54 protein-coding genes, 2 tRNA genes, 1 riboswitch and 1 other annotated feature (2 of these 58 running past the window's edge) are annotated in these 57,671 nt (G+C 44.4%); of the genes, 46 read left to right on the top strand and 10 right to left on the bottom strand.

Annotation, left to right across the window (positions count from 1 at the left end):
• The 3 genes in view from cstA to M0696_RS14375 are tightly spaced (each overlapping or abutting the next) and all read left to right on the top strand, a layout consistent with a single transcriptional unit that may run on beyond the window.
• Positions 1 to 1,112: the 3' portion of a carbon starvation protein CstA gene (gene cstA, locus M0696_RS14385; protein WP_248602087.1), read on the top strand. Its footprint begins 685 nt before the window's first position; 1,112 of the gene's 1,797 nt are visible here — the last part of the coding sequence; its start codon lies beyond the left edge, outside the window; it ends in the stop codon at positions 1,110 to 1,112.
• Positions 1,055 to 1,243 carry a hypothetical protein gene (locus M0696_RS14380; RefSeq protein WP_246303169.1) on the top strand — a complete coding sequence of 63 codons (189 nt, stop codon included), beginning with the start codon at positions 1,055 to 1,057 and terminating at the stop codon, positions 1,241 to 1,243. Before cstA ends, M0696_RS14380 begins: the two co-directional genes overlap by 58 nt.
• A complete protein-coding gene (locus M0696_RS14375; protein ID WP_246303177.1) occupies positions 1,158 to 1,526 on the top strand; it encodes a VOC family protein in 369 nt (122 codons plus the stop codon). The genes M0696_RS14380 and M0696_RS14375 overlap by 86 nt, the downstream gene beginning before the upstream one ends.
• A gap of 36 nt (positions 1,527 to 1,562) precedes the next feature.
• Here the strand turns inward: M0696_RS14375 and M0696_RS14370 are convergent, their stop codons facing one another.
• The 4 genes from M0696_RS14370 to sspI all read right to left on the bottom strand — a co-directional run bounded on the left by M0696_RS14370 (position 1,563) and on the right by sspI (position 5,798).
• Entirely contained in the window at positions 1,563 to 2,897 is a 1,335-nt protein-coding gene (locus M0696_RS14370) for a (Fe-S)-binding protein (protein ID WP_248602086.1), read from the bottom strand.
• Complete coding sequence (glcD, locus tag M0696_RS14365) at positions 2,894 to 4,306, bottom strand: glycolate oxidase subunit GlcD (protein ID WP_248602085.1); 1,413 nt, start codon at positions 4,304 to 4,306, stop codon at positions 2,894 to 2,896. Before glcD ends, M0696_RS14370 begins: the two co-directional genes overlap by 4 nt.
• Before the next feature lie 89 nt (positions 4,307 to 4,395).
• Positions 4,396 to 5,514, bottom strand: a complete 1,119-nt coding sequence (locus tag M0696_RS14360; protein WP_222143307.1) for a CdaR family transcriptional regulator — start codon at positions 5,512 to 5,514, stop codon at positions 4,396 to 4,398.
• Positions 5,515 to 5,582: 68 nt separating this feature from the next.
• The gene (sspI, locus tag M0696_RS14355; protein WP_166849881.1) at positions 5,583 to 5,798 is read right to left on the bottom strand and encodes a small acid-soluble spore protein SspI; all 216 of its coding nucleotides are present in this window, start codon (positions 5,796 to 5,798) and stop codon (positions 5,583 to 5,585) included.
• Positions 5,799 to 5,916: 118 nt separating this feature from the next.
• On the opposite strand from sspI, the gene M0696_RS14350 reads away from it, so the two are divergent.
• Positions 5,917 to 6,663 (top strand): TrmH family RNA methyltransferase, encoded by a 747-nt coding sequence (locus M0696_RS14350; RefSeq protein WP_166849883.1) that lies wholly within the window; start codon positions 5,917 to 5,919, stop codon positions 6,661 to 6,663.
• Positions 6,664 to 6,729: 66 nt separating this feature from the next.
• On the opposite strand, the gene M0696_RS14345 is transcribed toward M0696_RS14350, so the two are convergent.
• Positions 6,730 to 6,936, bottom strand: a complete 207-nt coding sequence (locus M0696_RS14345) for a hypothetical protein (protein ID WP_129507979.1) — start codon at positions 6,934 to 6,936, stop codon at positions 6,730 to 6,732.
• An 81-nt stretch (positions 6,937 to 7,017) separates the two neighbouring features.
• Here M0696_RS14345 and pheS point away from each other — a divergent pair, with 81 nt between their 5' ends.
• Both pheS and pheT read left to right on the top strand, forming a co-directional pair.
• Positions 7,018 to 8,052: a phenylalanine--tRNA ligase subunit alpha gene (gene pheS / locus M0696_RS14340; protein WP_041905775.1), complete on the top strand. Its 1,035-nt coding sequence runs from the start codon at positions 7,018 to 7,020 to the stop codon at positions 8,050 to 8,052.
• Positions 8,053 to 8,067: 15 nt separating this feature from the next.
• Complete coding sequence (gene pheT, locus M0696_RS14335) at positions 8,068 to 10,482, top strand: phenylalanine--tRNA ligase subunit beta (protein WP_248602084.1); 2,415 nt, start codon at positions 8,068 to 8,070, stop codon at positions 10,480 to 10,482.
• A gap of 35 nt (positions 10,483 to 10,517) precedes the next feature.
• On the opposite strand, the gene rnhC is transcribed toward pheT, so the two are convergent.
• Complete coding sequence (rnhC, locus tag M0696_RS14330) at positions 10,518 to 11,459, bottom strand: ribonuclease HIII (protein ID WP_222143305.1); 942 nt, start codon at positions 11,457 to 11,459, stop codon at positions 10,518 to 10,520.
• A 133-nt stretch (positions 11,460 to 11,592) separates the two neighbouring features.
• On the opposite strand from rnhC, the gene zapA reads away from it, so the two are divergent.
• The 14 genes from zapA to M0696_RS14260 all read left to right on the top strand — a co-directional run bounded on the left by zapA (position 11,593) and on the right by M0696_RS14260 (position 27,988).
• Positions 11,593 to 11,850, top strand: coding sequence for a cell division protein ZapA (zapA, locus tag M0696_RS14325; protein ID WP_166849891.1), 258 nt, complete (start codon positions 11,593 to 11,595; stop codon positions 11,848 to 11,850).
• Positions 11,851 to 11,856: 6 nt separating this feature from the next.
• Positions 11,857 to 12,390 carry a CvpA family protein gene (locus M0696_RS14320; RefSeq protein ID WP_003222477.1) on the top strand — a complete coding sequence of 178 codons (534 nt, stop codon included), beginning with the start codon at positions 11,857 to 11,859 and terminating at the stop codon, positions 12,388 to 12,390.
• 72 nt (positions 12,391 to 12,462) lie between these two features.
• Positions 12,463 to 14,175: a DNA polymerase/3'-5' exonuclease PolX gene (gene polX, locus M0696_RS14315; RefSeq protein ID WP_222143304.1), complete on the top strand. Its 1,713-nt coding sequence runs from the start codon at positions 12,463 to 12,465 to the stop codon at positions 14,173 to 14,175.
• Positions 14,176 to 14,195: 20 nt separating this feature from the next.
• Positions 14,196 to 16,553 carry an endonuclease MutS2 gene (locus tag M0696_RS14310; RefSeq protein WP_222143303.1) on the top strand — a complete coding sequence of 786 codons (2,358 nt, stop codon included), beginning with the start codon at positions 14,196 to 14,198 and terminating at the stop codon, positions 16,551 to 16,553.
• Between the two features lie 14 nt (positions 16,554 to 16,567).
• On the top strand, positions 16,568 to 16,972 hold the full coding sequence (locus M0696_RS14305) for a DUF350 domain-containing protein (protein WP_003222485.1): 405 nt from the start codon (positions 16,568 to 16,570) through the stop codon (positions 16,970 to 16,972).
• 188 nt (positions 16,973 to 17,160) lie between these two features.
• Entirely contained in the window at positions 17,161 to 18,840 is a 1,680-nt protein-coding gene (gene lcfA / locus M0696_RS14300) for a long-chain-fatty-acid--CoA ligase LcfA (protein WP_222143302.1), read from the top strand.
• Positions 18,841 to 18,958: 118 nt separating this feature from the next.
• Positions 18,959 to 19,543 (top strand): fatty acid metabolism transcriptional regulator FadR, encoded by a 585-nt coding sequence (fadR, locus tag M0696_RS14295; protein ID WP_003222489.1) that lies wholly within the window; start codon positions 18,959 to 18,961, stop codon positions 19,541 to 19,543.
• A gap of 14 nt (positions 19,544 to 19,557) precedes the next feature.
• Positions 19,558 to 20,334 carry an enoyl-CoA hydratase gene (locus M0696_RS14290; protein ID WP_222143301.1) on the top strand — a complete coding sequence of 259 codons (777 nt, stop codon included), beginning with the start codon at positions 19,558 to 19,560 and terminating at the stop codon, positions 20,332 to 20,334.
• Positions 20,335 to 20,348: 14 nt separating this feature from the next.
• Positions 20,349 to 21,122 (top strand): electron transfer flavoprotein subunit beta, encoded by a 774-nt coding sequence (gene etfB, locus M0696_RS14285; protein ID WP_166849902.1) that lies wholly within the window; start codon positions 20,349 to 20,351, stop codon positions 21,120 to 21,122.
• Positions 21,123 to 21,157: 35 nt separating this feature from the next.
• Positions 21,158 to 22,135 carry an electron transfer flavoprotein subunit alpha gene (etfA, locus tag M0696_RS14280; RefSeq protein ID WP_166849905.1) on the top strand — a complete coding sequence of 326 codons (978 nt, stop codon included), beginning with the start codon at positions 21,158 to 21,160 and terminating at the stop codon, positions 22,133 to 22,135.
• Positions 22,136 to 22,348: 213 nt separating this feature from the next.
• Complete coding sequence (gene abfB, locus M0696_RS14275; RefSeq protein ID WP_248602083.1) at positions 22,349 to 23,836, top strand: alpha-L-arabinofuranosidase AbfB; 1,488 nt, start codon at positions 22,349 to 22,351, stop codon at positions 23,834 to 23,836.
• A gap of 327 nt (positions 23,837 to 24,163) precedes the next feature.
• Entirely contained in the window at positions 24,164 to 24,478 is a 315-nt protein-coding gene (gene trxA / locus M0696_RS14270; protein WP_003222500.1) for a thioredoxin, read from the top strand.
• Between the two features lie 135 nt (positions 24,479 to 24,613).
• Positions 24,614 to 26,386: an excinuclease ABC subunit UvrC gene (gene uvrC / locus M0696_RS14265; protein WP_222143298.1), complete on the top strand. Its 1,773-nt coding sequence runs from the start codon at positions 24,614 to 24,616 to the stop codon at positions 26,384 to 26,386.
• 64 nt (positions 26,387 to 26,450) lie between these two features.
• Positions 26,451 to 26,630: riboswitch (Lysine riboswitch) on the top strand.
• A gap of 125 nt (positions 26,631 to 26,755) precedes the next feature.
• Positions 26,756 to 27,988: an aspartate kinase gene (locus M0696_RS14260; RefSeq protein ID WP_166849913.1), complete on the top strand. Its 1,233-nt coding sequence runs from the start codon at positions 26,756 to 26,758 to the stop codon at positions 27,986 to 27,988.
• Between the two features lie 40 nt (positions 27,989 to 28,028).
• Here M0696_RS14260 and M0696_RS14255 read toward each other — a convergent pair whose 3' ends face one another.
• Entirely contained in the window at positions 28,029 to 28,475 is a 447-nt protein-coding gene (locus M0696_RS14255) for a YslB family protein (protein ID WP_048654943.1), read from the bottom strand.
• Between the two features lie 290 nt (positions 28,476 to 28,765).
• On the opposite strand from M0696_RS14255, the gene sdhC reads away from it, so the two are divergent.
• The 18 genes from sdhC (at position 28,766) to M0696_RS14165 (ending at position 45,761) form a co-directional block, all read left to right on the top strand.
• Positions 28,766 to 29,374 (top strand): succinate dehydrogenase cytochrome B558, encoded by a 609-nt coding sequence (sdhC, locus tag M0696_RS14250; protein ID WP_003222512.1) that lies wholly within the window; start codon positions 28,766 to 28,768, stop codon positions 29,372 to 29,374.
• A gap of 33 nt (positions 29,375 to 29,407) precedes the next feature.
• Positions 29,408 to 31,168, top strand: coding sequence for a succinate dehydrogenase flavoprotein subunit (gene sdhA, locus M0696_RS14245; protein WP_166849915.1), 1,761 nt, complete (start codon positions 29,408 to 29,410; stop codon positions 31,166 to 31,168).
• A gap of 2 nt (positions 31,169 to 31,170) precedes the next feature.
• The gene (gene sdhB, locus M0696_RS14240; RefSeq protein WP_003222517.1) at positions 31,171 to 31,932 is read left to right on the top strand and encodes a succinate dehydrogenase iron-sulfur subunit; all 762 of its coding nucleotides are present in this window, start codon (positions 31,171 to 31,173) and stop codon (positions 31,930 to 31,932) included.
• Positions 31,933 to 31,992: 60 nt separating this feature from the next.
• Positions 31,993 to 32,436 (top strand): acyl-CoA thioesterase, encoded by a 444-nt coding sequence (locus M0696_RS14235; protein ID WP_222143297.1) that lies wholly within the window; start codon positions 31,993 to 31,995, stop codon positions 32,434 to 32,436.
• 115 nt (positions 32,437 to 32,551) lie between these two features.
• Positions 32,552 to 32,776: a spore germination transcription factor GerE gene (gene gerE, locus M0696_RS14230; protein ID WP_003184172.1), complete on the top strand. Its 225-nt coding sequence runs from the start codon at positions 32,552 to 32,554 to the stop codon at positions 32,774 to 32,776.
• 247 nt (positions 32,777 to 33,023) lie between these two features.
• Positions 33,024 to 33,464 (top strand): MarR family winged helix-turn-helix transcriptional regulator, encoded by a 441-nt coding sequence (locus M0696_RS14225; protein ID WP_166849920.1) that lies wholly within the window; start codon positions 33,024 to 33,026, stop codon positions 33,462 to 33,464.
• Positions 33,465 to 33,471: 7 nt separating this feature from the next.
• Positions 33,472 to 34,290, top strand: coding sequence for a glutamate racemase (gene racE, locus M0696_RS14220; protein WP_222143296.1), 819 nt, complete (start codon positions 33,472 to 33,474; stop codon positions 34,288 to 34,290).
• A 113-nt stretch (positions 34,291 to 34,403) separates the two neighbouring features.
• A complete protein-coding gene (gene gerM, locus M0696_RS14215; RefSeq protein ID WP_222143295.1) occupies positions 34,404 to 35,504 on the top strand; it encodes a spore germination protein GerM in 1,101 nt (366 codons plus the stop codon).
• A 110-nt stretch (positions 35,505 to 35,614) separates the two neighbouring features.
• A complete protein-coding gene (gene rph / locus M0696_RS14210; RefSeq protein WP_222143294.1) occupies positions 35,615 to 36,352 on the top strand; it encodes a ribonuclease PH in 738 nt (245 codons plus the stop codon).
• Positions 36,353 to 36,364: 12 nt separating this feature from the next.
• Positions 36,365 to 36,961 (top strand): XTP/dITP diphosphatase, encoded by a 597-nt coding sequence (locus M0696_RS14205; RefSeq protein ID WP_248602082.1) that lies wholly within the window; start codon positions 36,365 to 36,367, stop codon positions 36,959 to 36,961.
• Between the two features lie 15 nt (positions 36,962 to 36,976).
• Complete coding sequence (locus M0696_RS14200; protein WP_166849930.1) at positions 36,977 to 37,486, top strand: metallophosphoesterase; 510 nt, start codon at positions 36,977 to 36,979, stop codon at positions 37,484 to 37,486.
• A 129-nt stretch (positions 37,487 to 37,615) separates the two neighbouring features.
• Positions 37,616 to 37,689 (top strand) — tRNA-Arg (locus tag M0696_RS14195).
• A 133-nt stretch (positions 37,690 to 37,822) separates the two neighbouring features.
• Positions 37,823 to 38,095: a hypothetical protein gene (locus M0696_RS14190; protein ID WP_222143293.1), complete on the top strand. Its 273-nt coding sequence runs from the start codon at positions 37,823 to 37,825 to the stop codon at positions 38,093 to 38,095.
• 178 nt (positions 38,096 to 38,273) lie between these two features.
• Entirely contained in the window at positions 38,274 to 41,480 is a 3,207-nt protein-coding gene (gene hsdR, locus M0696_RS14185; protein WP_222143292.1) for a type I restriction-modification system endonuclease, read from the top strand.
• Positions 41,481 to 41,612: 132 nt separating this feature from the next.
• A complete protein-coding gene (locus M0696_RS14180) occupies positions 41,613 to 43,043 on the top strand; it encodes a class I SAM-dependent DNA methyltransferase (protein ID WP_222143291.1) in 1,431 nt (476 codons plus the stop codon).
• Positions 43,040 to 44,338: a restriction endonuclease subunit S gene (locus M0696_RS14175; protein WP_222143290.1), complete on the top strand. Its 1,299-nt coding sequence runs from the start codon at positions 43,040 to 43,042 to the stop codon at positions 44,336 to 44,338. The genes M0696_RS14180 and M0696_RS14175 overlap by 4 nt, the downstream gene beginning before the upstream one ends.
• 521 nt (positions 44,339 to 44,859) lie before the next feature.
• Positions 44,860 to 45,237, top strand: coding sequence for a recombinase family protein (locus M0696_RS14170; protein ID WP_248602081.1), 378 nt, complete (start codon positions 44,860 to 44,862; stop codon positions 45,235 to 45,237).
• A gap of 432 nt (positions 45,238 to 45,669) precedes the next feature.
• A tRNA-Arg gene (locus M0696_RS14165) sits at positions 45,670 to 45,761 on the top strand.
• A gap of 58 nt (positions 45,762 to 45,819) precedes the next feature.
• Here M0696_RS14165 and M0696_RS14160 read toward each other — a convergent pair.
• The 3 genes from M0696_RS14160 to M0696_RS14150 form a co-directional block, all read right to left on the bottom strand.
• Positions 45,820 to 46,644, bottom strand: coding sequence for a YsnF/AvaK domain-containing protein (locus M0696_RS14160; RefSeq protein WP_222143289.1), 825 nt, complete (start codon positions 46,642 to 46,644; stop codon positions 45,820 to 45,822).
• A 182-nt stretch (positions 46,645 to 46,826) separates the two neighbouring features.
• A complete protein-coding gene (locus tag M0696_RS14155) occupies positions 46,827 to 47,282 on the bottom strand; it encodes a GNAT family N-acetyltransferase (RefSeq protein ID WP_222143288.1) in 456 nt (151 codons plus the stop codon).
• Between the two features lie 197 nt (positions 47,283 to 47,479).
• Entirely contained in the window at positions 47,480 to 47,803 is a 324-nt protein-coding gene (locus tag M0696_RS14150; protein WP_166849941.1) for a hypothetical protein, read from the bottom strand.
• A gap of 446 nt (positions 47,804 to 48,249) precedes the next feature.
• Positions 48,250 to 48,497, top strand: a binding site (T-box leader).
• Between the two features lie 122 nt (positions 48,498 to 48,619).
• On the opposite strand from M0696_RS14150, the gene ilvB reads away from it, so the two are divergent.
• The 8 genes from ilvB to ddcA all read left to right on the top strand — a co-directional run.
• Positions 48,620 to 50,344 (top strand): acetolactate synthase large subunit, encoded by a 1,725-nt coding sequence (ilvB, locus tag M0696_RS14145; protein ID WP_222143287.1) that lies wholly within the window; start codon positions 48,620 to 48,622, stop codon positions 50,342 to 50,344.
• On the top strand, positions 50,341 to 50,859 hold the full coding sequence (ilvN, locus tag M0696_RS14140) for an acetolactate synthase small subunit (RefSeq protein WP_166849947.1): 519 nt from the start codon (positions 50,341 to 50,343) through the stop codon (positions 50,857 to 50,859). The genes ilvB and ilvN overlap by 4 nt, the downstream gene beginning before the upstream one ends.
• A 23-nt stretch (positions 50,860 to 50,882) precedes the next feature.
• Entirely contained in the window at positions 50,883 to 51,911 is a 1,029-nt protein-coding gene (gene ilvC, locus M0696_RS14135) for a ketol-acid reductoisomerase (protein WP_003222549.1), read from the top strand.
• Positions 51,898 to 53,454: a 2-isopropylmalate synthase gene (locus M0696_RS14130; protein WP_222143286.1), complete on the top strand. Its 1,557-nt coding sequence runs from the start codon at positions 51,898 to 51,900 to the stop codon at positions 53,452 to 53,454. The genes ilvC and M0696_RS14130 overlap by 14 nt, the downstream gene beginning before the upstream one ends.
• Before the next feature lie 20 nt (positions 53,455 to 53,474).
• Positions 53,475 to 54,572 carry a 3-isopropylmalate dehydrogenase gene (gene leuB, locus M0696_RS14125; RefSeq protein WP_222143285.1) on the top strand — a complete coding sequence of 366 codons (1,098 nt, stop codon included), beginning with the start codon at positions 53,475 to 53,477 and terminating at the stop codon, positions 54,570 to 54,572.
• A gap of 51 nt (positions 54,573 to 54,623) precedes the next feature.
• Entirely contained in the window at positions 54,624 to 56,042 is a 1,419-nt protein-coding gene (leuC, locus tag M0696_RS14120) for a 3-isopropylmalate dehydratase large subunit (protein WP_222143284.1), read from the top strand.
• A gap of 12 nt (positions 56,043 to 56,054) precedes the next feature.
• Positions 56,055 to 56,654, top strand: coding sequence for a 3-isopropylmalate dehydratase small subunit (gene leuD / locus M0696_RS14115; RefSeq protein ID WP_166849959.1), 600 nt, complete (start codon positions 56,055 to 56,057; stop codon positions 56,652 to 56,654).
• 116 nt (positions 56,655 to 56,770) lie between these two features.
• On the top strand, positions 56,771 to 57,671 hold the 5' portion of the coding sequence (gene ddcA, locus M0696_RS14110) for a DNA damage checkpoint antagonist DdcA (RefSeq protein ID WP_222143283.1). 104 nt of this gene lie beyond the right edge of the window; 901 of the gene's 1,005 nt are visible here — the first part of the coding sequence; its start codon is at positions 56,771 to 56,773; the stop codon falls past the right edge of the window.

Here is a 57,671-nt window from a genome sequence, read left to right as displayed (position 1 = left end):
ATGCGTTCTTTGCAGCGGCGCTTCCTGTTTGGCTGCTTCTCGCACCGCGTGACTATTTAAGCAGCTTTATGAAAATCGGTGTTTTTATCGCTTTGATTGCAGGTGTGTTTGTCGTCAATCCGTCCATCCCATTTCCTGCGTTTACAGAATTTGTAAAAGGTGGCGGACCAGTGCTGGCAGGACCTGTCTGGCCATTCATTTCAATAACCATTGCCTGCGGTGCGATCTCGGGATTCCATGCCTTTGTCGGTTCAGGCACGACGCCGAAGATGCTGAATAAATGGAGTGATATGAAGCCGGTTGCGTTTGGTGCAATGCTTGTCGAGTGCCTTGTCGGTATCATGGCGCTGATTGCAGCGACAGCCTTGCAGCCTGCTGATTACTTTGCGATTAACAGCACACCTGAGGTTTTCCGTACGCTCGGCATGGATGTCGTCCATTTGCCTGAATTGAGCAGAGAAATCGGTTTGGACTTAGAAGGAAGAACAGGGGGAGCCGTCACGCTTGCGGTGGGAATGACTTATATTTTTACGGGAATGCCGTTTTTCAGCCATTTGGCCTCATACTTTTTCCAATTTGTCATAATGTTTGAAGCCGTATTTATTTTAACAGCGATTGATGCGGGGACACGCGTTGCCCGTTATTTGATTCAGGATTTCTTCGGAGAGGTGTATAAGCCGCTGAAGAAAACAGACTGGATTCCGGGATCTGTATTTGCCAGCGCACTTGCCTGCTTGATGTGGGGCTATTTGCTGTATTCAGGGGATATCGGTTCCATTTGGGCGCTGTTCGGCGTGTCCAATCAGCTGATGGCTTCAGTGGGGCTGATTATCGGAGCGACCATAGTACTGAAAATCGCCGATAAACGCCGTTACATTCTGACCTGCCTTATCCCGCTTGCCTATTTATATGTCACTGTCAATTATGCGGGCTATTGGATGGTGCGAAATGTGTATCTCAATCCTGAAGCAGCGGGCTATAGTGTATTGAATGGCGTATTATCGATCATTATGCTGCTGTTAGGTTTCATCATTATCGTGGCGGCAGTGAAAAAATGGGCACAGATGTGGAGAGATCCGAGCTTAAGGATGGAAGCTTCTATCCCGGGATAGAAAGACTCATGAAAATTTTGAGGAGGAATGGCAATGAATCTATCAATGAAATATCTTATTCTATACGTATCGGACAGCAAGCGGGCTATTCATTTTTATCGGGATATTTTAGGACTGCCGATTCGTGCTGAACACGGCACGTATGTCGAATTTGAAACAGGCTCTACGATATTGGCGCTTAATACGCGAGAAAGCGCCAGAGAAATCACGCCGCTAAGCATTCCGGATACATCTTCTTCCCACACATTTGAAATCGGATTTGTGACTGAAAACGTTGAAGAGGTGATTAAAAGGGTAAGAGAACTAGGTGTCACGATTATTGGGGAGCCGAAAGTGAAGCCATGGGGGCAGACGGTCGCCTATATCGCTGACCCGGATGGACATTATATTGAAATTTGCAGTCCGATGGAATAACGAACATGCCCAAAACAATTTCTGTTTTGGGCTTTCTTATGATGTTTGGCACCCTGCTGCTTCCAGGAGCAAATCAGCCAGGTGAACGGCTTTGACTTTACCGCTTAGTCCTTCGCGTTCAATGCCGAGCTTCATCTGCAGCAAACAGCCTGGATTTGCTGTCACAATGACGATCGCTTCGGTTGCTTTGACGGCAGCCATTTTACTGTCCAGTATTTTCATAGACATCTCAGCTTCCACAATGTTATAAATGCCCGCTGATCCGCAGCAACTGTCCGCTTTATCCATCTCTCTGAATTCGGCCCCCTTAATGCTTTGAAGAAGCTGGCGGGGCTCAAGCGACGTATGCATCACATTTCTTAGGTGGCATGAATCTTGATAGGTAATGACCTGCGGCGTCTCGAGTGCTAGGTCCATTTGATGGAGATCGAGTTCAACCAATACGGATGAAAAATCTTTCAGCTTCTGAGCAAATGCTGCAGCCCGCTCCGACCACTCAGGGTCATCCTTCAGCAAATGATCATATTCAGTGAGAAAGGCACCGCATCCTCCTGCGTTTGTAATGACAGCATCTACGTCTAACGCTTCGAAAGCAGCAATATTTTGTTTCGCGAGCTCTTTGCCCGCGTTTTTTTCACCGCTGTGCCCATGCAGTGCCCCGCAGCAAGCCTGTTCAGGCGGAATGACAATGTCGCAGCCTGCCAGCTGCAGCAGCTTCAATGTGGCATTGTTGGTCGGCAAAAACATGGTATCCATTAAGCAGCCCGAAAAAAAGGCGACTCGTTTTTTCATGGGGCCAATTGACGGCAGCAAACGCGGACGATGCTTCATGTCTTTGCTTTTAGGAACATCAGGAAGAACAGCTTCCATCGTCCGCAAATGCTCAGGAAGGACGCGAAGCACACCAGTTTTATGCACAGCGGTTTGCAGTCCTGACCGCTGATACAAACCGATAAGGCTTACTGCTGAGCGCATGCGGTTTTGATGCGGAAACAGCCCATGAAAAGCCGTCTTTCGGATGACACGTGCGCCAAGCGAGTGTTTTTTATTTTGGTGGATAATATCTCTCGCTTCCTCAAGCAGCTGTCCGTATTTCACGCCTGACGGGCATACAGGTTCACAGGCGCGGCAGCCGAGGCAAAGTGACAGCGAACGTTCGACATCTTCATCCGGTTCAATCATACCGTCAGCTACGGCTTTCATTAAGGCGATGCGCCCGCGCGGAGAGTGAGTTTCCTGAAACCCTGACTCGATATAGGTTGGGCAGGAAGGAAGGCAGAAGCCGCAGCGCATACAATTCAAAAGCTCGCCTTCATCCATGCGCTCTTTGAACTCATTTTGGATCTGTTTCATTTCTTTATTTGTTGTCATCTTTCTGTCACCACACGTTTTCTGGCGTCTTTCGCAAACACTTTGCCCGGATTTAATATGTTCCGGGGATCAAATGCCGCTTTCATCGCTTTCATCGCAGCAATGCCTTCTTTTTTCAGCTTCATCTCCAAGTAGGGCGCTTTCATGGCCCCGACACCGTGCTCCCCGGTTATCGTGCCGCCAAGTTCAATCGCCTTCTCGAAAATCTCGGCAAAAGCCTGTTCGACACGCCCCATTTCATCCGCATTTCTTATGTCTGTCGTGCATGTCGGGTGAAGGTTTCCATCTCCCGCGTGGCCGAAGGTGCAAATGGAAATATCGTACTTAGCAGCAATGTCATTAATCGCTTTAACCATATTGGCGATTTCTGAGCGAGGAACGGTCGCGTCCTCTAAAATGGTTGTCGGCTTGAGGCGGGCAAGGGCAGAAAGTGCAGAACGCCGGGCTTCAGTCAGGGCAAATGCCTCCTCTTCGGTTTGAGCGGTCTGAACGGAAACAGCGTCGCCTTTTTTGCAGATCGCCTCAATCTTTTCCATATCCCGTGCAACGGTTTCAAGCGGTCCGTCTTGCTCGATTAACAGAACCGCCTTTGCATTTGTCGGAAGTCCGATTTTGGCATAATCCTCAATCACCAAAAGTGTAGGCTGGTCGAGAAACTCAAGCGTGGCGGGTATGATTTTTGCGGCAATAATGTCTGATACCGTTTGAGCAGCGGTGTCGATATTTTCATATAGAGCAAGCAGTGTCTTCTTTGTTTCCGGCTTTGGAACGAGTTTGACGATGGCTTCTGTCACGACGCCGAGTGTTCCTTCTGAGCCGACAAAAAGGCGTGTGAGATCGTATCCGGCCACATCCTTTGCGAGTTTTCCACCGGTGCGGATGATATCACCATTTGCGAGCACAACCTCCAGTCCAATGACATAGTCGCGGGTGACGCCGTATTTTAATCCGCGGAGCCCGCCGGAATTTTCATTGATGTTTCCGCCCATGGTTGATATTTTCATAGAACTCGGATCAGGCGGATAAAACAAACCCTTGCTTTCAACAGCGCGGATCATATCCAGCGTAATGACGCCCGGTTGGACTGTGGCGGTCAAGTTTTCTTCATCAATCTCAAGAATCCGGTTCATATGCTTAAAGAGAAGAACAAGTCCACCTTCAGTCGGGCATGTGCCGCCGCACAGGTTTGTCCCTGATCCTCTCGGAACGATCGGCACGCGATGTTCGCTGCAAATCGTTAAAATTCGTGATACTTCATTTGTAGTCCTCGGTGCAATCACGGCATCAGGCATTGACTGAAACTGCGGCGTCGCATCATATGAATAGACGAGACGGCCGGCATTGGAGTCATCAAAGTTTTCCGGTCCGACGATTTGGATCAGTTGTTCTTTTACATCTTTGGTGATCATTTCACCATCCCCCTGTCAAAAAACGCTTCTAATCTATTGTAAAAGAAGAAAAGCAAATCATTCCATGGAGAAACATATAAAAAATGAAACTAAAACTCTCTCTGTTTTGTATCTTGATCTAAAAAAAAGAGTGCAACATACATTGTGACGATATCCTCTGTACAGCCAAAACGAAGACCCGTCAGCTGTTCAGCCTTAGACAGGCGATAACGCAATGTATTGATGTGAATATGCATGTCTTCAGCGGTTTGTTTCAAAGACAAATCGTGATAAAAGAAAGTCCGTATCGTATTCATAAGCTCATGATGCTGAAGCGCCTCCCGGAATACTCTTTGCGGAAATTCATTTCGGGTATCCGGGCTGATCTCAGTCAGGCACATATCAAGCTTCAGATCCTCTTCGAATACGGGCATTTTTCGCTTAAGGCTGACAGCCAGCGCTTTTTCCGCTTGCTCGTAGGAGTCTGTCAGGCTGGAGCTAGCCACAGGCCTTCCGGCTCCAGCTGCTGCAAATCGGCTGTTCGCGGTCTGAGCAAACGAACAAATATGAAGAAGCTCCTGCAATAACCGGTCCCTTTGTTCATGCTTTGGCACTTCGTGATTGATCAGAATCCGTTCATTTCCCCACCTGACGAACATATCCGTAGGGTACGCAGATTTCCAGATATGTGTCATTTGCTTAATATCATGAGGTGACCACTCATACCCTTGAATGAGAATCATTTGGCGCCGGGAGGAAAGGTCAACTCCAAGAAGCTGGGCTTTCTCAAGAAAACCGGGAGACCACTCTTTTAATTGCAGCCAATCGATCATAAAGGACTCCAGCATTCTCTCACGCCATTGCGACTGCTCTAAATGCCACGATTCTTTAATGAACAGCTCTGTCATTTTCCTAAGCAGCTCCCCATAAGGCTGAATCTCAGCAGGCTCACCTGTCAGCCCGAAGACGGCGATCACATCCCGGTCAGAAAATACAGGGAGATTCAGGCCTGCCTTCACTCCTTTTAATCTCTTTTCATCTTCTTTTGTAATAATGACGTTGTGTTTCTCTTTTGCGCAGATGAGCGCTCCTTCATGAAATTGTCCGACCCGTTCATCATTTGTGCTTGCCATAATAAGACCATCTGTGTTCACAATAATGACTTCGCGTTGGTACATTTTTTTGACTTCAGCAATGATTTTTTTCGCTAATAACGGCTGTAAAAACATGGCGATCCCCCTCATCATGTTTTTATTATATAAGAAAAAAACCGGGCGCTGTCACCCGGTTTCATGTCTTATTGGGCGGGTTTTAATCCGCTTTCAAGCGTTTTTAGCATTTCGTTTTTCTCATCTTCGGATGCGTGCTGCCAAAGGACTTCGAATAAAACGCCGAGCCCCGGAAGCATTTTTTCTTCACCGCTTTGAATCGCATCCACAATTGTATGCTCAATCTGCTCCTGATTATTGCCGGTTACATTGGCAATGACGGCATGACGTAAATTAAGATCCATGTAAAACGCTCCTTTTTCTAAAATGTAATACGCATATTCTAACCCTGCTCCTGGTTTATTATGTGCTGTTCTTGCGATATAATAACATCATGTTAAAAAAAGGAGAGCCACACTGACAGTGAAACAAATAGAATCGGCAAAAAACCAAAAAGTGAAGGATTGGAAAAAGCTTCACACGAAAAAAGAAAGAACAAAAACGAATACATTTCTGATAGAGGGAGAACATCTTGTTGAAGAGGCGTTGAAGAGCCCGGGCATGGTGAAAGAAATCCTTGTAAAGGATGAGACGAAAATTCCGTCTGATCTAGATGTGAGCATCCAGTGCTACGTACTGAGTGAAGATGCGTTTTCAGCTGTTACTGAAACCGAAACGCCTCAGCAGATCGCCGCTGTGTGCCATATGCCTGAAGAAAAACTGGCATTGCCTCAGCGGGTGCTGCTGATTGACGCTGTTCAAGATCCGGGAAACCTTGGCACGATGATTCGGACGGCTGATGCGGCTGGTTTAGATGCGGTTGTGCTCGGTGACGGCACGGCGGATGCTTATAACGGAAAAACACTGCGATCTGCGCAAGGATCTCACTTTCATATCCCTGTATTGAGAAGAAACCTGCATACATATGTGGATGAATTGAAGGCAGAGGGCGTAAAAGTGTACGGCACGGCGCTGCAAAACGGAGTGCCTTACCGGGATATGTCTCAGGCTGAATCCTTTGCCCTCATTGTAGGAAATGAAGGCGCAGGGGTGGATGCTGCCTTGCTGGAGAAAACGGATTTGAACCTGTACGTGCCGCTTTACGGACAGGCTGAATCACTGAACGTTGCGATTGCAGCTGCCATCCTCATGTACCACTTGCGAGGATAGTGTTGCGCGAAGCGTTGGATTTCTCTATAATAGAACATAATATTTGAAAAACCGTGACAGAGGATCTCAATTTCTGATCAACTGCTTTCCAGGGAGAAAATGCCGCTGACTGAGAGCATTTTTAACGCAGCCGGAAATTGGCTTCACCTCTTGAGTTGTCACCGGGACCGCGCACACTGCGCGTAAAGGTGAACCGGAATCTGATTCCGTTATGTCAATGAAGCTGACGACAGCATCAGTCTGTCTGAAATAAGGGTGGTACCGCGGCCACAACTCGTCCCTTGTACAAGGGACGGGTTTTTTTTGTTTTCCAAAGACATATAACGGTTTGTTTACATAAAAGGAGGATGCAAAATGGAAGAAAAGCTAAAACAGCTGGAACAAGAAGCTTTAGAACAAGTAGAAGCGGCAAGCTCATTAAAGGTTGTCAATGATATTCGGGTGCAATATCTCGGAAAAAAAGGGCCGATTACAGAAGTGCTGCGCGGAATGGGCAAACTTTCTGCTGAGGAACGTCCGAAAATGGGCGCGCTCGCGAACGAAGTAAGAGAGCGTATCGCCAATGCAATTGCTGTCAAAAACGAGAAGCTTGAAGAAGAGGAAATGAAGCAGAAGCTTGCAGGACAGACAATCGATGTCACGCTGCCTGGGAACCCTGTCGCAGTCGGAGGCCGCCATCCGCTCACTGTTGTCATTGAAGAAATAGAAGATTTATTTATCGGCATGGGCTACACAGTCGAAGAAGGACCTGAGGTTGAAACGGATTACTACAACTTTGAATCGCTCAACCTTCCGAAAGAACACCCTGCGCGCGATATGCAGGACAGCTTTTACATCACAGAGGAAACTTTGATGAGAACGCAAACTTCTCCTGTGCAAACACGGACGATGGAAAAGCATGGAGGCAAAGGGCCGGTTAAAATCATTTGTCCGGGTAAAGTATACCGCCGCGATAACGATGATGCGACGCACTCTCACCAATTTATGCAAATTGAAGGGCTTGTCGTTGACAAAAACATCAGCATGAGTGATTTAAAAGGAACGCTTGAACTCGTTGCGAAAAAAATGTTCGGGCAAGACCGTGAAATCAGACTCCGCCCAAGCTTCTTCCCGTTTACTGAGCCTTCAGTAGAAGTAGACGTGACATGCTTTAAGTGCGGTGGAAACGGCTGCTCAGTATGTAAAGGAACTGGCTGGATCGAAATCCTCGGCGCTGGCATGGTTCACCCGAACGTGCTTAGAATGGCTGGCTTTGATCCGAAGGAATACCAGGGCTTCGCATTCGGAATGGGCGTTGAGCGCATCGCCATGCTGAAATACGGCATTGATGATATCCGCCACTTCTATACAAACGATGTCAGATTTATTTCGCAGTTTAAACAGGCGTAAGAGGAGGATGCTAGGATGTTTGTTTCTTATAAATGGTTAGAGGATTATGTTGATATAAAAGGCATGGACCCGGCTGTTCTTGCTGAAAAGATTACAAGAGCCGGCATTGAGGTTGAAGGAATTGAATACAAAGGAGAAGGCATCAAAGGCGTTGTCATCGGCCATGTGCTGGAGCGCGAGCAGCATCCGAATGCTGATAAGCTGAATAAGTGCCTTGTGGATATCGGAGCGGAAGCACCTGTACAAATCATTTGCGGCGCGCCGAATGTGGATAAAGGACAAAAAGTCGCAGTTGCAAGAGTCGGAGCGGTGCTGCCGGGCAATTTCAAAATCAAAAAAGCAAAGCTTCGCGGTGAAGAATCTAACGGCATGATCTGTTCTTTACAGGAGCTTGGCATTGAAAGCAAGCTTGTGGCAAAAGAGTATGCAGAAGGCATTTTCGTATTCCCGAATGACGCTGAAACAGGAAGCGATGCCTTAGCAGCTTTACAGCTTGACGATGCGATTCTTGAGCTCGGTTTAACGCCAAACCGTGTGGATGCTATGAACATGCTTGGTGTTGCTTACGAGGTTGCAGCGATTTTAGACACAGATGTGAAACTGCCGCAAACGGATTATCAGGCTGCATCAGAACAAGCGTCTGATTACATCGCTGTCAAAGTCGAAGACCAAGAAGCGAACCCGCTATACACTGCAAAAATCATTAAAAACGTCACGATTGCTCCATCACCGCTTTGGATGCAGACGAAGCTGATGAATGCAGGCATTCGCCCGCACAACAACGTTGTCGACATCACAAACTTTGTCCTTTTGGAATACGGACAGCCGCTTCACGCGTTTGATTATGACAGATTCGGCTCCAAGGAAATCGTAGTAAGAAAAGCAGCTGAAAATGAAATGATCGTAACCCTTGATGAGCAAGAACGAAAGCTATCTGCTGATCACCTTGTCATTACGAACGGAACGAAAGCGCAAGCCGTTGCCGGTGTCATGGGCGGAGCAGAGTCAGAAGTTCAGGAAGATACGAAAACGATTTTGCTTGAGGCTGCGTTCTTCAATGGGCAGACGGTTCGCAAGGCTTCCAAAGACCTTGGTTTGAGAAGTGAATCAAGCGTAAGATTTGAAAAGGGCATTGATCCTGCGCGTGTACGTCTTGCAGCAGAACGGGCTGCACAGCTGATCCATCTGTATGCCGGCGGTGAAGTACTTAGTGGAACGGTTGAGGAAGACAACCTGACAATCGAAGCGAATAACATTCATGTATCTGCTGACAAAGTGAGCAACGTTCTCGGCATGACAATCAGCAAAGAAGAACTCATCAGCATTTACAAGCGTCTTGGTTTTACTGTCGGTGAAGCGAATGAACTTCTCGTTGTGACAGTGCCATCACGCCGCGGTGATATTACAATCGAAGAGGATTTAATTGAAGAGGCGGCAAGACTGTACGGCTACGATAACATTCCGTCTACGCTTCCTGAGACAGCAGGAACAACAGGCGGATTAACGCCGTATCAGGCAAAACGCCGTAAAGTCAGACGTTTTCTTGAAGGCGCAGGCTTATCACAAGCCATCACTTACTCACTGACAAACGAGAAGAAAGCGGCAGCGTTTGCGATTGAAAAATCATTGAACACTGTGCTCGCGCTACCGATGAGTGAAGAAAGAAGCATTCTCAGACACAGTCTTGTTCCGAATCTGCTTGACTCCGTTTCTTACAACCTGGCGAGACAGACGGACTCAGTGGCATTGTACGAAGTCGGCTCCGTTTTCCTGACGAAGGAAGAGGACACAAAACCTGTTGAAACAGAACGCGTGGCAGGAGCTGTTACGGGATTATGGCGCAAGCAGCTGTGGCAGGGCGAGAAAAAACCGGTTGATTTCTTTGTCGCCAAAGGAATCGTAGAAGGACTGTTAGATAAACTGAACGTCCTTGACAGCATTGAATTTGTTCAATCTGAACGCAAACAGCTGCACCCAGGCAGAACAGCGAACATTCTATTGAATGGTTCTCTAATAGGCTTCATCGGCCAAGTCCACCCTTCATTGGAAAAAGAACTGGATATAAAAGAGACATACGTGTTTGAGCTTGATCTTCATGCGCTGCTCGCAGCGGATACAGCGCCGCTTGTTTATACGGCGATTCCAAAATATCCGTCTGTGACACGTGATATCGCGCTTGTAACAGATAAATCCGTCACAAGCGGCCAGCTCGAGAGCGTCATTAAAGAGGCTGGAGGCAAGCTTCTGAAAGAAGTATCTGTCTTTGACGTATACGAAGGCGAGCATATGGAGGAAGGCAAAAAGTCAGTTGCTTTCTCACTTCAATATGTCAATCCTGAACAAACACTGACTGAAGAAGAAGTGACAAAGGCGCACAGCAAAGTGCTGAAAGCGTTAGAAGACACATACCAGGCTGTTTTGAGAGGCTAATAAAAAAGCTTGCAGATTTCTCTGCAAGCTTTTTTCTATGAACGTTTTTTATCGGCAAGGCGCTGCGCTTTCTGCGTATTGGCAAAATGGAGTTTTGTAAAGGTTCTGAGAGCGGATGCCCCTTTTTTGAGAATCAGCTTCGCAGCCGCTTCATCCACGTGCGGGCCGGCCCCTTTCGGAAGTATCATTCCTGCCTCACGCGACAGTTTATCCATTTCCATTAAAAACGAATATCTTGCAATGATTGAAGCGGCGGCGACTGACAAGTGAATGCCTTCAGCCTTTGTGCTGAAATAGGTCCGCTCCTTCACAATGTCTCTGCCCTTCAAATGATTGAAGTAGACGCCTGGCTCAGCGAATTGGTCAATCAAAATGGCCTCAGGCTTTACCCCATCCATTTTTCTTAACAAATGGGTGATGGCTTGATTGTGCAGCAAAGCCTTCATTTTCCCTTGACTCATGCCTTTTTCCTGCATGCTGTTGTACTTTTCGTTCTTTAACACCAGCAGGCTGTACGGAATGGTTTTGATGAGGTTTCGGGCAATCTCAATGATTTGCGGATCCTTTAAGTCTTTAGAGTCCTTAACACCGAGTTCCTTCATTAAAGGAAGCATGGTTTTGTCGACGTACGCGCATACAACCGTCATCGGGCCAAAGTAATCTCCGGTTCCGACCTCATCAGAGCCGATAACAGACATGCCGGCGATATCTGCCGGAGGGGCATAACGGGGATCGGCCGGCTTTTTGGCCGTTTTTTTCTTTTCCTGCGGCTCGGCTGTTCCCCAGCGTGCGGATTCTACAGCTGCGTTTTTGCCTTGAAACAAGACTTTGCCGGATTTATATGCTGTAATGGTACAGCCTGGCGGTTTCGCCTGAAAAACGGCTCCCTGCGGAACAGAGGCAGTAAGCGAACCGCTGTACGTCGTTTTCATTTGGTCAATAGCAGACAACGATACTTTTATCACAGAATGGGACACGTAATAATCTCCTTTTTTTACACTTTTCGCTGTATATACCAGTGTATCATAACAGCGGGAGGCTCGTCTTTCCATTCATTTAATAAACGTGTTATGATAAGAACTAGGATTCTCACGGAATGGAGGAGAAACGTTGTCTGACGGCAAAAAAACAAAAACAACCGTTGACATTTACGGCCAGCACTTCACGATTATCGGTGAAGAAAGCAGAGCCCATATGAGGTATGTCGCCGGAATTGTTGATGATAAAATGAGAGAAATCAATGAAAAAAATCCATACCTTGATATAAATAAACTTGCAGTGCTGACAGCGGTAAATGTGGTGCACGATTATGTCAAATTACAAGAGAAATATGAGAAACTGGAGCGTCAGCTTAAAGAAAAGGATTGAACAACTATGCTAGATATCATCATCTTAATCTTGCTCCTGATGGGGACTTTACTGGGGTTAAAACGCGGTTTTATCCTGCAGTTTATCCGCTTGACGAGCTTTATTCTATCGATCGCCTTTGCGGCTTTATTCTATAAAAATGTGGCGCCGCATTTAAAGTGGATTCCCGCACCCGACTTTTCAGCGGGACAGCCGGCTCTTTCTTTTTTTACGGGAAATTTGGAAGCGGCCTACTATAATGCGATTGCGTTTATCGTTTTATTTATCATCGCTAAAATCTTACTGAGAATCATCGGCTCATTCCTGAGTATTGTAGCCGGCATTCCGGTGATCAAACAAATCAACCAGGTGCTGGGCGCCGTTCTCGGTTTTCTAGAAGTCTATTTATTTACATTTGTGCTGCTGTATGTCGCATCCGTGCTTCCGGTAGATGCTCTGCAGCAAATGATGGGGCAATCGTCTCTCGCAAATGTGATCATTAACCATACACCGTATTTGTCAGGGCTTTTAGAAGAGCTGTGGACACAGTACGGGGCATAAAAAACTTCTCTTGTCCGGAGAAGTTTTTTTCGAGTATGATGGAAACATATGTGAACGTCTGGGGGTTATTGTATGCATAAAAAAGATATTATCCGGCTGCTTGAAACCATTGCAGTCTACATGGAGCTCAAAGGGGACAACCCGTTTAAAGTATCAGCCTTCCGAAAAGCAGCGGCAGCCCTGGAACAGGACGACCGCAGCTTATCAGAAATGGACGATATGATGTCGCTGTCCGGCATTGGAAAAGGAACGTACAGCGTCATTAAAGAGTATATAGATGAAGGAAAGTCAAGCACGCTCGAATCGCTGCAGAAAGAAGTGCCGGAAGGGCTCGTGCCTTTATTGAAGCTGCCGGGGCTCGGCGGCAAAAAAATCGCAAAGCTGTATAAAGAGCTCGGCGTACATGATGCAGAATCTCTAAAGGAAGCCTGTGAACAGCAAAAGGTACAAGGCCTTGCGGGCTTCGGCAAAAAATCAGAAGAAAAAATATTACAAGCGCTCGGAGAAGCTGGAAAACAGCCTGAGCGGTTCCCGATCGGCTACGCCCTCCGGATCGCCCGGGACATTGAAGAGCATCTTTCTCAATTTACGGATATCATTAAATTTTCTCGTGCCGGAAGTCTACGCAGAGCGCGGGAAACGGTGAAGGATCTGGATTATATCATTGCCACAGATCATCCGGCTGAAGTAAGAGAGCAGCTTCTTGCATTGCCAAACATCAAAAGCGTGATCGCGAGCGGAGATACGAAGGTGTCTGTCATCCTTTCCTTTGAATATGAAACAAGCGTCGATTTTCGTCTTGTGACGGAAGAGCAGTTTCCGACAACACTTCATCATTTTACAGGATCAAAGGATCACAACATTAAGATGCGCCAAATCGCGAAAGAACGCGGGGAGCGGATCAGTGAATACGGCGTCGAGACAGTTGAAACAGGAGACATCAAAACATTCCCGAGTGAACGTGAATTTTATGCGCACTTCGGATTGCCGCTGATTCCGCCGGAGCTCCGTGAAAGCGGGCAAGAAGTGGAAACTTACAGCGACAGTATTGAACTGATACAGTCCGGGCAAATCAAAGGAGATCTCCACATGCACTCAACGTGGAGCGATGGCGCGTTTTCGATCAGAGAGATGGCCGAAGCATGCATGAATAAAGGCTATCAATATATGGCGATCACCGATCACTCGCAATATTTAAAGGTCGCCAACGGGCTGACTGCAGAAAGACTCAAGCAGCAGGCAAAAGAGATTGACGCACTTAATGCGGAATTTGAGAATTTCCGTATCTTAAAAGGTGTCGAGATGGATATCCTGCCTGATGGCACGCTTGATTATGATGACGACGTGCTGGCAGACATGGATATCGTCATTGCATCGATTCATTCCAGCTTTAATCAGCCGGAACACGTCATTATGAAACGGCTTGAGACGGCACTGACCAACAAGCATGTTGACATTATCGCACATCCGACCGGACGCCTTATCGGCAGACGGGCCGGTTACGAAATTGATATTGATAAGCTGATTGAGCTTGCGAAGAAAACAAATACGGCGCTTGAACTCAACGCCAACCCTGCGCGTCTCGATCTGCGCACAGAACATTTAATCAAAGCAAACGAACAAGGGGTTACATTGGTAATTAATACCGACGCCCATAATATTGAGATGTTAGACGATATGAAAACTGGCGTTACTGCCGCGCGCAAAGGATGGACGGAAACGAAAAACGTTTTGAATGCCCGATCGCTTGAAGACGTAGAGGCATTCCTGAAGCGCAACGATTAAGTAAGGAGGCTCACACAATCGTGCAGCAAAAAGTATTATCAGCTCTTGAATTTCAAAAAGTGAAAGAACAGGTTATTGAGCATGCCGCTTCATCGCTCGGAAAAGAAATGCTTCTCGAGCTTAAGCCTTCTGCTTCTATAGATGAAATCAAAAAACAGCTGGATGAAGTAGACGAAGCTTCTGCCATTATCCGGCTGAGAGGCCAGGCACCATTTGGCGGCCTTACTGATATCAGAGGAGCGTTAAGACGGGCCGAAATCGGCAGCGTTCTCAGCCCCTCAGAATTCACTGAAATCTCAGGCCTGCTTTATGCAGTTAAACAAATGAAACATTTTATCAGCCAAATGGCTGAAGACGGCGTCGATATACCGCTGATCTATCAGCATGCGGAACAGCTTATCACGCTGTCCGATTTAGAGAGGGACATTAATTCCTGCATCGATGATCACGGAGAAGTGCTTGATCACGCGTCGGAAACATTAAGAGGAATCCGCACACAGCTCAGAACACTTGAATCGAGAATCAGAGAACGGTTAGAGTCAATGCTGCGCTCTTCTTCCGCTTCAAAAATGCTGTCTGATACGATCGTCACGATTCGGAATGACCGCTTTGTGATTCCGGTCAAACAAGAGTACAGGTCAAGCTATGGAGGAATTGTGCACGATACTTCTTCCTCAGGCGCGACACTATTCATTGAACCACAGGCGATTGTCGATATGAACAACTCGCTTCAGCAGGCGAAAGTGAAAGAAAAACAAGAAATTGAACGAATTTTGCGCGTGCTGACAGAGCAAACGGCTGAACACACAGAAGAGCTCTTTCTAGATTTGCGCATACTGCAGACGCTGGACTTTATTTTTGCAAAAGCAAGATACGCAAAAGCGGTCAAAGCGACAAAACCGATTATGAACGACAACGGCTTTGTCCGTTTAAAAAAAGCCCGCCATCCATTGCTTCCGCCTGATCAGGTGGTTGCCAATGACATCGAGCTTGGCGGCGATTTTTCAACCATTGTCATTACAGGGCCAAACACCGGGGGGAAAACAGTCACCCTTAAAACGTTAGGCCTGTTAACTTTGATGGCGCAATCCGGTCTTCATATTCCGGCAAATGAAGGGTCAGAAGCCGCGGTATTTGAGCATGTATTCGCTGATATCGGCGATGAACAGTCGATTGAGCAAAGCTTAAGTACGTTCTCATCCCATATGGTGAACATTGTCGGCATTTTAGAACATGTCAATGAGAACAGCCTAGTGCTCTTCGATGAACTGGGCGCAGGGACAGACCCGCAGGAAGGGGCGGCCCTCGCTATGAGCATCTTGGATGACGTGCATCGCACCAATGCAAGAGTATTAGCTACGACGCATTATCCTGAATTGAAGGCGTACGGTTATAACAGAGAAGGCGTCATGAATGCAAGCGTCGAATTTGACATCGAAACGCTGTCGCCAACCTATAAACTTTTAATTGGTGTGCCGGGACGAAGCAACGCCTTCGAAATTTCAAAACGCCTTGGACTCCCGGACCATATCATCGGGCAGGCGAAGTCAGAAATGACGGCCGAGCATAACGAAGTCGATACGATGATTGCGTCGCTGGAACAAAGCAAAAAACGTGCGGAAGAAGAGCTTTCTGAGACAGAATCAATCAGAAAAGAAGCCGAAAAGCTGCATAAAGAGCTGCAACAGCAAATCATCGAGCTCAACAGCAAAAAAGACAAAATGCTCGAGGAGGCTGAACAGCAAGCGGCTGAAAAAGTAAAAGCGGCAACAAAAGAAGCCGAAGACATTATTCATGAATTGCGCTCAATAAAGGAAGAACACAAATCCTTTAAGGATCACGAGCTGATCAACGCGAAGAAACGGTTAGAAGGCGCAGTTCCTACCTTTGAAAAGTCCAAAAAACCAGAAAAACCGAAAACGCAAAAACGCGACTTCAAACCAGGTGATGAGGTGAAAGTCCTCACCTTTGGGCAAAAAGGAACACTGCTCGAAAAAACCGGCGGCAATGAATGGAATGTTCAAATCGGCATTTTAAAAATGAAAGTAAAAGAAAAAGATTTGGAGTTTATCAAATCAGCCCCGGAACCGAAAAAAGAAAAAATCATTACAGCGGTTAAGGGAAAGGATTATCACGTATCGCTTGAACTTGATCTTCGCGGCGAACGCTATGAAAATGCCCTCAGCCGTGTAGAAAAATACTTGGATGATGCAGTGTTAGCGGGATATCCAAGAGTGTCAATTATCCATGGAAAAGGAACCGGCGCTTTAAGAAAAGGCGTGCAGGATCTTCTGAAAAACCACCGCAGCGTCAAAAGCGCCCGTTTTGGTGAAGCAGGTGAGGGAGGATCTGGCGTAACGGTTGTTGAACTAAAATAAAAGGGAGTATGGCCATGAGTGATTTTTGGGAAAACGAGCTTGTGGAAATCGCGGCGTATTACAGTGTCGCGGTTCTCTGCCTCGTCCTCTTTTTGACTGTGTTTGAGCTGGTGACGGCTTATAAAAACTGGGAAGAGATTCAAAAAGGAAATCTTGCGGTGGCAATGGCGACCGGCGGAAAAATTTTAGGAATCGCAAACGTATTTCAGCACTCCATCTCCCAGCACAATTCTCTGCTGCAAATGATCGGCTGGGGCGTTTACGGGTTTGTTATGCTTCTGCTCAGCTACTTTATTTTTGAATTTTTGACTCCTCGGTTTAAAATTGATAAGGAAATTGAGAATGATAACCGGGCTGTCGGCTTTATTTCATTTGTCATTTCTGTCGGGCTTTCATTTGTGGTGGCAGCCGGAATATAAGGGGACGGAGAATAGATGGAAAAGCTTGCAAAAGTACTGCTCGCCGCGGCGGGAATCTTTTTGTTAATTGGTCTTATATATCTGTTCGTATTATGAGAAAAAGAAAGATTTACCTTTCTTTTTCTTTTTTTTGCTGTCCATCTGCTATAATGATAGGGTGGAACTCAAAAACCGAAAGGGGAGGTTTTATGCAGTCTCAAAAGCCGTGGCTTGCCGAGTATCCCGACAATATCCCGCATGAGCTTCCGTTGCCGAACAAAACCCTGCAATCCATCCTGACAGACTCCGCCGCACAATTCCCTGACAAAACTGCAATATCTTTTTATGGAAAAAAACTCACCTTTCATGACATTCTGACGGATGCTCTTAAACTCGCAGCTTTTTTGCAGGGCAATGGCCTGCAAAAAGGAGACAGAGTGGCTGTCATGCTGCCCAATTGCCCGCAAGCAGTGATTTCTTATTATGGCGTCTTGTTTGCCGGCGGCATCGTGGTGCAGACGAATCCGCTCTATACCGAGCATGAGCTTGAATACCAGCTTAGAGATGCTGAGGCAAGCGTAATCATCACCTTAGATTTGCTTTTCCCGAAGGCGATAAAAATGAAAACGTTATCAATTGTTGATCAGATTTTGATAACCAGCGTAAAAGACTATTTGCCTTTTCCGAAGAATATTCTTTACCCGCTGACACAAAAACAAAAAGTGCATATTGACTTTGACAAAAAAGATCACATTCACATGTTCTCTTCCAGTATGAGGGAGGAAAAAACTGAGCTCCTGACAATCCCGAAGATCGATCCTGAGCATGATATTGCTGTCCTCCAGTATACCGGAGGAACAACGGGGGCTCCAAAAGGAGTCATGCTCACGCACCAAAATATTTTAGCCAACACTGAAATGTGCTCCGCTTGGATGTACGATGTGAAGAGAGGGGCTGAAAAAGTGCTTGGCATCGTCCCATTTTTTCACGTCTACGGACTGACGGCAGTGATGAATTATTCGATTAAACTAGGCTTCGAAATGATTCTTCTTCCTAAGTTTGATCCGCTCGAAACGCTCAAAATCATCGAAAAACAAAAACCGACGCTCTTTCCGGGCGCACCGACAATTTATATTGGCCTTTTGCATCACCCCGAATTGCAGCATTATGATCTGTCATCCATTAAAAGCTGTCTTAGCGGATCAGCCGCGCTTCCTGTGGAGGTAAAGCAGAAATTTGAAAAGGTGACTGGCGGAAAGCTTGTGGAAGGCTACGGCTTGTCTGAGGCATCTCCAGTGACACATGCTAATTTTATCTGGGGGAAAAACAAGCCAGGCAGTATTGGCTGTCCTTGGCCGAGTACTGATGCAGCGATCTATTCGGAAGAGACGGGTGAGCTTGCCGCGCCGTATGAACATGGTGAAATCATTGTAAAAGGTCCGCAAGTCATGAAAGGATATTGGAACAAACCGGAGGAAACCGCCGCTGTACTGAGAGACGGCTGGCTGTTCACCGGAGACATGGGCTATATGGATGAAGAGGGCTTTTTCTATATTGCCGACAGGAAGAAGGACATCATCATCGCCGGCGGCTATAATATTTACCCGCGTGAAGTAGAAGAAGCGCTTTATGAACATGAAGCCATCCAAGAAATTGTCGTTGCCGGTGTACCCGATTCCTACAGGGGAGAAACAGTAAAAGCATTTGTCGTGTTAAAGAAAGGCGCAAAAGCCGATGCAGAAGAATTGGACAGTTTTGCGCGATCCCGCCTCGCTCCTTACAAGGTGCCGAAAGCCTATGAGTTCAGAAAAGAGCTGCCGAAAACAGCAGTCGGAAAAATTTTGAGAAGACGTTTACTTGAAGAAGCAGAAAATCATCATGTCAAATAACATATGACATAAGAAAATAGAGAACACCTGCGAATAAACTTGACAAAGCCGAAAATCCTTTTTATCATGAAATTATGAATGAATAGTCATTCATTTCTATAGGAAGGAACGATGAACATTGAAGCAAAAACGGCCAAAGTATATGCAGATTATTGATGCAGCAGTAGAAGTCATTGCGGAAAACGGCTACCACCAGTCACAGGTATCCAAAATTGCCAAACAAGCCGGAGTGGCGGACGGCACCATCTATCTCTATTTCAAAAACAAAGAAGACATTTTAATTTCTCTTTTCAAAGAAAAAATGGGCCAATTTATTGAGCGAATGGAAGAGGACATAAAAGAAAAGACGACAGCGAAAGAGAAACTGGCGCTTGTGATTTCAAAGCATTTTTCCCTTTTAGCGGATGACCATAATCTCGCGATTGTCACTCAGCTTGAGCTCCGCCAGTCAAACTTGGAGCTGCGCCAGAAAATCAATGAAATATTAAAAGGCTACTTAAATATCTTGGATAGTATTTTGATGGAAGGCATACAATCAGGCGAATTAAAAGAAGGCCTCGATGTCCGCCTCGCCCGGCAGATGATTTTTGGAACGATTGACGAAACCGTGACAACATGGGTTATGAATGACCAAAAGTACGATCTCGCTGCCTTGTCAGACAGCGTTTTAGAATTGTTGGTGTCCGGAATTCACAATAAGTAAAGGGGTTCTGTCCTATGAATGCAATATCACTTGCAGTTGATCAATTTGTGGCAGTTTTGACGATTCACCATCCGCCGGCAAATGCGCTATCCAGCCAGATATTAGAGGAGCTGTCCTCCTGTCTTGATCAATGTGAGACAGATGCAGGCGTACGAAGCATCATCATTCACGGTGAGGGAAGGTTTTTCTCAGCCGGCGCTGATATTAAAGAATTCACATCATTTAAAGGCAACGAGGATTCCTCACTGCTGGCTGAGCGCGGCCAGCAGCTGATGGAAAGAATTGAAGGCTTCCCAAAACCGATTATCGCGGCGATTCACGGTGCTGCTCTTGGAGGCGGGCTGGAGCTTGCGATGGCTTGTCATATCAGAATTGCGGCAGAAGACGCCAAGCTGGGGCTCCCGGAACTTAACCTCGGTATTATACCGGGTTTTGCGGGTACACAGCGTCTTCCGAGATATGTCGGTACAGCCAAAGCACTAGAGCTCATCGGATCAGGAGAACCGATATCCGGAAAAGAAGCGCTTGATCTCGGGCTTGTGTCAATTGGAGCAAAAGATGAAGCAGAAGTGCTTGAAAAAGCAAAAGCACTTGCCGCTAAGTTTGCAGAAAAAAGCCCGCAAACGCTGGCATCTCTGCTTGAGCTTCTTTATTCCAACAAGGTGTATTCGTATGAAGGCAGCTTAAAGCTTGAAGCAAAACGATTTGGAGAAACATTTGAGTCAGAGGACGCCAAAGAAGGCATCCAGGCATTTCTCGAAAAAAGAAAGCCTCAGTTCAAAGGCGAATAAAAGGGGATATGATCATGAATCTATTTGTACTGATGAAACGGACGTTTGACACAGAAGAAAAAATCGTCATTGAAGCAGGAAAGATTCAGGATGACGGAGCGGAATGGATCATTAATCCATACGACGAGTACGCGATAGAAGAAGCCATCCAGCTGAAGGAAAAGCACGGCGGCACGATCACCGCTGTCACTGTCGGCGGCGAAGAAGCGGAGAAGGAATTGCGCACTGCGCTTGCCATGGGATGTGACCAAGCCGTTTTAATCAACATAGAAGATGATCTCGAAGAACCCGACCAATATTCCATTTCTCAAGTTTTATACCACTATATGAAGGATCAGGAGTTTGATTTGATTCTCGGCGGAAATGTTGCCATTGATGGAGGATCAGGACAAGTGGCGCCTCGGCTTGCCGAGCTACTGGACATTCCGTGCATCACAACGATCACCAAACTCGAAATCAACGGCACTGATGCAGAAGCAGAAAGAGACGTCGAAGGAGATGTTGAAAAAATCAAAACGACACTCCCATTGCTTGTCACAGCTCAGCAGGGCTTAAACGAACCGCGTTATCCATCGCTTCCGGGTATTATGAAGGCCAAGAAAAAACCACTTGAAGAGCTAGAACTTGATGATCTTGATATTGACGAAGAGGATGCCGAACCAAAGATGAAAACCATTGAACGTTTTCTGCCGCCGAAAAAAGAGGCCGGGAAGCTTCTCCAAGGTGAGCCTGCCGAACAGGCAAAAGAGCTTGTCTCATTGCTCCGCAGCGAAGCTAAAGTCATTTAAAGCTTGGACATTCAAAGAAACAGGGGGATGTTAGAATGGGAAAAAAAGTGATTGTACTCGGAGAAATCCGCGATGGAGAATTGCGGAATGTCACCTTTGAAGCATTAGCTGCAGGAAGAACCATTTCAGGCGATGGAGAAGTCATCGGTGTTCTCATCGGAGAAAATGTACAAAGCCTTGCACAGGGGCTTATCCATTACGGAGCAGATAAAGTTTTGACAGCCGAGGATCCGAAGTTGAAAGCTTACACGGCAGACGGATACAGCCAGGTCATGAGGGCCATTATTGACCAAGAAAAACCAGATTCGGTCATATGCGGGCACACGGCAATGGGCAAAGACCTTTCACCGAAGCTCGCGGCCCGGCTGCAAACAGGTTTAATTTCTGATGCTACAGATGTAAGCGTTACCGGAGAGAATGTCGTGTTTACGCGGCCGATTTACTCGGGGAAAGCATTTGAACGCGTCATTTCAACCGATCCGATGATTTTTGCAACGATTCGCCCCAATAATATTCAAGCTTCAGAAAAAGACGCCAGCAGGTCGGGAAGTATCGAAAGCGTTGATGTTTCTCTTACTGACCTCCGTACGGTTATCCAAGAAGTCGTGAAAAAAACAGCGGACGGCGTTGATCTCTCTGAAGCAAAAATTATCGTTGCGGGCGGCCGCGGAGTCAAAAGCAAGGAAGGATTTCAGCCGCTGCAGGAGCTTGCCGAAGTGCTGGGAGCCGCAGTGGGGGCTTCTCGCGGGGCGTGTGACGCTGATTATTGCGATTATGCTCTTCAAATCGGGCAGACCGGGAAAGTCGTTACCCCTGATTTATATATTGCCTGCGGCATTTCGGGCGCCATCCAGCATTTGGCCGGCATGTCCAACAGTAAGGTGATAGTTGCCATCAATAAAGACCCCGAAGCGGATATCTTTAAAATAGCGGATTACGGCATCGTAGGCGATTTATTTGAAGTCGTCCCGTTACTAACTGAGGAATTCAAACAATTAAATATACACGCGTAAAGGAAACCCCGGACTGCTGAAGTTCGGGGTTTTTATATCTTTAAATACATACGTACAAATATAAAATTTAGAAAAAATGTCATTGACATGTACGAACATATATAATATGGTTACTTTAAAAGCGCTTACATTCATGCTGACTCCTCAGGCAAAAGACAGATCACATATTTGACTGTGGTGCTTTTCATATTCGTATGAAAGGAATGATCAGGCATGTCTGAACATCAAGCAGTGATCCAAACAGATATCGTAAAAGGAACCATTAACAAAAATATATACGGTCATTTTGCGGAGCATTTAGGAAGAGGGATTTATGAGGGGATTTGGGTCGGAACGGATTCGAACATTCCCAATATAAACGGAATACGAAAGGATGTCCTAGAGGCGCTCAAGCAGCTGCATATTCCTGTCCTCAGGTGGCCGGGCGGGTGTTTTGCGGACGAATACCATTGGGCAAACGGTGTTGGTGACCGTAAGACGATGCTCAACACGCACTGGGGCGGTACAATTGAATCAAATGAATTTGGAACGCATGAATTTATGATGCTTTGCGAGCTGCTTGAATGCGAGCCTTATATTTGCGGCAATGTCGGAAGCGGAACGGTTCAGGAAATGGCAGAATGGATCGAGTATATGACGTTTGAAGAAGGCACGCCGATGTCAGACTGGAGAAAACAAAATGGAAGAGAGGAGCCTTGGAAGCTGAAATATTTCGGCGTGGGCAATGAAAACTGGGGCTGCGGCGGCAATATGCATCCTGAATACTACGCTGATCTGTACCGGCGTTTTCAAACCTATGTCCGCAATTACAGCGGGAATGAAATATATAAAATTGCAGGCGGCGCAAATGTGGATGATTTTAATTGGACGGACGTGCTCATGAAAAAAGCCGCCGGCCTGATGGACGGATTGAGTCTTCACTATTACACGATTCCGGGTGATTTCTGGAAAGGCAAAGGATCAGCCACAGAATTCACGGAGGATGAATGGTTCATTACGATGAAAAAAGCCAAATACATCGATGAATTGATTCAAAAACACGGCACGATTATGGATCGATACGATCCGGAGCAGCGGGTCGGGCTGATTATTGATGAATGGGGCACGTGGTTTGATCCTGAGCCAGGCACGAACCCTGGTTTCTTATATCAGCAAAACACCATTCGTGATGCGCTGGTGGCAGCTTCTCATTTCCACATTTTCCATCAGCATTGCCGCCGGGTGCAAATGACCAACATCGCCCAAACAGTAAACGTTCTTCAAGCGATGATTTTGACTGAGGGAGACCGGATGCTTTTGACACCGACGTACCATGTATTTGATATGTTTAAGGTACACCAGGACGCTTCTCTTCTAGACACTGAAACAACGTCTGCTGATTATGAATGGAAGGGTGAAACGCTGCCGCAAATCAGTATTTCGGCCTCGAAACATGCAGAAGGCGATATCAATATCACGATCTGCAACATCGATCACCAAAACAAAGCGGAGGCTGAGATCGAGCTGAGAGGCCTTCACAAGACAGCGGACCATTCTGGAGTCATTCTCGCGGCAGAAAAAATGAATGCGCATAACACGTTTGACGATCCTCATCACGTCAAACCGGAATCTTTCAGCCAATACAAGCTCAACAAAAACAAACTGAAAGTAAAACTTCCGCCAATGTCAGTCGTCTTACTCACCCTGCGTGCTGATTCTTGATCGAGCGAGAGCGCCGGAGCTTCATGCAGGCGCTCTTTTTCATGTTTTAAAACAGCTCAGGCAGGGCATGGTAAAGGTACATGACAGTGAAGAGGAGATGTTATTCTATGCTTCGTACCATTCTAATGATCATCGGGGCGATTGTAGTCATTGGGGCGATTATCAGATTTGTGTTTTAATGCAAAGTGACATAACCCATTCAACCCAGATAAACATGAGTAAACCGATTGTGATCAGGAAAAAATAATTTATAAGCATTAAAATAGCGTGAACGAATGGGAGATGCTATACTAAAAATCATCATTTCACAATTGGAGGAATTCAATAATGGCTATCGTAAAAGCAACTGACCAATCTTTCTCAGCTGAAACAAGCGAAGGCGTCGTACTGGCTGACTTCTGGGCTCCTTGGTGCGGACCTTGTAAAATGATTGCACCTGTTCTTGAAGAACTAGATCAAGAAATGGGAGACAAACTGAAAATCGTAAAAATCGACGTAGACGAAAATCAAGAAACAGCCGGAAAATACGGCGTTATGAGCATCCCGACACTTCTTGTGTTAAAAGACGGAGAAGTGGTTGAAACTTCTGTCGGCTTCAAACCGAAAGAAGCGCTTCAAGAGCTTGTAAACAAACATCTTTAATTTTCGGCTGCTTTCATGCCAGAGCGATTCCGATTGAGGGATCGCTTTTTTTATTCGCTAATCGTGAAGCATAGAGAAAAACAAACGTTCGTGATAAACTGGAAACAAAGGATTAAACATAAGGAAGGGTAACATATGAACAAACAACTGAAAGAAAAACTCGCCCTCCTTCCCGATCAGCCCGGGTGTTATCTCATGAAGGACCGGCAGCAGACTGTGATCTACGTAGGAAAAGCAAAAGTGCTGAAAAACAGAGTGCGCTCCTACTTCACCGGTTCTCACGATGCGAAAACACAAAGGCTTGTGACGGAAATCGAGGATTTTGAATATATCGTGACGTCCTCCAACCTTGAAGCGCTTATTTTAGAAATGAACCTGATCAAAAAGCATGATCCGAAATACAACGTCATGCTTAAAGACGACAAAACCTATCCTTTCATAAAACTCACCCATGAACGCCACCCAAGGCTGATTGTCACCCGGAATGTCAAAAAAGACAAAGGGCGTTATTTCGGGCCGTACCCGAATGTACAGGCTGCAAGGGAAACAAAAAAACTGCTCGACCGCCTGTATCCTCTAAGAAAATGCTCCAAGCTGCCGGACCGAGTGTGCCTTTACTATCATCTGGGCCAATGTCTCGCTCCGTGCGTAAAGGACATTTCCGAAGAGACGAACAGAGAACTGGTTGAGAGCATTACCCGTTTCTTAAAGGGCGGCTATAATGATGTAAAAAAAGAGCTTGAAGAGAAAATGCATGAAGCTGCTGAGAATCTTGAGTTTGAACGGGCAAAAGAGCTTCGTGACCAAATCGCCCATATTGAATCGACGATGGAAAAACAAAAAATGACGATGAACGATCTAGTCGACCGTGACGTATTCGCGTACGCATATGATAAGGGCTGGATGTGCGTACAGGTCTTTTTCATTCGCCAAGGAAAGCTCATTGAACGCGATGTCAGCATGTTCCCGCTTTATCAGGAAGCAGATGAAGAGTTTCTCACGTTCATCGGGCAGTTCTATTCAAAAAATAACCACTTCCTCCCAAGGGAAATTTTAGTTCCGGACAGCGTAGATCAATCCATGATCGAGCAGCTGCTGGAAACAAACGTCCACCAGCCAAAAAAAGGCCCGAAAAAAGAACTGCTCATGCTGGCCCATAAAAATGCGAAAATCGCGCTGAAAGAAAAATTCTCCTTAATCGAACGGGACGAGGAGCGCTCAATCAGGGCTGTGCAAAAACTCGGTGAAGCATTAAATATTTATACCCCGCACAGAATTGAAGCGTTTGATAACTCTAACATACAGGGGACAAACCCGGTTTCCGCGATGATCGTGTTTATCGACGGCAAACCGAACAAAAAGGAGTACCGCAAATATAAAATCAAAACCGTTACAGGGCCGGATGATTACGGTTCTATGAGAGAGGTTGTCAGAAGGCGCTATACGAGAGTGCTTCGCGAAAACCTGCCGCTGCCTGATCTGATCATCATTGACGGAGGAAAAGGGCAGATCAACGCTGCAAGGGATGTCATTGAAAATGAACTCAGCTTGGATATCCCGATCGCAGGTTTAGCGAAAGACGAAAAACACAGAACTTCAAATTTACTAATCGGGGATCCGTTGGAGGCGGTGTACCTGGAACGGAACAGCCAGGAATTTTACCTCCTGCAGCGTATTCAGGACGAGGTGCACCGTTTTGCGATCAGTTTTCACAGGCAAATCCGCGGAAAAAGCGCGTTTCAATCCGTATTGGACGATATCCCGGGTATCGGAGAGAAAAGAAAGAAAATGCTGTTAAAGCATTTCGGTTCCGTAAAAAAAATGAAGGAAGCAAGCCTTGAGGACATCAAAAAAGCGGGTGTTCCCGCAGCGGCGGCTCAGCTGCTTTACGATAAATTACAAAAATAATGTTGTCCTTTTAAAAAAGATCTGATAAAATGTGAACTAATTTCATAGTTAGATCGTGTTATATGGTGAAGATAGAGGTGCGAACTTCAAGAGTAAGCCTTTGGAGAATGATGGATTCTGTGAAAAAGGCTGAAAGGGGAGCGTCGCCGAAGCAAATAAAACCCCATCGGTATTATTTGCTGGCCGTGCATTGAATAAATGTAAGGCTGTCAAGAAATCATTTTCTTGGAGGGCTATCTCGTTGTTCATAATCATTCATGATGATTAATTGATAAGCAATGAGAGCATTCCTCTCATTGCTTTTTTTATTGTGGACAAAGCGCTCTTCCTCCTCACCCGCACGAACCAAAATGTAAAGGGTGGTAATACATGGGTCTTATCGTACAAAAATTCGGAGGTACTTCCGTCGGCTCAGTCGAAAAAATTCAAAATGCGGCAAACCGCGCGATTGCAGAAAAACAGAAGGGCCATCAAGTCGTTGTTGTCGTTTCAGCTATGGGAAAATCCACTGACGAATTGGTCGGCCTTGCAAAAGCAATTTCTGACCAGCCGAGCAAACGCGAAATGGATATGCTGCTGGCGACGGGCGAGCAGGTCACCATTTCCCTGCTTTCAATGGCGCTTCAGGAAAAAGGTTATGACGCAGTGTCCTATACTGGCTGGCAGGCGGGAATCCGCACGGAAGCCGTTCACGGAAACGCAAGAATTACAGATATCGACACTTCGGTTTTGGCAGATCAGCTTGAGCAAGGAAAGATTGTCATTGTCGCAGGATTCCAAGGCATGACAGAGGATTGCGAAATCACGACATTGGGCCGGGGCGGTTCAGATACAACAGCAGTTGCTTTGGCTGCCGCATTAAAAGCGGATAAATGTGACATATACACGGACGTGCCTGGAGTGTTTACAACCGATCCGCGCTATGTGAAATCAGCGAGAAAACTTGCCGGCATCTCATACGATGAAATGCTTGAGCTTGCCAATTTAGGCGCCGGCGTTCTTCATCCGAGAGCCGTTGAATTCGCGAAAAATTACCAAGTGCCGTTAGAAGTGCGTTCAAGTACAGAAACAGAAGCGGGAACATTAATTGAGGAGGAATCATCCATGGAGCAAAATTTAATTGTCAGAGGCATTGCGTTTGAAGATCAAATCACAAGGGTAACCATTTACGGGCTGACTGGCGGCTTGACAACCTTGTCTACGATTTTTACAACACTTGCCAAAAGAAACATTAACGTCGATATCATTATCCAAACGCAGGCCGGAGACAATCAGACCGGAATTTCCTTCTCAGTTAAAACAGAAGACGCAGACCAAACCGTTGCGGTGCTTGAAGAGTATAAAGATGCGCTTGAATTCGAGAAAATCGAGACAGAAAGCAAATTGGCTAAAGTATCCATTGTTGGGTCAGGCATGGTGTCAAACCCTGGTGTAGCGGCTGAAATGTTTGCTGTACTGGCGGAAAAAAACATTTTAATCAAAATGGTCAGCACATCTGAAATCAAAGTGTCAACAGTCGTAAGCGAAAATGACATGGTGAAAGCAGTCGAGGCACTGCACGATGCATTTGAGCTTTCAAAACACCCTTCAGCTGTGTCATGACGATCAAAAAGGCGGGACTATGCAGTCACCGCCTTTTTGATTACACTGGGTCTTTCATATCCCATTTCACAGTCAGAACCACTTTATTGGCTCTCTTTTTCACTTGTTCATATGATTCAGCAATCTGGTCATTCATTAATTGAATTTGTTCAGCAATAAAACCAGCTTCAAGCTGAAAGCATGGTTCTTTCTGATGTTTAAGCCGGTTGGAAATAATCGGCCCTTCAAGTTCAAATTCAAGCTCCTGTTTTTTAGCGCTAACGTTGGTAAGGGTTCCCCAGCCTGCTTCTTCAAAGAAGGCCGGAAATTCCTCCCATGATTCAAGAGGAAACTTACGGGCGAGATGTTTCCCTGCCCAATACATCATGGAAGAGTAATCTTGGCCAAGCATATCTGGGAGAACGATCTCTCGTATTAGTTCGTAGGCATAGGCATTCATTTCAATTTCTTTTAGGTTGTCAATAGATGCTTCAAATTTAGACTTCATATCTGTCTCCCCTCTCTCCACGTATATTATAGCCCAAACAGGGGGGAGGATTACAGAATGATCCTGTAATTCTTATGAAAAATTAAACAGAAACATATATTGATAAAATAAAATTTTTGAATCAACTATTCTATTCGGAAAATTATAATTTATGTACGCGTTTTCTTGACGCCCTTTTGAGGGAGGAGTAAAATGAAATTGTCAATAAATCTTAATAAAGTGCTTACAATTGAAAGAAGTGGGGGAAGAGATTTAGCACATTTCGCACTTATCAAACAGGGGGTAAAGTAATGTCTGGGAACAGAGAGTTTTATTTTCGAAGATTGCATTCCTTGCTTGGCGTCATACCGGTCGGCATCTTTCTCATTCAGCATTTAGTCGTCAACCAGTTTGCCGCAAGGGGCGCTGAAGCATTCAATAGTGCTGCTCATTTTATGGATAGTCTGCCTTTCAGGTATGCCTTGGAAATTTTTATTATCTTCTTACCATTAATTTATCATGCAGTTTATGGTGTGTACATAGCGTTTACTGCAAAAAATAACGCAGGCCAATACAGCTATATGAGAAACTGGCTCTTCGTCCTGCAGCGTGTAACCGGTATCATCACCCTCATTTTCGTGAGCTGGCACGTGTGGGAAACCCGTATTGCCGCACAAATGGGCGCTGAGGTCAATTTCGACATGATGGCAAATATTTTAAGCTCTCCGGCTATGCTTGGCTTTTACATTGTCGGTGTTTTATCAACAATTTTCCACTTCTCGAACGGTTTATGGTCTTTCGCTGTTACATGGGGCATCACGGTAACGCCTCGTTCTCAAAGAATTTCGACATACGTTACGCTGATTATTTTTGTTGCACTGTCTTACGTAGGCTTAAAAGCGATTTTTGCATTTGTATAAGAGTACTAGATTACTAGAGGGAGAGGGGCTATCATGAGTCAATCAAGCATTATCGTAGTCGGCGGGGGTCTTGCCGGCCTCATGGCGACAATTAAAGCAGCGGAATCAGGAATGGCGGTTAAGCTGTTTTCCATCGTTCCTGTCAAACGTTCTCATTCGGTTTGTGCACAAGGCGGCATAAACGGAGCGGTCAATACAAAAGGGGAAGGTGACTCTCCGTGGGAACATTTTGATGACACTGTATACGGAGGGGACTTTCTTGCCAACCAACCGCCGGTTAAAGCGATGTGTGAAGCGGCGCCTTCTATCATCCACTTATTAGACCGGATGGGCGTCATGTTTAACCGGACGCCTGAAGGACTGCTTGATTTCCGCCGATTTGGGGGTACACAGCATCACAGAACAGCTTATGCGGGTGCGACGACGGGACAGCAGCTGCTTTACGCACTGGACGAGCAAGTGCGCAGATACGAAGTTGCCGGTCTGGTCACAAAATACGAAGGCTGGGAATTCCTTGGCGCTGTATTAGATGATGACAGAACCTGCCGCGGAATTGTAGCGCAAAACCTGACAAACATGCAAATTGAATCTTTCCGTTCAGACGCTGTCATCATGGCGACGGGCGGACCGGGAATCATTTTTGGAAAATCGACTAACTCCATGATTAATACAGGGTCTGCTGCGTCGATCGTTTATCAGCAGGGAGCGTATTATGCAAACGGAGAATTCATTCAAATCCACCCGACAGCCATACCGGGCGATGACAAACTAAGACTGATGAGTGAATCAGCGCGCGGTGAAGGCGGACGCGTGTGGACATATAAGGACGGTAAACCGTGGTATTTCCTAGAGGAAAAATATCCGGCTTATGGAAACCTGGTGCCGCGTGATATTGCGACACGCGAAATATTTGATGTGTGTGTCAACCAGAAGCTCGGCATTAACGGCGAAAACATGGTGTATCTCGATCTGTCTCATAAAGATCCGAAAGAGCTTGATATCAAACTTGGCGGCATCATTGAGATTTATGAGAAATTCATGGGAGACGACCCGCGGAAGCTTCCGATGAAAATCTTCCCAGCGGTCCATTATTCAATGGGCGGTTTATGGGTGGATTATGATCAAATGACAAACATCCCGGGACTGTTTGCAGCTGGGGAATGTGATTACTCTATGCACGGCGGCAACCGCTTGGGAGCAAACTCCCTGCTCTCCGCGATTTATGGAGGAATGGTGGCCGGACCGAATGCGGTGAAATATGTAAACGGCTTGGAAGCTTCAGCAGAAGACATGTCTTCATCTTTATTCGACGCTCACGTTAAAAAAGAAGAAGAAAAATGGGCTGAGATTATGAGCATGGACGGAACCGAAAATGCCTATGTTCTGCACAAAGAGCTCGGTGAGTGGATGACGGCGAACGTCACAGTTGTCCGCCATAACGACAAGCTATTGAAAACGGATGATAAAATTCAGGAATTGATGGAGCGGTTTAAAAAGATTAACATCAATGACACGACAAAATGGAGCAACCAGGGGGCCATGTTCACACGCCAGTTCTCGAACATGCTTCAGCTTGCAAGGGTGGTTACCCTTGGCGCATACAACCGCAATGAAAGCCGTGGCGCCCATTATAAACCGGATTATCCTGAACGTAATGATGATGAATGGCTCAAAACAACAATGGCTAAACATGTAAGCCCGTATGAAGCGCCGGAATTTGAGTATCAGGATGTCGATGTATCACTGATAACGCCTCGGAAACGGGATTACTCGAAGAAGAAGGTGGCGAAATAATCATGAGTGAACAAAAAACCATACGATTTATTATCACGCGTCAAGATACAGCTGACAGCACGCCTTACGATGAAGAATTTGAAGTTCCATACCGCCCGAACCTGAACGTCATTTCCGCTCTGATGGAAATTCGCCGGAATCCGGTTAACGTTAAAGGTGAAAAGACAACCCCTGTCACGTGGGATATGAACTGTCTTGAAGAAGTATGCGGCGCATGTTCAATGGTTATAAACGGTAAGCCCCGCCAGTCTTGTACGGCACTTATCGACCAGCTTGAACAGCCGATCCGCTTAAAACCAATGAAAACATTTCCGGTCGTGCGTGATTTGCAGGTTGACCGGAGCAGAATGTTTGATTCATTGAAAAAGGTAAAAGCGTGGATACCGATTGACGGTACGTATGATTTAGGACCAGGACCGAGAATGCCGGAAAAACGCCGTCAATGGGCATATGAATTATCAAAATGCATGACGTGCGGCGTCTGCCTCGAAGCCTGCCCGAATGTGAACAGCAAATCGAAGTTCATGGGGCCGGCACCGATGTCTCAGGTCCGCCTGTTTAACGCACATCCGACAGGCGCCATGAATAAATCTGACCGATTAGAAGCACTGATGGATGAAGGCGGCCTTGCAGATTGCGGCAATTCGCAAAACTGCGTTCAATCTTGTCCGAAAGGCATTCCGCTCACTACTTCCATTGCAGCATTGAACAGAGACACAAACTTACAAGCGTTCCGCAATTTCTTCGGAAGCGACAGAGTATAAGAAGAAAAAAACCTCTTCCGCATGGGAGAGGTTTTTTTAACAAAAAGGAGATGAATAAAGATGAAGCTTCCCGCTTATATTGATATGCCGTTCCAAGAATGGAGAACATCCTTTTCTTTTTTTAATGAAGTATACGTGCGATTTTCCGAGACGGACATGTTTGGCCATATGAATAATGTAATCCCTTTCATTTACTTTGAGGAGGCGCGGATTTCTTATTTTAAAAAGCTGAATATGATGAATGAAAACAAACAGACCATGACGGTCGTGGCAAGCCAGCAATGCGATTATTTGCGGCAAGTCATGCCTTATGAAGAGTTGCGCATCTATGTGAAAACAAGCGCCGTCGGCAGCTCATCCCTTACCTTGCACTATCTTGGAGAGAACCGCAAAGGCGAGCCCTGCTTCACTGGGGCAGTTGTGATGGTACAAGTCTCAAAGGAAAGCGGCAGGGCTGTCAGCTGGACGAATGAGGAGAAAAAAACGCTTCTTCATACACCATAAACTAATTCTCTTGTATACGTCACCTCCTGTGCCCTTCTTACATATGATATCTCGACTATATCAAAACCCATTCGTTTCTGATTCGCTCTCACCTTAGCAAGGAGGGTTACAATACTTGAAGGAGAAAGAATTTCAATCGAAGCCGCTGCTAACGAAAAGAGAAAGAGAAGTGTTCGAATTGCTCGTTCAAGATAAGACAACAAAGGAGATTGCAAGCGAGCTATTTATCAGTGAGAAAACCGTTCGAAACCATATTTCAAATGCCATGCAGAAATTGGGTGTGAAAGGGCGTTCGCAAGCCGTTGTTGAGCTTCTTAGAATGGGTGAGCTAGAGCTTTAATCCTTGCCGGTATTCCTTCTCTTCAGGAAGGAGCCGGTTATTGCTGTTTGTTTGGGGCTTTGAAATCGTATTTGGAATGCTAGGCTAAACTTGGATGGCAAGGCATAAAACAAATTTTTCTATTTGATGTTATTTGCCTAAAGCCCTCTATTTCTCTCCAGCGAGTCTTGCATTTTCTTCAAAAAAGAAGGAAAATAGACACGGAACGCTTTTGTGCGTAAGAGATCCTTGAGTGAGGGATGGACAAATGACATCAAAACCTTTGGAGCATGTTGCGGATATTGAAAAGTCACTCCGCCACATTGCTGCGATCATTAAGCAAAAAGGACGAGAAATCCTTAACCAATATGCGATTACGCCGCCGCAATTTGTCGGCCTGCAATGGCTTTATGAATTAGGGGATATGACAATCGGCGAACTATCGGGCAAAATGTATCTGGCATGCAGCACGACAACGGACTTAATCGACCGCATGCAAAAAAATGAGCTTGTCGAGCGGGTCAAGGACCCGGCGGACAGACGTGTTGTCCGGATACATCTGCTGCCTGAAGGAGAACGGATTATCCAAGAGGTCATCGCAAAAAGGCAGGAATATCTGCGTGATATGTTCGAAACGTTTACAGATGAAGAAATAGCCATCTTCGAAAAATCATTGATGAAACTGCAGCATGAAATGAAGAGAAAATGAGGCGATTTTGTTGGAACAACCAATAGGAGTCATTGATTCCGGGGTTGGCGGTTTAACCGTTGCAAAGGAAATCATGAGACAGCTACCAAAAGAAAATATTATCTACGTCGGGGATACGAAACGGTGTCCTTACGGGCCGCGCCCTGAGGAAGAAGTTCTTCAATATACGTGGGAGCTGACGAATTATTTACTCGAAAACCACCACATCAAAATGCTCGTGATCGCCTGCAACACAGCAACAGCGATCGCATTGGAAGACATCCAGCGCAGTGTCGGTATACCTGTGGTCGGAGTGATACAGCCGGGTGCGAGAGCAGCGATAAAAGTGACGGAAAATCAGCATATCGGAGTCATCGGTACAGAGAATACGATTAAGAGCAATGCGTACGAAGAGGCGCTATTGGCATTAAATCCTGATCTGAAGGTTGAGAATCTTGCCTGCCCGCTGCTTGTGCCTTTTGTGGAAAGCGGGAAGTTTCTTGATAAAACAGCAGACGAGATTGTCAAAACATCTCTGTATCCGTTAAAAGACACGGCGATTGATTCGCTGATTTTAGGCTGCACCCACTATCCTATTTTAAAAGAATCCATTCAGAGATATATGGGAGAGCACGTAAACATTATTTCGTCCGGCGATGAAACAGCCCGGGAAGTCAGCACGATTCTCTCCTATAAAGGGCTGCTGAACCAGTCTCCGATTGCCCCGGATCATCAGTTCCTGACAACAGGAGCACGTGACCAGTTTGCAAAAATTGCAGATGACTGGTTTGGCCATGGAGTGGGCCATGTTGAATGCATCTCACTCCAAGAACCAATTAGAAGATAGTTTTGCCCGCAACGGCATGTTGCGGGTTTTTTCTGTTTTGCCGGAATTCTTCGGTCTATTTCCTAATAAGGCTCGTATACATAATAGTACAAACAGCCTTAGGAGGGAAAAGTATGCTGAAAAAAGGACCTGCAGTCATTGGTGCCACTTGTCTCACCTCTGCCTTGCTTTTATCCGGATGCGGTTTGTTTCAATCTGATAAAGCAGCCGAGGAAATTGATCCGCCTCAAGACGTTACATATGTGAACGATGAAGCGGGGACCGATTCAAATACAACAGCAACCGAAAAAACAGAAAGTGAAAAAAACGATACCGCCAAAGCGGATCAAGCCTCATCTACTGTCATGAGGGAGCTTTATCTCATTGATAAAAACGGGTATGTCGTTGCGCAAACACTGCCCCTTCCGAAAAGTGAAGGCACGGCTAAACAGGCGCTTGAATACCTCGTTCAGGGCGGACCTGTGTCAGAAATTCTTCCGAATGGCTTCAGAGCCGTACTGCCGGCTGATACAACTGTTAACGTTGACATCAAAAAAGATGGGACAGCAATAGCTGATTTCTCTAATGAATTTAAAAATTATAAGAAGGAAGACGAACAGAAAATTGTTCAATCTGTGACATGGACGCTTACGCAATTCAGTTCGATAGATAAAGTGAAGCTGAGAATAAACGGCCATGAACTGAAGGAGATGCCTGTAGGCGGCACGCCGATCTCAGATGATTTAAGCCGAAAAGACGGAATTAACATGGAAACATCTGGCGTGAATGATCTCACTGCAACACATCCGCTCACAGTTTATTATTTGGCGGAAAACGAAGACAGTGAGTACTACGTGCCGGTGACGAAACGGATCGACAATTCGGAAAAAGACAACATCACAGCAGCGATCAATGAATTGGCTAAAGGCCCAAGCAAGGTGAGCGGGCTGTTAACGGATTTCAGTGAAGACGTGAAGCTTGTCAGCAAACCGAAAATCAAAGATGGACGTGTGACGTTAGATTTCAATCAATCTATATTCGGCAGCGCCGATGAAAAGACGAAAATGATTTCTTCAGAAGTGCTGAACAGCATTGTACTGACATTAACGGAGCAGCCGGATGTAAAAAGTGTCTCAGTTAAAGTAAACGGGAAATCAGAGCTTGTAAATGAAAAAGGCGAAAAGCTCACAGAACCGGTCTCCAGACCTTCTCAAGTGAATACGGGTAGTTTTTAAATTGGGATTTTTGATATACTAGTAAGAAAGAGGTTAGCGTTCCGGCTGCCTCTTTCTTTATTCAATTCCGGGACAAAAATGGTTTATGTACATACAATCGGAGGTAAAACATGAGACATGACGGAAGACAACATGATGAGCTGCGTCCAATCACATTCGATTTGGATTTTATCAGCCATCCGGAAGGTTCTGTTCTAATAACAGCGGGAAATACAAAAGTAATCTGCAACGCGTCTGTTGAGGACCGCGTGCCGCCGTTTTTGCGAGGCGGAGGAAAAGGCTGGATTACAGCTGAATACAGCATGCTGCCGCGGGCAACAAACCAAAGAACAATCAGAGAATCTTCTAAAGGGAAAATTTCCGGCAGAACAATGGAGATTCAACGCTTGATCGGCCGCGCGCTTCGGGCAGTTGTAGATTTAGAAAAGCTCGGTGAACGTACCATTTGGATTGACTGTGATGTCATTCAGGCCGATGGCGGGACAAGAACCGCTTCCATTACAGGTGCATTTCTTGCTATGGCGATTGCGATTGGCAAGCTGATCAAAGCGGGAACGATCAAGACAAATCCGATCACTGATTTTCTTGCTGCGATCTCTGTCGGAATTGATAAGGAGCAGGGAATTTTGTTAGATTTAAATTATGAAGAAGATTCCTCTGCTGAGGTTGACATGAATGTCATTATGACTGGCAACGGCCGTTTTGTAGAGCTGCAGGGAACCGGGGAAGAGGCGACTTTTTCAAGGGAGGATCTGAACGGTCTTCTTGGTCTTGCTGAAAAAGGCATTCAGGAACTGATTGACAAGCAAAAAGAAGTGCTGGGTGATTCTCTGCCAGAACTGAAATAAAGACAGAAAGGCTTGATCATCATGAAAGAAGCAATTATTGCGACACATAATCCGGGAAAAGTGAAGGAATTTAAAGAAATCCTTGAGCCAAAAGGCTATGATGTCAAATCTTTAGCTGAAATTGGATTCACAGAAGAAATTGAGGAAACAGGCCATACGTTTGAAGAAAATGCCATTCTGAAAGCAGAAGTTGTTGCCAAAGCAGTGAACAAAATGGTGATTGCAGACGACTCCGGCCTGTCCATCGATAATCTCGGGGGCAGACCCGGCGTTTATTCCGCCCGCTATGCAGGGGAACAGAAAGATGACCAGGCAAATATCGATAAAGTGCTTAGCGAGCTGAAAGGAATTGAAAAAGAACAGCGCACGGCCCGTTTCCGCTGCGCACTGGCTGTGAGTATCCCCGGTGAGGAAACAAAAACAGTCGAAGGCCATGTTGAAGGGTATATTGCTGAAGAGCCGAGAGGAGAATACGGCTTTGGCTATGACCCCATCTTTATCGTGAAGGATAAAGATAAGACAATGGCCGAACTGACAAGTGATGAAAAAAATAAAATCAGCCATAGGGCTGACGCGCTTAAAAAGCTGTCTAAGCTTTTGGAGGCATAAGGAGGAAGCTTGTACATGAACGTGCTGATTATCAGTGACAGCCATGGGCTTGAAGAAGAACTCCAAACCATCGCGAAACGACATGAAGCAGAAGTTGATCTCATGATTCATTGCGGAGACTCTGAGCTTGAAACCGGGCATCCGGCATTGGATCCTTATGCGGTTGTAAAAGGCAATTGCGATTTTACCGGCGACTTTAAGGACGAGCTTATTCTGACTGCCGGTTCAAAAAAAATACTGGTCACGCACGGCCACCTTCACGGTATAAAACAGACCTTGTTAAACGTATACTATCGTGCAGAGGAGCTCGGAGCGGATATCATCTGTTTCGGGCATTCGCACATCGCAGGAAGCGAAGTGTTGCGTGGGAAACTGATGATTAATCCAGGCAGCATCCGGCTTCCGAGGGTGCGCAGGACAGAAAGCTATGCTATACTAACATTAGAAAATGATGCCGCGACAGTACGTTTTTACGACCAAACAGGCCATGAAATTAAGGATCTGCAAAACCAGGTCACACTATAAAAAAGTCATGAGGAAGAAATTTTTCTTCCTCATGAAAAAAATTCTAAAAAACCGTTGACTTATTGTTGCATCCCATATATAATAAATCTTGTCGCTGATAGTTAAAGTGAAAAACAAAAAACGAAACATGTCCCAGTAGCTCAGCTGGATAGAGCAACGGCCTTCTAAGCCGTCGGTCGGGAGTTCGAATCTCTCCTGGGACGTATTTAAATCGGGTGCTAAAACCCGTCAAATCAACCTTCTATATCGTATAGTGAAACGGTCAGTATAACGGTCACGTAAGAAATTACACCTGTTATTGGCTTATATCACTTTCGATATAGGAGGTTTTTTGTTGTGACAAAAAGAAAAGGATTATTAGATGTTGATTCGGATGTAAAGGGATTATTAAATGGATTGACCATAACTAGTTCCACAGCTTCAAAAGAAAAAATAAAACAGTTTGAGGTCTTGGATGACTCAATGTTGATTTCTGATGCTCTCGAAACCAACACTAGGCAAATGAAGGTGAGTGGGAATAGAAGCCGTACAACAAGCGATTATGTCCTCCATGTAGAGCATTTTCAGAGTATAACAATTGAGGCTCTTCTTTTTATCGATCAAATCTGATGTCGTAGCCTCGATATTTAAACAATAACTAATAAAACTCGTCTTTTATTCACTTGGTTAAAGAATGAACCTAAACTAAGGAGCAGATAGAAAAAAGAGCGATACATCTTCTTTCCTAATTTTTGCATGATTATAGTATAATGGACACAAACAACCTTTTAGGAAAACGGTGATAACAATGAGTGGCAACTTTTCATTTTTTCAAGGGAAATGGGATGTACTTGCTAACTTGGGAGAGACAGCTGAGAGAAATGTATATCATGACCCCCATACAACAGTAATGAAACTGCGATTGTTCGCTGAAACACTAACTAAATTTATTCTTGCCGCTGAAAATATTAAAGAGGCATATGGTACAACGCAAGTGGATCGCATTAACACTTTGCGTCGGGAAAGGTTACTTGAGCCTGAATTAATTGATATATTAGAGGCTCTTCGTCGCAAAGGGAATGTAGCGATGCATGAAGCGGATTATGGAAAAGTAGAAGAAGCAAAGGCTTTGTTGCAATTAACGTTCCGCTTGTCCATTTGGTTCATGGAGGTATATGGTGATTGGGATTTTCAAGCACCAGAGTATACAGAACTTCAAGAACAAGTAGAACAGAGTACAGAAACACTTCAGCGAGAATATGAGGAGAAAGTCAAAAAGCTTGAAGAAGAATTAGAGGCAATTCGTCGACAGGCGGAAGTGGAACAAGAAGAGGTGAAAATCGAACGTAAAAAGATATCCAAAAACTTTATGCGTCGACAGCAATTAACTGAAGCTGAAACACGTACGATTATTGATGGAAAACTACGTGCTGTTGGGTGGGAAGTAGACACAACTGTACTAAATCATCAAAAGAACGGAACGCTGCCAGAGAAAAATCGAAACATGGCAATTGCAGAATGGAAGGTCAATGGCGGCAGGGTTGACTATGCGTTGTTTATTGGCTTAAAGCTTGTTGGCTTTATTGAAGCTAAGGCAAAAAAGAAAACGATTCCTGGCGCATTAGAAAGTCAAACAAAAGTGTATGCAAAAAATGTGACACAAGTCGAAGATGAAGTCATCATACCTACAACAGGTGAATATAAAGTGCCGTTTTTATACGCAACGAACGGCCGACCATACTTGAGACAACTTCAAGAAGAGTCGGGCATCTGGTTTTGGGATTCACGTAAACCGTTAGAACATGCTCGCCCATTAGAAGGCTGGCATTCACCTGATGACTTGCAGCTTCTTCTTAGTCAAGATGATAAGGATGCAAATAAACGCTTAGAAGAAGAGGATATTACGAAGTTTGGTTTGCGTCATTATCAGCAAAGAGCGGTACTTTCCGCTGAAGAGGGATTAAAAGAAGGGCAACGAAGAATGCTTATTGCAATGGCAACGGGAACTGGGAAAACTCGTACTGCTATCGCCCTCATGTATCGCTTAATTAAGTCCAAAAAATGTCGTCGTATTCTTTTCCTTGTAGACCGTAATTCGTTAGGAAAACAGACAGAGGATGCACTTAAGGATACAAAAATTGAAGGCTACTCATTTGCTGATATATACGATGTAAAGTCTTTAGAAGACATGTCTCCAGAAGTTGAAACGAAGGTGCAAATTGCGACGGTGCAGGGAATGGTTAGAAGACTTTTCTATAGCGATAACGAGAAGCTTCCAAGTGTCGGGCAGTATGATTTCATCATTGTAGATGAAGCACATCGTGGCTATACAAGTGACAAAGAAATGTCAGAGGAAGAATTGGAATTCCGTGACCAAAATGATTATATTAGCCAATATCGACGTGTAATTGATTATTTTGATGCGGCATGTTTAGGACTTACTGCAACACCAGCTCTTCATACAACAGAGATTTTTGGTATGCCTATTTTTAAGTATTCTTATAGTGAAGCGGTTCTGGATGGCTACTTAGTTGACCATGAACCACCATATCTGTTTAAGACAGAACTTTCACAAGTCGGCATTACTCTTGAAAAAGACGAAGAAGTTGAAGTGTATGATGTTGATAAAGGCGAGATTCAACTAGAAAAAATGGAAGATACCATTCATTTTGAGGTTGAACAGTTTAATAAACGGGTAATTACTGAACCTTTTAATCGGGCGGTTCTAAACAAACTGGTTGAATACATTGATCCGACAGGAAAAGAGAAAACTCTTATCTTTGCAGCAACTGACCAACACGCAGATTTAGTTGTTCGGTTATTAAAGGAAGCCTTTAAAGAACGTGGCGATGAAATTGAAGATGATGCTATTATGAAAATTACTGGCTATATCTATAAGCCATTAGATGCCATTAAAAGGTTTAAGAACGAGCGGCTGCCAAATGTCGTTGTAACGGTTGATTTACTCACCACAGGCATTGACGTTCCTCCGATAACAAATCTAGTATTCTTACGGCGTATACAGTCTCGTATTCTTTATGACCAAATGCTTGGACGTGCAACCCGTCTTTGTCCCGACATTGGAAAAACACACTTTAACATTTACGATGCAGTGGGCATCTACGATAAATTGCAAAGCTATACGGAGATGAAACCTGTTGTAAAGAAACAAAATTACAGTATCGGTGAACTATATGAATCACTTGCCAATGCTACTGCAGAAGATGAAGCTTCGTTTTATCGTGACCAATTGGCAGCGAAAATTCAGCGTCGCAAGCAAAGGCTGAATGAAGAAGGAAAACAAAAGTTTGAAGAATTGTCGAATGGAAAAAATGTGGATGAGTGGGCGAAAGAAATTCAAACGTATACGCCACAAGAAGCAAAACAGCACAACATGTTATTTGAATATATGGAAGCCTATCGGGTAAAAGGCGAGAAACGATATATCTCCAACAAAGAGGATGAAGTAACAGATGTGGTTCGGGGATACGGTGAAGGAAACAAGAGACCAGAAGATTATTTAGAAGGTTTCGTTCGTTTTATCCAAGAAAATATTAATGAAATTCCCGCTCTTCATCTTATTTGCACACGCCCGAAAGATTTAACAAGGCAGGATTTACGAGAACTTATTACCATTCTAGAAACGAAAGGCTTTAAGCAATCTCATTTGCAAACAGCTTGGAAGCAGACAAAAAATGAAGACATTGCAGCAGACATTATTAGCTTTATTCGCCAAGCTGCATTAGGTGAAGCACTAGTTGCCCATGAAGCACGTATTAAACAAGCGATGCAAAAAGTGTATTCACTGCATGATTGGACTCCAAGACAGAAGAAATGGTTAGAGAGAATAGAAAAGCAATTACTTAAAGTGCCTGTATTAGCACCAACTGCAGAAGAGGCATTCTCGGAAGAACCATTTAAAACTTCGGGCGGCTATAAATTGCTGAAGCGGGAGTTCGGTGACTATATTGATACGGTTGTTACCACTATAAATGAGAACCTTTATATTAGTTAACAATGTGCCTCTTCATAGGGGCATTTTTTAAGTTATAATAGATAAGTTACTTTATCTTTGATTTTCACTTTAATGAGGTTTGAATGAGAATCCAAAATTAAAATATACACGGAGTTAGCAGGAGGCTGAAAAATGAACAACCAAGAAATCGTTCAAAAACTATGGAATTTATGTAATGTGTTACGTGATGATGGGATTACCTATCAGCAATATGTAACAGAGTTAACCTACTTATTATTCCTCAAAATGATGAAGGAGCAGGAAACAGAAGGTGTGATTCCAGAAGGATATCGTTGGGATGATTTGTTAGATAAAGAAGGTTTGGAATTAAAGACATTTTATCAGCGATTGTTACTTGAATTAGGAAACAGTGAAAATGAGCGGCTGCGTCTAATATACAGTGATGCTTCTACAAGTATTGCTGAGCCGAAAAACTTAGAGAAAATTATCAAATCAATTGATGCTCTTGATTGGTACAATGCGAAAGAAGAAGGACTGGGCAATCTTTATGAGGGATTGTTAGAGAAGAATGCCAGTGAAAAGAAATCAGGAGCGGGGCAATACTTTACACCTCGTGTATTAATTGATGTGATGGTTCAATTAATTGACCCGAAAATTGGTGAGCGGTGTGCTGACCCTGCAGCTGGAACATTCGGTTTCATGATTGCTGCAGACCAATATTTAAAGAATCAAACAGATGACTACTATGATATAGAGCCGCAAGAAGCTGAGTTCCAAAAGAAAGAAGCTTTCACTGGAATGGAACTTGTTAAGGACACACATCGTCTGGCACTCATGAATGCTTTGCTTCATAATATCGAAGGACGGTTGGAACAAGGCGATACTTTGTCGGGGAACGGGAAATGGATGAAAAATTTAGATGTCATTTTAACGAATCCTCCATTTGGTACAAAAAAAGGTGGCGAACGTGTTTCTCGTGATGATTTAACGTTTGAAACATCTAACAAGCAGTTAAATTTCTTGCAGTTGATTTATAACGCCTTGAAAGATGATGGAAATGCAAGAGCGGCGGTTGTATTGCCTGATAATGTGTTGTTCGAAAGCGGCATAGGTTCACAAATACGTCGTGATTTAATGAATAAATGTAACTTACACACGATTTTACGATTACCAACAGGGATTTTTTATGCTCAAGGTGTAAAAACAAATGTATTGTTCTTCACAAGGGGAACAACAGATCAAGATAACACGAAAGATGTTTGGGTATATGACCTTCGTACAAATATGACTTCATTTGGAAAACGTAATCAACTAACAATGGATCATTTTGAAAATTTCATGAGAGCATATGTGGCAGAAGATCGTTCTAAAGTTGGAGATGAACGTTGGAACAAGTTTACACGTGAAGAAATTGCGAAAAAAGATGATAGTTTAGATATTGGATTGATTGCAGATGAGTCATTATCTCCATATGAAAACTTACCAAACCCTATTGAATCAGCAGAAGAAGCGGTTGCGAAACTTCAACAAGCAATGGATTTATTAAATGAAGTAGTTGAGGAATTACGTGCTGTTGAAGAGGATAAGGTGGTCAGAAAATGAGTAAGAAAAAGAAGACTATTGAGGAATTGTTAGAAGAGGCATTATTACCAGAGGAAGAGCAACCTTATGAAGTGCCAGAGAATTGGATATGGGTAAAGTTTGATAGTGTAATAAAAACAAGCAGTAATAGGGCAAGTGCTATTAAACAAAAGGATTATGAAGAACAAGGGAGAATACCTGTAATTGACCAAGGAATGCAGTTGATTTCTGGATATACTAATAATCAAGAAAATGAATATACAGGTGAATTACCAGTTATCGTTTTTGGTGACCATACAAGATTTCTAAAATGGATAGATTTTAGTTTTGCTCAAGGAGCAGATGGTACAAAATTGTTAAAACCTTTAAAACATTTTTATCCAAAGTACTTTTACTACCTATTAAAAATAATTAATTTACCAAACAAAGGGTATAGCAGACATTTTAAGTACCTTAGGGCAAGTGTATTACCAATTCCACCTTTAAATGAACAAAAAAGAATTGTTGAGAAAGTGGAGCGGCTTTTAGATAAAATTGAAGAAGCTAAGCAGTTGATTGAGGAAGCGAAGGAAACGTTTGAACTTCGTCGGGCGGCTATTTTAGATAAGGCGTTTCGTGGGGAATTAGGGACAAACGATGAAACTGAAGAAAGTATGACTGACGTAGTTGGAATTAATAAGGTAATTTCAACAGGTGAGGCTTTGTTTAAAATACCAGATAATTGGATAGTTGCTTCTTTTAATTCAGTAATAAGTATTTCTTCGGGAAATGCTTTGACAAAAAAGAATATGAATGAAAACGGAAATATTCCTGTTTTTGGAGGAAATGGAGTAACAGGTATGCATGATGAGAGCAATGTGGATGATGAAACCATTGTTGTTGGAAGAGTAGGATTTTATTGCGGGAGTGTGCATAAGACTCCAAAAAGTGCTTGGGTGACAGATAATGCTTTTAAAGTTTCCTTTTCAGAGAATATTTTTGATAAAATGTATCTGTATTGGCATTTGAAAAATCTCAATCTAAATAGATTTAGTAATTCATCTGCTCAACCAGTAATATCGGGAAAAACACTAAAGCCAGTGCAAGTATTAATACCGCCGTTAAAAGAACAAAGAAGAATCGCTAATAAAGTAGAGGTTCTTATTAATAAATTGAAAGCTCAACAACAATTAATTCAAACTACTATAGAAAACACAGAAAGAGTAAATCAATCTATTCTTTCTCAAGCGTTTCGTGGTGAACTTGGAACAAACGACCCAAGTGAAGAAAAAGCGATTGAATTGCTGAAAGAGGTACTACAGGAACAAGTGAAATAGTTGTAAAAAGGCATCCAAATTAGTTGGATGCTTTTTTGGACTGCACATATGGCATTTTGGATGGTGTTTAGAGGTCTGATGATGTGTTGTGTTTAGGGCGAATATAATGGTATTTGTAAACATACGGTGGAGTTGGTTGGTTTGTGTCTTGGTTTAATACAGAAACCACTCTCATTCACGAACTGGCATTTAGTAAATTTCCGATACGACTCAAATAATAAGTACGATTTAGTGTGGTAAAGTGATAAATCAGATAGTGGTAAACTGATGTTGTTCGATAAAGATAATTGATTACAGAGGCGTATCCTGCTAAGTAATATCAAAAAGCAGATATCTCTGTTTTTAACAGGCTATATGTAAAACTAGAGCGTGCTTTAAGTTTACAAGTGATAGGTATTAATGGATTGTAAATCTAAAGTGTATATTATAAATGATTTACAAAATGTAAACAAAGTCTTTGGACTTAGATTTACAATATGCTATCTTTGATTCATCAGCTAAGTACGGAAGGAACGAAGAACATGAACATAGCATATATCAGAGTGTCAACAGTTGAACAGAATGAAGCGAGACAAGTCGAAGCGATGAAGCAGTACCAAATAGATAAGGTGTATCAAGAAAAGGTATCAGCAAAAAACACAGACCGACCAAAGTTGCAGGAGATGTTAGACTTTGCAAGAGAAGGGGATACAATCTATGTTGCAGACTTCTCAAGATTAGCACGCTCCACAAAAGACTTATTAGAACTAGTCGAGCTATTAGAATCAAAAGGGGTTCAACTATCAATCAAAGAGAATATTTACACTTCAACGGCAACAGGCAGGCTAATGCTAAAGATGATAAGTGCTATTAACGATTTTGAACGTGAAAATATGCTTGAAAGCAGCGTGAAGGAATAGCAATTGCTAAAGCAGAAGGAAAGTACAAAGGACGAAAAGAAGTATCAATCCCAGATTTCGATAAGCATTATAAACGGTATATGAACAGAGAAGTATCTAAGACTCAACTTGCTAAAGAACTAGGAGTTTCAAGACCAACTCTTGATAAGTTAATCAAAGAGTATCAACAAGTGAGTTAATATGGGACTCCCAAGGGGTCTCTTTTCTTTTGTAATCGAGGTGGGGGTGTATTTCCACATTTTTAGTAGGGCTATAAGCGGGATAGCCCCATAGTTGGTTCATTCACACGCCATGAAGATTTCAAATGCACCGATGTTTTAAAAGTATGACTTTCAACTATTATATTGTTGAAATACAAAGTATGACCTATTATAATAGAAAATTAAGTCAATCGGTCAAAGTTCGGAAAGTGACCGTTATACATGAACGTGAACGAATAGCGATATAAAAAGGATGGAAGCTGGATGGAGCAACGGCCTTCTAAGCCGTCGGTCGGGAGTTCGAATCTCTCCTGGGACGTACCAAAAGAAAAACCTCAAATCCTAATTGGATTTGAGGTTTTTTGTTGTCGTCTTATGATTTTCATTTGTTATTTAACGGATCATCATCCAAGCCGTCAACTTTTCCTTCTTTATTCAGACGAGGTTCTTCTTTTTTCACAGTTTCAGAAATATGTTCATTTTCTTCAACAGTGCGTTTACCGACAACCACTTCATCAGTGACAACCGGTTTTTTAGTCACTTCCAGCTTTTCCTCAACGATTGGCACTCTGATCTCTTCCGAATCGTTGACGGGAGAAGCATCCGCTTTATTTTCATCCACTGGCCGGCGTTCGACATAAATTTCATCATGTCTCACCGGGATATCCATATCTCTTTTTTCTGTTTTTACTTCTTTTCCTATCTCTACTTCACCGGTTTGAACGTCTTCTTTATCGACTTTCAGCTGTTCTTCCCGGAGCGGCATCGTTTTTTCTTCTTTCGTTGTATAATCTGCCATTTCATTTGTGGTTGAAAAGCCGCCTGAAAGGGGACTGCCGTTATCAAGAGGAGCATTTACATCTGCATCTGTATCGACGGCTACCAGAAGTTTTCCGTCATCCAAATCTTCTTGATACTTGTCTATTTCATCCGTTTTAATATCCAAATCGGATAATGCTTTGCTGTGTGCAGCAGTATCATCCATTGTAAAATAATCTTTCAGTTTATCGAAAAAAGATTCAGATTCTCCCTGATGTGCATCGATGGCTTGATTGACCTCTGTTCCTGTACGTGACCCCAAATAATCTGTATCTCGACGGCTTGTCACAACAGAAATGTCGTCAGAATCATAGCCTTTTGTCAGTAAGCCTTCAATCGCTCCGATAGTTTCCTGCGGGGTTTCGTATACACCAACTATGCTTTTCATATCAATCTCCTCCTTTATGAATTTGCATGATATCGTTCATGTCGTTTGTAATTCCCGCTGTTTTTTAGATTAAACAAAATTGAAAACATTGGCGTGTATCATAAAGGTGAAAAATGTGTGAATATAAAAAAAGATAGATAAGACAGACCTTCCCCTGCACTTATCTATCCTTATAAAGCGTTTCACAATTCCTTCGTCATAAACACACTGTTCGGATCTTCAACATAGTCTGCAAACGGTTCACAGTACTGAAAACCGAAGCTTTCATACAATTTTCTTGCCGGTTCAAATGAAGCCATTGAACCCGTTTCTAAGCTTAACCGCTCATAGCCTCGCTTCCCAGCCTCCTCTATGATGTGCTGAAGAACTTGTTTGGCAACGCCTTTTCTTAAATGGGATGCAGATGTTCGCATTGATTTGATTTCTCCATGTCGGCTGTCCACTTCTTTAAGTGCTCCGCAGCCGGCTAGTTCATCACCTTCCCATGCGCTCCAAAATGTTATTTCAGGCTCTCGAAGCCTTTCTAAACCTAAGGCGTGAATGCTTTCGGGCGGGGACATGAGTGTCATGCTATGTAGGTGCTCCTTCACAAGTGAGATCACCTGATGTCCAGTTACATCATCTATTTTTATATACAATTCTATTTCCTCCTCAGAGCTTGTAGGTTTGCAGAACATATTTTCATTTCATGTTAATCATATTTCGTTCTGTTTTCCAAATATAAAGACAGAAAATCTGACAGTATGGATTATTCTACAGAATGATATGCTCTGAAAAAGAAATTTTAAAGCAAAAAAAGAGGCCGAATTTAAATGTTCGGCCTCTGTGGTAATCTTTAATACCGAAACCCTCCGTGTGCGCCTGCTCCACCGAATCCGCCGGCGTGTGTCGCCGGGATACTGAAACCTCCGCCATGGCCGCTATAGCCGGTCCCTGCAAATTGCTGCCCATAAAATCCTGAAGCAAATGGATAGGAGGAGTACATAGCAGAGGGAGTGCTTATCGGGCTGTATGCCTGGCTGTACGGCTGACCGTATCCATAGCCTCCAAATGGCTGATGGCTTTGCTGGTAAAAGGCAGGGGCAGTAGGATAATACGGTTGCGGAAAGTTGGGAAAGTGTGTGGGGAATCCTTGCATATCAGCTAATGATTTATTCATTGTATCACCTTTTCTTTGCAAGATACCATCACTGTATGCCGGGGGAATAACGGAAGTGCCTATCCGAATTGAATTGGTTTGCAAGGTCATCTGTCAGACTGCAATTTATATCCCAATGATAGAATGTTATAAAATATGACATGTTTATATGAAATTGAAAAATTCTGGTGTATCTTTGATAGATTAATAAAAAAATTATAAAAACTTTTAACATTTGCAATTCCTTATGCGCCAATAATGAAAGCGTATACAATATAGATTGATTAATCAAAATTATCTAATAATTTTAAAAAATGCTGTTGACACTGCGTCCAAAGCGGCGTAATATGAGTTCAACAAAAGATAAACGCAAGCTTCACAAGCGAAAATCATCGCAATATGATTCTGAAAAATTAAAAAACAAACGACCTCCTTGAACAGCTCCAAGCTGTTCCGGAGACTGAATATGAAAAGCGCAGATGAGGATAAGTAGCCTTGATAAAGCTTTCCACAGAGAACCGGGTTAGCTGAGAACCGGCGAAGCTTTACAAGGTGAACTCGCCTCAGAGTGCCAGTCTGAAATGATAGTAGGACTTGGCCGGGTGAACTTGATTCACTCGTTATTAAAGCGGATAGAAATATCCATGAGACGGCCGATTTAACGGGCCGTAAACAAGGGTGGTACCGCGGAAAGAAGAGCCTTTTCGCCCCTTTTAGCTATCGCATTTACTGCGCGGCTGATTGTGGGCGGAAGGGCTTTTTTTATTGAATAATCAGCTATCAAGCTAATAAAAAGATTGATCTTTAGAGGATGAGAATCCAAAAGGAGGAACTAAAATGGGGACTAATGTACAGGTGGATTCAGCATCTGCCAAATGTACACAGACGATGAGCGGAGCATTAATGTTGATTGAATCATTAAAAAAAGAGAAAGTAGAAATGATTTTCGGTTATCCGGGCGGGGCTGTGCTTCCGATTTACGATAAGCTCTACAATTCAGGGATGGTACATATCCTTCCCCGTCACGAACAAGGTGCGATCCATGCAGCGGAAGGATACGCAAGAGTATCTGGAAAACCGGGTGTCGTCATCGCCACGTCAGGCCCGGGAGCGACAAACCTTGTTACAGGCCTTGCGGATGCCATGATTGATTCATTGCCTTTAGTCGTCTTTACAGGGCAGGTCGCAACATCAGTGATCGGGAGCGATGCATTTCAGGAAGCGGACATTTTAGGGATTACGATGCCGATCACAAAACACAGCTACCAGGTTCGCCAGCCGGAAGATCTGCCACGTATCATTAAAGAAGCGTTCCATATTGCAACAACTGGAAGGCCCGGGCCTGTATTGATTGATATTCCGAAAGATGTAGCAACAATTGAAGGAGAATTCAGTTACGATCATGAGATGAATCTCCCGGGCTACCAGCCGACAACAGAGCCGAATTATTTGCAGATCCGCAAGCTTGTGGAAGCTGTAAGCAGCGCAAAGAAACCGGTGATCCTGGCGGGTGCGGGCGTACTGCATGGAAAAGCGTCAGAAGAATTAAAAAATTATGCCGAACAGCAGCAAATCCCTGTGGCACACACCCTATTGGGGCTCGGAGGCTTTCCGGCCGACCATCCGCTTTTCTTAGGGATGGCGGGAATGCACGGCACATATACAGCCAATATGGCCCTTCATGATTGTGATCTTTTAATTAGTATCGGCGCCCGTTTTGATGACCGCGTCACAGGAAACCTGAAGCACTTTGCAAGAAACGCAAAGATTGCCCACATCGATATTGATCCTGCTGAAATTGGAAAGATCATGAAAACACAGATTCCTGTAGTCGGAGACAGCAAAATTGTCCTGCAGGAGCTGATCAAACAAGATGGTAAACAAAGCGATTCAAGCGAATGGAAAAAACAGCTTGCAGAATGGAAAGAAGAGTACCCGCTCTGGTATGTAGATAATGAAGAAGAAGGCTTTAAACCGCAGAAATTGATTGAATATATTCATCAATTTACAAAAGGGGAGGCCATTGTCGCAACGGATGTCGGCCAGCATCAAATGTGGTCAGCGCAATTTTATCCGTTTCAAAAAGCAGATAAATGGGTCACATCTGGCGGACTTGGAACGATGGGATTCGGACTTCCGGCAGCGATTGGCGCACAGCTTGCAGATAAAGATGCTACTGTAGTTGCGGTGCTCGGAGATGGCGGTTTTCAAATGACGCTCCAAGAACTAGATGTCATTCGCGAATTGAATCTTCCGGTCAAAGTCGTGATTTTAAATAACGCTTGTCTCGGCATGGTCAGACAGTGGCAGGAAATTTTCTATGAAGAACGCTATTCAGAATCTAAATTCGCTTCTCAGCCTGACTTTGTCAAATTGTCAGAAGCATACGGCATTAAAGGAATGAGAATTTCATCAGAAGCGGAAGCGAAAGAAAAGCTGGAAGAGGCATTAACATCAAAAGAACCGGTTGTCATTGACGTGCGGGTTGCCAGCGAAGAAAAAGTATTCCCGATGGTGGCTCCGGGGAAAGGGCTGCATGAAATGGTGGGGGTGAAACCTTGAAAAGAATTATCACATTGACTGTGGTGAACCGTTCCGGCGTATTAAACCGGATCACCGGTCTATTCACAAAAAGACATTACAACATTGAAAGCATTACAGTTGGACACACAGAAACAACCGGCATTTCCAGAATCACCTTTGTCGTTCACGTTGAAGGAGAAAATGATGTTGAACAGCTGACAAAGCAACTCAACAAACAGATTGATGTGCTGAAAGTCACGGACATCACTAATCAATCGATTGTCCAGAGGGAGCTGGCCTTAATTAAGGTCGTATCCGCACCGTCAACGAGATCAGAGATTAATGGAATCATAGAACCGTTCAGAGCCTCTGTCGTTGATGTCAGCAGAGACAGCATCGTTGTTCAGGTAACAGGCGAATCTAATAAAATTGAAGCGCTTATTGAATTGTTAAAACCTTATGGCATTAAAGAAATCGCGAGAACAGGTACAACGGCTTTTGCGAGGGGTACCCAGCAAAAGGCGTCATCCAATAAAACAATATCTATTGTATAAAACATAACAAGGGAGAGATTGAAATGGTAAAAGTATATTATAACGGTGATATCAAAGAGAACGTATTGGCAGGAAAAACAGTAGCGGTTATCGGATACGGATCGCAGGGTCACGCGCATGCCCTGAACCTTAAAGAAAGCGGAGTTGACGTTATCGTCGGTGTTAGACAAGGAAAATCTTTCACTCAAGCCCAAGAAGACGGACATAAAGTATTTTCAGTAAAAGAAGCGGCAGCTCAAGCCGAAATCATCATGGTTCTGCTTCCGGATGAGCAGCAGCAAAAAGTATACGAAGCTGAAATTAAAGATGAATTGACAGCCGGAAAATCCTTGGTGTTCGCTCACGGATTTAACGTTCATTTCCATCAAATTGTTCCTCCGGCGGATGTAGATGTATTCTTGGTAGCGCCTAAAGGCCCGGGACACTTGGTAAGAAGAACATATGAGCAAGGAGCTGGCGTACCGGCATTGTTCGCGATCTATCAAGATGTGACTGGAGAAGCAAGAGACAAAGCCCTCGCATATGCAAAAGGAATCGGCGGTGCTAGAGCGGGCGTTTTGGAAACGACGTTTAAAGAAGAAACAGAAACAGATTTGTTCGGTGAGCAAGCCGTTCTTTGCGGCGGATTAAGCGCGCTTGTAAAAGCCGGATTTGAAACATTAACTGAAGCAGGTTATCAGCCTGAACTTGCATACTTCGAGTGTCTTCACGAGCTGAAATTAATCGTAGACCTTATGTACGAAGAAGGACTGGCGGGAATGAGATATTCAATCTCTGACACAGCACAGTGGGGAGATTTTGTATCAGGACCTCGCGTTGTTGACGCTAAAGTAAAAGAATCTATGAAAGAAGTATTAAAAGATATCCAAAACGGTACATTCGCAAAAGAGTGGATCGTCGAAAACCAAGTAAACCGTCCTCGTTTCAACGCCATCAATGCGAGCGAGAACGAACATCAAATCGAAGTGGTGGGAAGAAAGCTTCGTGAAATGATGCCGTTTGTGAAACAAGGCAAGAAGAAGGAAGCGGTGGTCTCCGTTGCGCAAAATTAATTTTTTCGATACGACGCTTCGTGATGGTGAACAGTCCCCTGGCGTGAACTTAAATACACAGGAGAAACTTGCCATAGCAAAGCAGCTCGAAAGACTTGGGGCAGATATCATTGAAGCGGGGTTTCCCGCTTCGTCCCGAGGTGACTTTTTAGCTGTTCAGGAAATTGCAAGAACCATTAAAAATTGTTCAGTGACTGGTCTTGCCCGTTGTGTAAAAGGTGATATTGATGCTGCTTGGGAAGCGTTAAAAGACGGTGCTTACCCTAGAATTCACGTATTTATCGCTACATCGGACATTCATTTGAAACACAAGCTGAAAATGACTCGTGAGCAAGTGATTGAAAGAGCCGTTGAAATGGTGAAATACGCAAAAGAACGTTTTCCGGTTGTGCAATGGTCAGCTGAAGATGCCTGCCGCACTGAACTGCCGTTTTTAGCGGAAATCGTTGAGAAAGTCATTGACGCAGGCGCAAGTGTTATTAATCTTCCGGACACGGTCGGCTACCTGGCCCCAGAGGAATACGGAAATATCTTTAAATATATGAAGGAAAACGTTCCGAACATTCATCAAGCAAAGCTTTCGGCCCACTGTCATGATGATTTGGGAATGGCAGTCGCAAACTCTCTTGCTGCGATTGAAAATGGCGCTGATCAAATTGAATGCGCTGTGAACGGAATCGGTGAAAGAGCCGGAAACGCGGCATTAGAGGAAATTGCCGTTGCCCTTCATATCAGAAAAGATTTCTATCAAGTTGAAACAGGCATTACATTGAACGAGATTAAGCGAACAAGCGATTTAGTAAGCAAGCTTACAGGCATGGCTGTTCCGCGTAATAAAGCGGTTGTGGGCGATAATGCATTTGCTCATGAATCAGGCATCCATCAGGACGGCTTCTTAAAAGAAAAATCGACTTATGAAATTATTTCACCGGAGCTTGTCGGCGTAACAGCAGATGCGCTTGTCCTAGGGAAACATTCCGGACGCCACGCATTTAAAGACCGGCTGACTGCTTTAGGATTCCAATTTGATAGTGAAGAGATTAATAAATTCTTTACGATGTTCAAAGAGTTGACTGAGAAGAAAAAAGAAATCACTGATGAGGATCTTGTTTCTCTTATTTTAGAAGAAAAAGTAACAGATCGCAAGATTGGGTACGAATTTCTTTCCCTACAAGTGCATTACGGAACAAGTCAGGTTCCTACGGCTACACTTTCCTTGAAAAATCAAGAAAACGCAGAACTTATTCAAGAAGCGGCAACTGGAGCCGGAAGCGTGGAAGCCATCTACAACACGCTTGAGCGCTGCATCGATAAAGACGTGGAGCTCTTGGATTACCGCATTCAGTCCAATCGAAAAGGCGAAGACGCATTTGCCCAGGTGTATGTAAGAGTTTTGGTGAACGGAAAAGAATCAGCAGGGCGGGGCATAGCGCAAGACGTATTAGAAGCTTCAGCGAAAGCCTATTTGAACGCAGTCAACCGTCAATTGGTTTTCCAGTCGAATATGAGCGGACTTAAAAATCATACAGCTGTCGGATCATAAGAGAAAGGAGAACGGTTAACTTGAAGAAACGTATTGCTCTATTGCCCGGAGACGGGATCGGCCCTGAAGTATTAGAATCAGCGACAGACGTGCTGAAAAGTGTTGCCGAACGCTTTAACCATGAATTTGAATTTGAATATGGCCTGATTGGAGGGGCTGCGATTGATGAACATAATAACCCCCTCCCGGAGGAAACCGTTGCCGCTTGTAAAAATGCCGACGCTATATTGCTTGGCGCTGTCGGTGGACCGAAATGGGATCAAAATCCTTCGGAGCTAAGACCGGAAAAAGGGCTGCTCAGCATCAGAAAACAGCTCGATTTGTTTGCGAACCTGCGGCCTGTGAAGGTGTTTGAAAGCCTTTCTGACGCTTCACCTTTGAAAAAAGAATATATAGATAACGTTGATTTCGTTATCGTCCGTGAGCTGACAGGCGGCTTGTATTTCGGCCAGCCGAGCAAACGCTATGTAAACACTGATGGTGAGCAGGAAGCAGTAGACACACTGTTTTATAAGCGGACAGAAATTGAACGCGTGATCAGAGAGGGTTTTAAAATGGCGGCAGCCAGAAAAGGCAAAGTGACCTCTGTTGATAAAGCGAACGTTCTTGAATCAAGCAGACTGTGGCGAGAAGTGGCTGAGGACGTTGCAAAAGACTTTCCTGATGTGAAGCTGGAGCACATGCTTGTGGATAACGCGGCCATGCAGCTGATTTATGCACCGAATCAATTTGATGTTATGGTGACTGAAAACATGTTCGGTGATATTTTAAGCGATGAAGCGTCCATGCTTACAGGCTCACTCGGAATGCTCCCGTCAGCCAGCCTATCAAGCTCAGGTCTTCATCTGTTTGAGCCTGTTCATGGCTCCGCGCCTGACATAGCCGGTAAAGGGATGGCAAATCCGTTCGCGGCCATATTGTCAGCGGCAATGCTTTTGAGAACATCTTTCGGGCTTGAAGAGGAAGCGAAAGCGGTAGAAGATGCGGTTAACAAAGTCTTGGCTTCCGGAAAGAGAACAAGAGACTTGGCACGAGGCGAAGAGTTCAGCAGCACTCAGGCCATTACAGAGAAAGTTAAGGCAGCAATCATGAGTGAAAATACAATTTCTAATGTGTGACGGCTTACGTTAAAGCGGTCTTAGTTCATAGGTAGAGGGAGGAAGTAAAAGATGATGCCTCGAACGATCATCGAAAAGATTTGGGATCAGCATATTGTAAAACATGGTGAGGGAAAACCGGATCTTCTCTATATTGATTTGCATCTTATCCATGAGGTCACGTCTCCTCAGGCATTTGAAGGGTTGAGACAAAAGGGAAGAAAGGTCAGAAGACCTCAAAACACATTTGCGACAATGGACCACAACATCCCGACCGTCAATCGTTTTGAGATAAAGGATGAAGTGGCGAAACGCCAAGTGACGGCACTTGAACGAAACTGTGAAGAATTTGGCGTGCGCCTTGCCGATCTTCACAGTGTGGATCAAGGGATTGTCCATGTCGTCGGCCCTGAACTGGGCTTGACGCTTCCGGGGAAAACGATTGTATGCGGCGACAGCCATACATCAACCCATGGCGCATTCGGCGCTCTTGCGTTCGGAATCGGGACGAGTGAAGTTGAACATGTCCTTTCCACACAGACGCTTTGGCAGCAGCGACCGAAAACACTTGAAGTGCGCGTAGACGGCACGCTTCAAAAAGGGGTAACGGCAAAGGATGTCATTCTTGCAGTCATCGGCAAATACGGAGTGAAATTCGGCACTGGCTACGTCATTGAATACACTGGGGAAGTATTCAGAAATATGACGATGGACGAACGAATGACCGTATGCAATATGTCAATTGAAGCAGGAGCTAGAGCTGGTTTGATTGCACCTGACGAGGTGACATTTGAATATTGCAAAAACCGCAAGTACACGCCAAAAGGCGAAGAGTTTGATAAGGCTGTAGAGGAATGGAGGGCGTTGCGCACAGATCCGGGCGCTGTTTACGATAAATCTATCGTCCTTGACGGCAACGACATTTCTCCTATGGTGACATGGGGCATCAACCCGGGAATGGTTCTTCCAGTTGATTCTGAAGTTCCTGCACCGGAAAGCTTCTCCGCAGAAGATGACAAAAAAGAAGCGATTCGCGCTTATGAATATATGGGGTTAACCCCTCATCAGAAAATTGAAGACATTAAAGTGGAGCATGTATTTATCGGTTCCTGCACAAATTCCCGCATGACTGACCTTCGCCAGGCTGCTGATATGATCAAAGGGAAGAAGGTAGCTGATAGCGTTAGAGCCATCGTTGTTCCCGGATCTCAAAGCGTGAAGCTTCAGGCTGAAAAAGAAGGGCTTGACCAGATTTTCTTGGAAGCTGGATTTGAATGGAGAGAGTCAGGCTGCAGCATGTGTTTAAGCATGAATAATGATGTTGTTCCTGAGGGAGAGCGCTGTGCGTCAACCTCTAACCGCAACTTTGAGGGCAGGCAAGGAAAAGGTGCAAGGACACATCTCGTCAGCCCGGCAATGGCTGCGATGGCCGCCATTCACGGACACTTCATTGATGTCAGAAAGTTTTATGAGGAAAAAACAGTTGTGTAAGGAGTGCGCGAGATGGAACCTTTGAAAACACATACGGGGAAAGCAGCCGTATTAAATCGAATCAATGTTGACACAGATCAGATTATTCCTAAACAATTTTTGAAGAGGATTGAAAGAACAGGCTACGGCCGTTTTGCATTCTTTGACTGGAGATATGATGCAAAAGGTGAGCCGAACCCTGAATTTGAATTAAACCAGCCTGTTTATCAAGGCGCTTCCATTTTAATAGCAGGAGAAAACTTCGGCTGCGGGTCATCGCGTGAACACGCTCCGTGGGCGCTTGATGATTATGGGTTTAAAATTATCATTGCGCCGTCATTTGCGGATATTTTCCACCAGAACTGCTTTAAAAACGGTATGCTGCCGATCCGCATGCCATATGACAATTGGAAAAAGCTTGTCGGTCAGTATGAAAACCAGTCATTGGAAATGACTGTTAACCTTGAAAATCAGCTAATTCATGACAGTGAAGGCAATCAAATTTCATTCGAAGTTGATCCGCATTGGAAAGAGATGCTCATCAATGGCTATGATGAAATTTCATTAACGCTTCTTCTTGAAGATGAAATCAAGCAATTTGAATCACAAAGAAGCTCTTGGCTTCAAGCCTAAAAAAGCTGCCGGCATTTGTCCGGCGGCTTTTTTTGCCTGGTGACCTTTCATTTCTTGTTTTTGTTCACAGGTGTTGATACACTTGAACAAAATAAATGCCTGAAAGGAATATAGGTATGACGCATGACAAGAAGAACGCAAAAATTATTCCTTTTCCTCATCTGAAAGACCGTCTTGTGGAAAAAGGGATGTCATCACTAAAGGAAAAAAAGTATCAAGAGGCACTTGAGCTGTTTTCAGAAGCCATGAAATATGATGATACTGAATCCGATCTACACTTAGGGATGGCCATCTGTTTTTTGGAGATGGGCGAATTGGAAGAGGCAAAAAGCGTCTGTGAGAAGATGCTAAAAGAAGGCTATGGCCATTATTTTACGGTGTTGCAGGTGTACATGACCATCTTAATTCAGCTCAAAAAATACGAAGAAGTCAAAAGCACCATTGAAGCCGTTTTGGAAGAAAATCAGCTTCCTGCGGAAAGTGCCGAGCAATTTTATAAGCTGCTTGATTTCAGCCGAAAAATGACCGATCCGGAACGTGAGGACGAGGCTTGGGAAGAGGAATATGAGGATACAATTGATACTGAGAAAGTGCTGGCAAGCCCTGAGGAGCAAATGAATTTAATTCATTCCTTAAAAGACCGCAATGTAGCGAAGTATATAGGCCTGCTCAAAACAATTCTTCAAGACCCCTCAGCTCACCCGATTATCAAAACGATGATTGTGATGCTATTGGCTGAGCACGAGTACAGCAAACCCGTACACGTTACTAAATTTGGCGAATCGTTGACAATTGAACCGTCTGAGACTGTCCAGCCTGATGCCGCTCCGATTTTACACCGTGTTCTTCGGGTGCTGGATGAGACGCTTGGAAATGAAAATCCAACCTTATATGCGGCAGTAGAAGAACTGTGGAGAAGGCATTTATACGTTTTATATCCGTTCCAGCCGAAATTGCTGTCAGCCGATCTTTGGGCGGCCGCCCTGCATAAAGTCGGTTACGAGATGCACGGGATTG

Origin of the sequence: Bacillus rugosus (genome assembly GCF_023238245.1) — a bacterium.
Lineage (GTDB): Bacteria > Bacillota > Bacilli > Bacillales > Bacillaceae > Bacillus > Bacillus rugosus.
Note: the sequence above shows the minus strand (reverse complement) of the source record. Positions and strands in the feature narration are given on the sequence as shown.

What these genes read in the sequence shown, in the direction of transcription:
- M0696_RS14380 (WP_246303169.1), top strand. Translation starts at nt 1,055, where the DNA reads ATGGGCACAGATGTGGAGAGATCCGAGCTTAAGGATGGAAGCTTCTAT.
- M0696_RS14375 (WP_246303177.1), top strand. Translation starts at nt 1,158, where the DNA reads ATGAAATATCTTATTCTATACGTATCGGACAGCAAGCGGGCTATTCAT.
- M0696_RS14370 (WP_248602086.1), bottom strand. Translation starts at nt 2,897, where the DNA reads ATGACAACAAATAAAGAAATGAAACAGATCCAAAATGAGTTCAAAGAG.
- glcD (WP_248602085.1), bottom strand. Translation starts at nt 4,306, where the DNA reads ATGATCACCAAAGATGTAAAAGAACAACTGATCCAAATCGTCGGACCG.
- M0696_RS14360 (WP_222143307.1), bottom strand. Translation starts at nt 5,514, where the DNA reads ATGTTTTTACAGCCGTTATTAGCGAAAAAAATCATTGCTGAAGTCAAA.
- sspI (WP_166849881.1), bottom strand. Translation starts at nt 5,798, where the DNA reads ATGGATCTTAATTTACGTCATGCCGTCATTGCCAATGTAACCGGCAAT.
- pheS (WP_041905775.1), top strand. Translation starts at nt 7,018, where the DNA reads ATGGAAGAAAAGCTAAAACAGCTGGAACAAGAAGCTTTAGAACAAGTA.
- pheT (WP_248602084.1), top strand. Translation starts at nt 8,068, where the DNA reads ATGTTTGTTTCTTATAAATGGTTAGAGGATTATGTTGATATAAAAGGC.
- M0696_RS14320 (WP_003222477.1), top strand. Translation starts at nt 11,857, where the DNA reads ATGCTAGATATCATCATCTTAATCTTGCTCCTGATGGGGACTTTACTG.
- polX (WP_222143304.1), top strand. Translation starts at nt 12,463, where the DNA reads ATGCATAAAAAAGATATTATCCGGCTGCTTGAAACCATTGCAGTCTAC.
- M0696_RS14305 (WP_003222485.1), top strand. Translation starts at nt 16,568, where the DNA reads ATGAGTGATTTTTGGGAAAACGAGCTTGTGGAAATCGCGGCGTATTAC.
- lcfA (WP_222143302.1), top strand. Translation starts at nt 17,161, where the DNA reads ATGCAGTCTCAAAAGCCGTGGCTTGCCGAGTATCCCGACAATATCCCG.
- M0696_RS14290 (WP_222143301.1), top strand. Translation starts at nt 19,558, where the DNA reads ATGAATGCAATATCACTTGCAGTTGATCAATTTGTGGCAGTTTTGACG.
- etfB (WP_166849902.1), top strand. Translation starts at nt 20,349, where the DNA reads ATGAATCTATTTGTACTGATGAAACGGACGTTTGACACAGAAGAAAAA.
- etfA (WP_166849905.1), top strand. Translation starts at nt 21,158, where the DNA reads ATGGGAAAAAAAGTGATTGTACTCGGAGAAATCCGCGATGGAGAATTG.
- abfB (WP_248602083.1), top strand. Translation starts at nt 22,349, where the DNA reads ATGTCTGAACATCAAGCAGTGATCCAAACAGATATCGTAAAAGGAACC.
- trxA (WP_003222500.1), top strand. Translation starts at nt 24,164, where the DNA reads ATGGCTATCGTAAAAGCAACTGACCAATCTTTCTCAGCTGAAACAAGC.
- uvrC (WP_222143298.1), top strand. Translation starts at nt 24,614, where the DNA reads ATGAACAAACAACTGAAAGAAAAACTCGCCCTCCTTCCCGATCAGCCC.
- M0696_RS14260 (WP_166849913.1), top strand. Translation starts at nt 26,756, where the DNA reads ATGGGTCTTATCGTACAAAAATTCGGAGGTACTTCCGTCGGCTCAGTC.
- M0696_RS14255 (WP_048654943.1), bottom strand. Translation starts at nt 28,475, where the DNA reads ATGAAGTCTAAATTTGAAGCATCTATTGACAACCTAAAAGAAATTGAA.
- sdhC (WP_003222512.1), top strand. Translation starts at nt 28,766, where the DNA reads ATGTCTGGGAACAGAGAGTTTTATTTTCGAAGATTGCATTCCTTGCTT.
- sdhA (WP_166849915.1), top strand. Translation starts at nt 29,408, where the DNA reads ATGAGTCAATCAAGCATTATCGTAGTCGGCGGGGGTCTTGCCGGCCTC.
- sdhB (WP_003222517.1), top strand. Translation starts at nt 31,171, where the DNA reads ATGAGTGAACAAAAAACCATACGATTTATTATCACGCGTCAAGATACA.
- M0696_RS14235 (WP_222143297.1), top strand. Translation starts at nt 31,993, where the DNA reads ATGAAGCTTCCCGCTTATATTGATATGCCGTTCCAAGAATGGAGAACA.
- M0696_RS14225 (WP_166849920.1), top strand. Translation starts at nt 33,024, where the DNA reads ATGACATCAAAACCTTTGGAGCATGTTGCGGATATTGAAAAGTCACTC.
- gerM (WP_222143295.1), top strand. Translation starts at nt 34,404, where the DNA reads ATGCTGAAAAAAGGACCTGCAGTCATTGGTGCCACTTGTCTCACCTCT.
- rph (WP_222143294.1), top strand. Translation starts at nt 35,615, where the DNA reads ATGAGACATGACGGAAGACAACATGATGAGCTGCGTCCAATCACATTC.
- M0696_RS14200 (WP_166849930.1), top strand. Translation starts at nt 36,977, where the DNA reads ATGAACGTGCTGATTATCAGTGACAGCCATGGGCTTGAAGAAGAACTC.
- hsdR (WP_222143292.1), top strand. Translation starts at nt 38,274, where the DNA reads ATGAGTGGCAACTTTTCATTTTTTCAAGGGAAATGGGATGTACTTGCT.
- M0696_RS14180 (WP_222143291.1), top strand. Translation starts at nt 41,613, where the DNA reads ATGAACAACCAAGAAATCGTTCAAAAACTATGGAATTTATGTAATGTG.
- M0696_RS14175 (WP_222143290.1), top strand. Translation starts at nt 43,040, where the DNA reads ATGAGTAAGAAAAAGAAGACTATTGAGGAATTGTTAGAAGAGGCATTA.
- M0696_RS14170 (WP_248602081.1), top strand. Translation starts at nt 44,860, where the DNA reads ATGAACATAGCATATATCAGAGTGTCAACAGTTGAACAGAATGAAGCG.
- M0696_RS14160 (WP_222143289.1), bottom strand. Translation starts at nt 46,644, where the DNA reads ATGAAAAGCATAGTTGGTGTATACGAAACCCCGCAGGAAACTATCGGA.
- M0696_RS14150 (WP_166849941.1), bottom strand. Translation starts at nt 47,803, where the DNA reads ATGAATAAATCATTAGCTGATATGCAAGGATTCCCCACACACTTTCCC.
- ilvB (WP_222143287.1), top strand. Translation starts at nt 48,620, where the DNA reads ATGGGGACTAATGTACAGGTGGATTCAGCATCTGCCAAATGTACACAG.
- ilvC (WP_003222549.1), top strand. Translation starts at nt 50,883, where the DNA reads ATGGTAAAAGTATATTATAACGGTGATATCAAAGAGAACGTATTGGCA.
- leuC (WP_222143284.1), top strand. Translation starts at nt 54,624, where the DNA reads ATGATGCCTCGAACGATCATCGAAAAGATTTGGGATCAGCATATTGTA.
- leuD (WP_166849959.1), top strand. Translation starts at nt 56,055, where the DNA reads ATGGAACCTTTGAAAACACATACGGGGAAAGCAGCCGTATTAAATCGA.